Origin of the sequence: Saccharicrinis aurantiacus (assembly GCF_947489045.1) — a bacterium.
GTDB lineage: Bacteria > Bacteroidota > Bacteroidia > Bacteroidales > Marinilabiliaceae > Saccharicrinis > Saccharicrinis aurantiacus.
Genome location: NZ_CANLCN010000001.1, coordinates 519,043 through 576,713, shown reverse-complemented (window position 1 = coordinate 576,713; position 57,671 = coordinate 519,043). Strand labels below are relative to the sequence as shown.

At 35.7% G+C, this 57,671-nt stretch carries 48 protein-coding genes (2 of these 48 only partly in view); 19 read left to right on the top strand and 29 right to left on the bottom strand.

Annotated features, from left to right (window positions below):
* The 8 genes from QMO11_RS02120 to QMO11_RS02085 all read right to left on the bottom strand — a co-directional run.
* Positions 1-174, bottom strand: partial view of a thiol-disulfide oxidoreductase DCC family protein gene (locus tag QMO11_RS02120; protein WP_282035816.1) — the start only. The gene continues 234 nt to the left of window position 1, outside the view; 174 of the gene's 408 nt are visible here — the first part of the coding sequence; it begins with the start codon at positions 172-174; its stop codon lies off the left edge, out of view.
* Between the two features lie 270 nt (positions 175-444).
* Positions 445-1,635, bottom strand: coding sequence for a cation:proton antiporter (locus tag QMO11_RS02115; protein ID WP_282035815.1), 1,191 nt, complete (start codon positions 1,633-1,635; stop codon positions 445-447).
* A 675-nt stretch (positions 1,636-2,310) separates the two neighbouring features.
* Positions 2,311-3,114, bottom strand: coding sequence for an SDR family NAD(P)-dependent oxidoreductase (locus QMO11_RS02110; RefSeq protein WP_282035814.1), 804 nt, complete (start codon positions 3,112-3,114; stop codon positions 2,311-2,313).
* Between the two features lie 14 nt (positions 3,115-3,128).
* Entirely contained in the window at positions 3,129-3,584 is a 456-nt protein-coding gene (locus QMO11_RS02105; protein ID WP_282035813.1) for a hypothetical protein, read from the bottom strand.
* A gap of 69 nt (positions 3,585-3,653) precedes the next feature.
* Positions 3,654-4,523 (bottom strand): radical SAM protein, encoded by an 870-nt coding sequence (locus QMO11_RS02100; RefSeq protein WP_282035812.1) that lies wholly within the window; start codon positions 4,521-4,523, stop codon positions 3,654-3,656.
* 185 nt (positions 4,524-4,708) lie between these two features.
* Positions 4,709-5,695, bottom strand: coding sequence for a zinc-dependent alcohol dehydrogenase family protein (locus QMO11_RS02095; protein WP_282035811.1), 987 nt, complete (start codon positions 5,693-5,695; stop codon positions 4,709-4,711).
* A gap of 334 nt (positions 5,696-6,029) precedes the next feature.
* Positions 6,030-6,875, bottom strand: a complete 846-nt coding sequence (locus QMO11_RS02090) for an enoyl-CoA hydratase/isomerase family protein (RefSeq protein ID WP_282035810.1) — start codon at positions 6,873-6,875, stop codon at positions 6,030-6,032.
* 18 nt (positions 6,876-6,893) lie between these two features.
* Positions 6,894-7,232 carry a nuclear transport factor 2 family protein gene (locus tag QMO11_RS02085; RefSeq protein ID WP_282035809.1) on the bottom strand — a complete coding sequence of 113 codons (339 nt, stop codon included), beginning with the start codon at positions 7,230-7,232 and terminating at the stop codon, positions 6,894-6,896.
* 160 nt (positions 7,233-7,392) lie between these two features.
* Here QMO11_RS02085 and QMO11_RS02080 point away from each other — a divergent pair, with 160 nt between their 5' ends.
* Complete coding sequence (locus tag QMO11_RS02080; RefSeq protein ID WP_282035808.1) at positions 7,393-8,079, top strand: endonuclease III domain-containing protein; 687 nt, start codon at positions 7,393-7,395, stop codon at positions 8,077-8,079.
* 1 nt (position 8,080) lies between these two features.
* Here QMO11_RS02080 and QMO11_RS02075 read toward each other — a convergent pair whose 3' ends face one another.
* Entirely contained in the window at positions 8,081-8,932 is an 852-nt protein-coding gene (locus QMO11_RS02075) for an AraC family transcriptional regulator (protein ID WP_282035807.1), read from the bottom strand.
* Between the two features lie 280 nt (positions 8,933-9,212).
* Between QMO11_RS02075 and QMO11_RS02070 the strand changes: the two genes are divergently transcribed.
* The 4 genes from QMO11_RS02070 to QMO11_RS02055 all read left to right on the top strand — a co-directional run bounded on the left by QMO11_RS02070 (position 9,213) and on the right by QMO11_RS02055 (position 12,588).
* A complete protein-coding gene (locus tag QMO11_RS02070; RefSeq protein ID WP_282035806.1) occupies positions 9,213-11,141 on the top strand; it encodes a hypothetical protein in 1,929 nt (642 codons plus the stop codon).
* Between the two features lie 94 nt (positions 11,142-11,235).
* Complete coding sequence (locus QMO11_RS02065) at positions 11,236-11,790, top strand: acetate uptake transporter (RefSeq protein ID WP_068472929.1); 555 nt, start codon at positions 11,236-11,238, stop codon at positions 11,788-11,790.
* A gap of 139 nt (positions 11,791-11,929) precedes the next feature.
* The gene (locus tag QMO11_RS02060) at positions 11,930-12,322 is read left to right on the top strand and encodes a YchJ family protein (protein ID WP_282035805.1); all 393 of its coding nucleotides are present in this window, start codon (positions 11,930-11,932) and stop codon (positions 12,320-12,322) included.
* A 2-nt stretch (positions 12,323-12,324) separates the two neighbouring features.
* Positions 12,325-12,588 (top strand): hypothetical protein, encoded by a 264-nt coding sequence (locus tag QMO11_RS02055; protein WP_282035804.1) that lies wholly within the window; start codon positions 12,325-12,327, stop codon positions 12,586-12,588.
* A gap of 191 nt (positions 12,589-12,779) precedes the next feature.
* Here the strand turns inward: QMO11_RS02055 and QMO11_RS02050 are convergent, their stop codons facing one another.
* The 7 genes from QMO11_RS02050 to QMO11_RS02020 all read right to left on the bottom strand — a co-directional run bounded on the left by QMO11_RS02050 (position 12,780) and on the right by QMO11_RS02020 (position 23,481).
* A complete protein-coding gene (locus QMO11_RS02050; RefSeq protein WP_282035803.1) occupies positions 12,780-14,363 on the bottom strand; it encodes a RagB/SusD family nutrient uptake outer membrane protein in 1,584 nt (527 codons plus the stop codon).
* Between the two features lie 11 nt (positions 14,364-14,374).
* Entirely contained in the window at positions 14,375-17,785 is a 3,411-nt protein-coding gene (locus tag QMO11_RS02045; RefSeq protein WP_282035802.1) for a SusC/RagA family TonB-linked outer membrane protein, read from the bottom strand.
* Between the two features lie 87 nt (positions 17,786-17,872).
* A complete protein-coding gene (locus QMO11_RS02040) occupies positions 17,873-19,024 on the bottom strand; it encodes a FecR family protein (protein WP_282035801.1) in 1,152 nt (383 codons plus the stop codon).
* Positions 19,025-19,123: 99 nt separating this feature from the next.
* Positions 19,124-19,705 carry an RNA polymerase sigma-70 factor gene (locus QMO11_RS02035; RefSeq protein ID WP_282035800.1) on the bottom strand — a complete coding sequence of 194 codons (582 nt, stop codon included), beginning with the start codon at positions 19,703-19,705 and terminating at the stop codon, positions 19,124-19,126.
* 314 nt (positions 19,706-20,019) lie between these two features.
* Positions 20,020-20,163 carry a hypothetical protein gene (locus tag QMO11_RS02030; protein ID WP_282035799.1) on the bottom strand — a complete coding sequence of 48 codons (144 nt, stop codon included), beginning with the start codon at positions 20,161-20,163 and terminating at the stop codon, positions 20,020-20,022.
* Positions 20,164-20,210: 47 nt separating this feature from the next.
* Positions 20,211-21,701 carry an alpha-L-fucosidase gene (locus QMO11_RS02025; RefSeq protein ID WP_282035798.1) on the bottom strand — a complete coding sequence of 497 codons (1,491 nt, stop codon included), beginning with the start codon at positions 21,699-21,701 and terminating at the stop codon, positions 20,211-20,213.
* 148 nt (positions 21,702-21,849) lie between these two features.
* Complete coding sequence (locus QMO11_RS02020) at positions 21,850-23,481, bottom strand: sulfatase family protein (protein ID WP_282035797.1); 1,632 nt, start codon at positions 23,479-23,481, stop codon at positions 21,850-21,852.
* Between the two features lie 215 nt (positions 23,482-23,696).
* On the opposite strand from QMO11_RS02020, the gene QMO11_RS02015 reads away from it, so the two are divergent.
* Complete coding sequence (locus tag QMO11_RS02015; RefSeq protein WP_282035796.1) at positions 23,697-25,301, top strand: alpha-L-fucosidase; 1,605 nt, start codon at positions 23,697-23,699, stop codon at positions 25,299-25,301.
* A gap of 68 nt (positions 25,302-25,369) precedes the next feature.
* Here QMO11_RS02015 and QMO11_RS02010 read toward each other — a convergent pair whose 3' ends face one another.
* Positions 25,370-26,587 (bottom strand): hypothetical protein, encoded by a 1,218-nt coding sequence (locus QMO11_RS02010; protein WP_282035795.1) that lies wholly within the window; start codon positions 26,585-26,587, stop codon positions 25,370-25,372.
* A gap of 194 nt (positions 26,588-26,781) precedes the next feature.
* Between QMO11_RS02010 and QMO11_RS02005 the strand changes: the two genes are divergently transcribed.
* The 3 genes from QMO11_RS02005 to QMO11_RS01995 all read left to right on the top strand — a co-directional run bounded on the left by QMO11_RS02005 (position 26,782) and on the right by QMO11_RS01995 (position 30,473).
* Positions 26,782-27,885 (top strand): glycoside hydrolase family protein, encoded by a 1,104-nt coding sequence (locus QMO11_RS02005; RefSeq protein WP_282035794.1) that lies wholly within the window; start codon positions 26,782-26,784, stop codon positions 27,883-27,885.
* Between the two features lie 73 nt (positions 27,886-27,958).
* Complete coding sequence (locus QMO11_RS02000) at positions 27,959-29,392, top strand: sulfatase family protein (protein WP_282035793.1); 1,434 nt, start codon at positions 27,959-27,961, stop codon at positions 29,390-29,392.
* Between the two features lie 727 nt (positions 29,393-30,119).
* Positions 30,120-30,473 (top strand): helix-turn-helix domain-containing protein, encoded by a 354-nt coding sequence (locus QMO11_RS01995; RefSeq protein WP_068472900.1) that lies wholly within the window; start codon positions 30,120-30,122, stop codon positions 30,471-30,473.
* A gap of 461 nt (positions 30,474-30,934) precedes the next feature.
* Here the strand turns inward: QMO11_RS01995 and QMO11_RS01990 are convergent, their stop codons facing one another.
* The 3 genes from QMO11_RS01990 to QMO11_RS01980 all read right to left on the bottom strand — a co-directional run bounded on the left by QMO11_RS01990 (position 30,935) and on the right by QMO11_RS01980 (position 33,260).
* Positions 30,935-32,665 (bottom strand): T9SS type A sorting domain-containing protein, encoded by a 1,731-nt coding sequence (locus QMO11_RS01990; RefSeq protein WP_282035792.1) that lies wholly within the window; start codon positions 32,663-32,665, stop codon positions 30,935-30,937.
* Between the two features lie 224 nt (positions 32,666-32,889).
* Positions 32,890-33,078 carry a T9SS type A sorting domain-containing protein gene (locus tag QMO11_RS01985; protein WP_282035791.1) on the bottom strand — a complete coding sequence of 63 codons (189 nt, stop codon included), beginning with the start codon at positions 33,076-33,078 and terminating at the stop codon, positions 32,890-32,892.
* A complete protein-coding gene (locus tag QMO11_RS01980; RefSeq protein WP_282035790.1) occupies positions 33,072-33,260 on the bottom strand; it encodes a hypothetical protein in 189 nt (62 codons plus the stop codon). Before QMO11_RS01980 ends, QMO11_RS01985 begins: the two co-directional genes overlap by 7 nt.
* A 377-nt stretch (positions 33,261-33,637) precedes the next feature.
* On the opposite strand from QMO11_RS01980, the gene QMO11_RS01975 reads away from it, so the two are divergent.
* The gene (locus QMO11_RS01975; RefSeq protein ID WP_282035789.1) at positions 33,638-34,240 is read left to right on the top strand and encodes a hypothetical protein; all 603 of its coding nucleotides are present in this window, start codon (positions 33,638-33,640) and stop codon (positions 34,238-34,240) included.
* Positions 34,241-34,418: 178 nt separating this feature from the next.
* Entirely contained in the window at positions 34,419-35,942 is a 1,524-nt protein-coding gene (locus QMO11_RS01970) for a cellulase family glycosylhydrolase (protein WP_282035788.1), read from the top strand.
* Positions 35,943-36,043: 101 nt separating this feature from the next.
* Here the strand turns inward: QMO11_RS01970 and QMO11_RS01965 are convergent, their stop codons facing one another.
* The 5 genes from QMO11_RS01965 to QMO11_RS21975 form a co-directional block, all read right to left on the bottom strand.
* Positions 36,044-37,111 carry an NAD-dependent epimerase/dehydratase family protein gene (locus QMO11_RS01965; RefSeq protein WP_282035787.1) on the bottom strand — a complete coding sequence of 356 codons (1,068 nt, stop codon included), beginning with the start codon at positions 37,109-37,111 and terminating at the stop codon, positions 36,044-36,046.
* Between the two features lie 78 nt (positions 37,112-37,189).
* Positions 37,190-39,244, bottom strand: a complete 2,055-nt coding sequence (locus QMO11_RS01960; RefSeq protein ID WP_282035786.1) for a S9 family peptidase — start codon at positions 39,242-39,244, stop codon at positions 37,190-37,192.
* 25 nt (positions 39,245-39,269) lie between these two features.
* A complete protein-coding gene (locus QMO11_RS01955; RefSeq protein ID WP_282035785.1) occupies positions 39,270-39,653 on the bottom strand; it encodes a DUF3037 domain-containing protein in 384 nt (127 codons plus the stop codon).
* The gene (locus QMO11_RS01950; RefSeq protein WP_282035784.1) at positions 39,643-40,422 is read right to left on the bottom strand and encodes a HipA family kinase; all 780 of its coding nucleotides are present in this window, start codon (positions 40,420-40,422) and stop codon (positions 39,643-39,645) included. The genes QMO11_RS01955 and QMO11_RS01950 overlap by 11 nt, the downstream gene beginning before the upstream one ends.
* Positions 40,423-40,848: 426 nt before the next feature.
* Complete coding sequence (locus tag QMO11_RS21975; RefSeq protein WP_425595533.1) at positions 40,849-41,010, bottom strand: sulfotransferase; 162 nt, start codon at positions 41,008-41,010, stop codon at positions 40,849-40,851.
* 765 nt (positions 41,011-41,775) lie between these two features.
* Between QMO11_RS21975 and QMO11_RS01945 the strand changes: the two genes are divergently transcribed.
* From QMO11_RS01945 to QMO11_RS01925, 5 genes are all read left to right on the top strand, one after another.
* On the top strand, positions 41,776-42,138 hold the full coding sequence (locus QMO11_RS01945) for a hypothetical protein (RefSeq protein WP_282035783.1): 363 nt from the start codon (positions 41,776-41,778) through the stop codon (positions 42,136-42,138).
* A gap of 125 nt (positions 42,139-42,263) precedes the next feature.
* Positions 42,264-42,752 (top strand): helix-turn-helix domain-containing protein, encoded by a 489-nt coding sequence (locus tag QMO11_RS01940; RefSeq protein WP_282035782.1) that lies wholly within the window; start codon positions 42,264-42,266, stop codon positions 42,750-42,752.
* 138 nt (positions 42,753-42,890) lie between these two features.
* Positions 42,891-44,318: an arylsulfatase gene (locus QMO11_RS01935; RefSeq protein ID WP_282035781.1), complete on the top strand. Its 1,428-nt coding sequence runs from the start codon at positions 42,891-42,893 to the stop codon at positions 44,316-44,318.
* Positions 44,319-44,341: 23 nt separating this feature from the next.
* Complete coding sequence (locus tag QMO11_RS01930) at positions 44,342-44,599, top strand: hypothetical protein (RefSeq protein WP_282035780.1); 258 nt, start codon at positions 44,342-44,344, stop codon at positions 44,597-44,599.
* Positions 44,600-44,859: 260 nt separating this feature from the next.
* A complete protein-coding gene (locus tag QMO11_RS01925) occupies positions 44,860-45,537 on the top strand; it encodes a DUF481 domain-containing protein (RefSeq protein ID WP_282035779.1) in 678 nt (225 codons plus the stop codon).
* Positions 45,538-46,194: 657 nt separating this feature from the next.
* On the opposite strand, the gene QMO11_RS01920 is transcribed toward QMO11_RS01925, so the two are convergent.
* On the bottom strand, positions 46,195-47,847 hold the full coding sequence (locus tag QMO11_RS01920) for a GH39 family glycosyl hydrolase (RefSeq protein WP_282035778.1): 1,653 nt from the start codon (positions 47,845-47,847) through the stop codon (positions 46,195-46,197).
* A 485-nt stretch (positions 47,848-48,332) separates the two neighbouring features.
* Here QMO11_RS01920 and QMO11_RS01915 point away from each other — a divergent pair, with 485 nt between their 5' ends.
* From QMO11_RS01915 to QMO11_RS01905, 3 genes are all read left to right on the top strand, one after another.
* Positions 48,333-49,766 (top strand): sulfatase family protein, encoded by a 1,434-nt coding sequence (locus tag QMO11_RS01915; RefSeq protein WP_282035777.1) that lies wholly within the window; start codon positions 48,333-48,335, stop codon positions 49,764-49,766.
* A 58-nt stretch (positions 49,767-49,824) separates the two neighbouring features.
* Positions 49,825-51,000: a hypothetical protein gene (locus QMO11_RS01910; protein WP_282035776.1), complete on the top strand. Its 1,176-nt coding sequence runs from the start codon at positions 49,825-49,827 to the stop codon at positions 50,998-51,000.
* 79 nt (positions 51,001-51,079) lie between these two features.
* Complete coding sequence (locus QMO11_RS01905) at positions 51,080-51,745, top strand: 3-keto-disaccharide hydrolase (protein WP_282035775.1); 666 nt, start codon at positions 51,080-51,082, stop codon at positions 51,743-51,745.
* 112 nt (positions 51,746-51,857) lie between these two features.
* Here QMO11_RS01905 and QMO11_RS01900 read toward each other — a convergent pair whose 3' ends face one another.
* From QMO11_RS01900 to QMO11_RS01890, 3 genes are all read right to left on the bottom strand, one after another.
* Positions 51,858-54,290 (bottom strand): BNR-4 repeat-containing protein, encoded by a 2,433-nt coding sequence (locus QMO11_RS01900; protein WP_282035774.1) that lies wholly within the window; start codon positions 54,288-54,290, stop codon positions 51,858-51,860.
* Positions 54,291-54,669: 379 nt separating this feature from the next.
* The gene (locus QMO11_RS01895; protein WP_282035773.1) at positions 54,670-56,976 is read right to left on the bottom strand and encodes a glycoside hydrolase family 78 protein; all 2,307 of its coding nucleotides are present in this window, start codon (positions 56,974-56,976) and stop codon (positions 54,670-54,672) included.
* A gap of 152 nt (positions 56,977-57,128) precedes the next feature.
* On the bottom strand, positions 57,129-57,671 hold the end of the coding sequence (locus QMO11_RS01890) for a glycosyl hydrolase (RefSeq protein WP_282035772.1). The gene runs 1,710 nt beyond the window's last position; only the last 543 of its 2,253 coding nucleotides appear in the window; the start codon falls outside the window, past its right edge; its stop codon occupies positions 57,129-57,131.

Sequence of the window (57,671 nt, the reverse complement as noted above, 5' to 3'; positions counted from 1 at the left end):
TTCTGTATTTTTCTCTAAACTAAATTTATCGAGCATTAATTTACCGAACTCTGATTGAAGTGACGCAAATTTGAATATACCCTTTTTATCGTGCTTGATAATAAAGAGAACACTTTTGGAACAAAAACCACAGTTTCCATCGAATAATATAATAGATGCGTTATCTAATTTCATTTCTGAATAATGTAAGTTTTAGCCAATCAGCACTAGACTAACAAAAATACGATTGAAATTCGTTAGTACGCTGATTTATTAAAGATAAGAATAGATGTAGCTTTTTGTTTTCAAATTACATTAAAATATGGTTTGATAATTATTTAGTATTACAAATATTCTAGGATTGAATGTTGGCTTAGGGATTGAAACGGCATCCTTTGTGAGCCCATTATGGCGAAGCAAAGATATAGTGAAAAGCCCGACCTGAAAGGGAAGCCCCTAAAAAAACTATTCTTTTTGTTTAAATACGGCTGCCATTGGCCCTGCTGAAATTCCGTGAGCGAAAACACTAAGCAGGATTGTAGAAAATGCGGTTAATACAATGATATCTCCGTGAGGTAATTTTTCTTCTAAGACTAAAGCTGCAAATACAATACTTGCCAAACCACGTGGACCAAACCATGCGATGAAAAACTTCTGATATTTGGTTAAACGATTGGGCAACAAGCATAATAACACAGGAATTATTCGAATAATTGTTAGGCTGGCCAATGCGTACAACAGTATATCCCAAGTAATATGATGAATGATATGAACTGTTATTAAACTTCCGAAAACCACCCATACAATAGCCGTCATTATTTTCCCTAAGCCGTGCGCTCCAACCAACAATTCGGGTTTGTTATCTTTATAGCGATAATCGAAAAATAAACCTCCAACGAAGGCTGCGATAAAACCACTTCCGCCAATGGCTTGACTAAGGGTAAAACAGGTAATGGCAATCATTATTATAATGGTTGGCTTCCAACTATCTTCAATCCACTTTTTATTAAACCCTTGTTTCATCAAAGTCTCAGCCAGAAAAACAACCCCTGCTCCTACTAAAAAACCCAAGCCTATTTGCTTAATAAATACACCTATGCCATACGCTACTGTAATATGCTCATTTGCTTGAATTGAATGCATGGTAATTAATAGCAGTAAAATTGGCACACAAATACCATCGTTTAAGCCACTTTCAACATTAATTCCCTCACGTATTTTTGTGGGTACTTGTTTATTGCTAACCACCGGCTCGCCAAGAGCAGCATCAGTAGGGGCCAAAATTGTTGCTAAAATTGCGAGTTCGACAAATGAGAGATCTGGAAATATAAATATGCCAATTAGCCATCCGAACAGTATTGTTAAAGGAAGACCTATTAGTAGCAGGTGATAAGGAATTCGCCTATTTCTTTTTAATATTATGAGGTTTGATTTAGCTGCATCTGTAAATAAAACCAACGCTAACGAAAATTCAGCCAAAACCTTATACTGCTCTAATCCGATATGAATATTTAAAACATGAAATATTAAGGGGCCCAAAATCATACCAAGAGAAAGAAACACCATAGGTCCGCTAAGTGGTGCTTTCTCAATTTTTCCGGCAAGTAAACTGTATAATAATACAATAACTGATATAATTGCAAAACTTGTGTACATGCTTATTTCATTAATAAATGTATGATGACCTTTTAGAAATTGGGAAAGAATTCTCTGTATCTCAATAAATAAGTATGAGAACTACACAACAAAAAACTTCCTAGTCTAAATATAGAGATTAATATTTATTACAGAAGCTGAAAATTTAAATTCTAATTGGTCAACACTTTTCTAATACTCATTTTTTTACCGAAAGAAAAAATACGCATAGGCTTTATATAGAAAGAACCTAGAGGATAAAAATCGGAATATAAAATAGAATAAGATCTGTCGTTTGAATAAACATCATCAGGTTGGTAATCCTAACTAAATGAACTCGAGGTGCGAAATATCCGATTTACGAAGGAGATTAATTACTAGAAACTTACTATGAAAGATTAGTGTCCATTTACAAGTTTAATGGATTTAAAGCTCACTTAACAATAAATAATATGGAGAACGATTCTATAGGTTTGATGAAAAAACAATCTTGAGAAAAAAAAATTCAAAAATCAAATTGAAGTTGTTTAAGGTTGTAGGAGACATTTGAAAAAATCAAGGTGTTACCCGAATATTTTCTATACAACTTTAAACAACTTCATTAACAAATACTGTAAAAACCTTTTTTATTGAAAACTCTAAAAGAACTGCTTACGATTAACTAAAAGATATCCATTTAAGTAAAATCAAAATCCTTTAAGCCGTTAACTTAAATATTACTTCTTCTATTGCATCAACCACCTCTTTACACATTGATGAATTTAATGCATCGGGATGTGGCGTGGCAAAATAACCCGTATCATTATCAAAATATTTACCCGAAGCTTGGGCAAATTCATCAGAAAGAGCAGCCCGGCAAAGAATATCTGCTCCAACACTAAGATCAGATCCACTAATTCCATATGATTCTCGAACCATTTTACTTCCCAATAGAGACTTTGGATTAACGGAAACAATAATTGGCCCGCTGCCTTTCAATTTCTGTACCATATCGTTACTCCACATAATTAACGCTAATTTACTCTGTGCATAAGCACTATTATGCGATAGTTCAATCTCCCCTAGAATAGCCTTGGTGCTAACTGGAGCCTGTGCAGCTGACGAAACATTAACAACCCTTCCTTTATTCCCCAGTAAGGGTAATAATAGTTTTGTTAGTAAATAAGGTGCAACACTATTAACCAAAAAGCGTTTATCCATACCTTCAGGCGTGATGGGAGATGGTATTTTTAATACTCCGGCATTATTAACTAAAGCATCTAATTTCTGATGTCTTTTAATCACCTCGCGAGCTAAATTATTCACCTCTGATAAATTTGAGAGGTCGGCTAAGTAACTTTCTACAACACCACCTTCGGCCACAAGCATCTTTTCTACTTGTACCAATTTTACTGCATTACGCCCATGCAAAAGAACTCGATAACCTTTTAAAACCAACATTCTTGCTGTTTCTAAACCAATACCGTCTGTACTTCCTGTAACTAATATTGTTTTTTGCATACTGTTAATATTTGTCATTTACTTACCGTTATCTCGTTAAAACCTAGATAATACATAATGGTTCGTACTAAAATTATTAATGAGAGCTTTTCTACACTATAATCAATCCCCAAAATATGGGCAGGTTCACCACAGGCGCAATCGATATACTTATTAAAAACTTCTTCGAGTATATTACGACTTATTACTGTTTCTTCCTCAACGCTTAACATCTCGGCAAGAACGGAATTGTTGCAAATTAATGTTTCGTTATTATTTCTAAGTTCTTTATGCTTACTAAACTCTATCTCAATATTCTCAAGAGCTCTTTCTATTTCGGCACTATTTGGGTATTCGCTCGAAAAATAGGTATTTGTAACATAGGCCGATCCGGTATTACAAGAAATATCATTTTCTATGGCACCTCTAAATAAAAATTGAAGTGTGTTATTCTCTATTTTAACTTCTCTAATGGTTTTATTTTCTTTCATATTATTTGATTTAAGCTTATTCTGATTAAAAAAAAATCTAATCAGTAAATTTAGTTTAGTGCGTATTTCTTACCATGAATAGGTAACAATGGTTTCATCTCTGCCGGCCTCTTGCTCAATTGCATTGTTTACAGTATTGAGGAATCCAATCTTATTATTTGGAAATTGACCTTTTAAAGAAACTTCGTTGTTACCGTGATCTCCCCAATAAAAAGTACTAAAATTTAGATTCTCTAACATGTATTTTTCCTCCTCCAGTACTTGTCTTTTACTTGGTAAGGTAAACTCTCCCCTATCCAACTGGGCTTCTAATTCTGTTCCTGGTTGCACCGCAAGCGCCATTGGGGCAAGTTCTTCAGGCTGTAAAATATTGAGTAACTTTGTTGTTTCTACAATGTGCTCCTTTGAACGCTCTTTACCGCCTAATCCGAAAATTATAGATACCAATACTCTAATACCTGCCTCTTTCGCCTTAGCTGCTCCTTCAATGGCCTGCTCAGGTGTCATACCTTTTTTTACATCTTCTAAGACTTTAGCATCGCCAGACTCTAAACCAACATAAGCCATTGTTAAACCAGCTTCTTTTATAAGTTTGAGTTGCTCAACTGTTTTACGCCTGAAATCATTATACTGACTGTATAGAGATATCTTTCTGGTTGAAGGAAACAGTTCTTTAATCTTTTTAATAATGCTTACTATGAACTCTGTTTTCATCACCATCACATTACCATCAATTAAAAAAAACTCTTCCACATGTTTATACGTCCTTCGGGCTTCTTCAATATCCTCATAAATATCCTCTAATTTTCGTGCGCGAAACTTTTTGTCGCGAAACATATCACAAAACGTACATTTATTATGAGAACATCCAATTGTAGTTTGTATCAATAAACTGTTCGCTTCCATCCATGGTCGATATATTTTTCCTTCGTATTCCATCTTCAGTAGTATTTTTTAGGTAATTCAATTAATCATCAACAACACAAAATTAGTTTATAGAGTTGCCTTATAAGAAGTAAGAAATTAGGTGATTTTAGTAAAAAACAAAGTTTTGGCCTTTTGTGATGAATCCTCACAGCGAAGTGCGCAAAACTTTGTTTTACTTTTTTAGCCAATACTTACTATTAATTTTCAACCACAACTTTACCAATGGCTTTCCCACTCAATAAGTGTGCGTATGCTGCTCCAACATCCTCAAGCTTAAATGACTTTTGATCAACTACAGGCTTCAAATTCTCTTGCTCAATTATTTTGGTTAAAGTGCGTAGTATCTGCCCATGCTTTTCTCTTTTAAAATTATGCAACATTGGTATTAGCATAAAAACAACATGCAATGAAGCTCCTTTAAAATGTGCCATGGTAAGATCTGCTTCACATAACGCTAATGTGGTAGATATTTGACCATTTAAAGCTACTGCATTGAACGAATTAGCTAGATTAGTTCCACCAACGGTATCAAAAACAATATCAAAACCTGAGGCTCCAGTATATTTGTTCACATAATCTTCTACCTTTTCTTCCTTAAAGTTAATGGCAGTTGCGCCAAGCTTTTCTATTAATAAAGATCTATCACCTCCTGCATCTGTTGCATATACATCTGCACCAAAGTACTTAGCCAGCTGTACGGCCACATGACCAACACCACCTGAGCCTCCATGTACCAAAACCTTTTGTCCCTTTGAAATACCTGCGCGAGTTAAACCTTCAAATGCAGTTATTCCAACCAAAGGTAAAGCTGCTGCCTCTTTCATCGACAAATTCTTTGGTTTATGCGCTATTAACTTACTATCTGCCACAATAAAATCAGCCAAAGCTCCTTGCAAGTCAGCTAATCCTCCGGCACAACCATAAACTTCGTCACCTACTGAATACGCTTCCACATCATCACTCACTGCCTCCACTGTTCCTGAAAAGTCCATTCCTAAAATGGCAGGTGCCTGAGGTGATAAAGGTAAATTGCTCCCCATGGTGCGAATCATAGTATCAATAGTATTTACACTTGATGCGGCAATCTTAATTAAAACATGACCTTCTTTTAAACCTGGTTTATTTACTTGCTCTAATTCAAATACTGCATCTTCACCATATTTGTTAATTACCATTGCTTTCATAATGACCTTATTATTTTATATTTATTCTTAAATTGTTTTAAACTAAATACACCACAAAATTACATCTACAATGCCCCTAAAACATGTAATAAAAAATGAGCTTTTAGTAAAAAACAAGGAATGTATACGCTAACTATAATAAACGTTGCTATTTTGTTTAGTTACACTGTTATAAATGATTAACGTGAGTGTTAGTAATACTCTGTAAATTTAAAAAGGCGGATAAACTACTTTTAAGAAATAGAATCATCCGCCATGCTAACCCACAATAATTTAAAAAGTTTGTACTCAGAAAGCTCATACACTCCCTAATTACAGATATCTTATGGATATATTACTTAATATCTTGTAAATCCATTAACATGCTTTCCCAATTCTTTTGATTTTCAAGATCGAATTGTGCCCCATTTTCATCAGCAATGGTAAAACGCTTAATGGCAGGAGTTTTACTTGTAGCCTGAAATAATTGATAAGCCTCTTCTCTTAACGCATCAGCAATTGGCAAATCAATTGAGGCATAAACGGCTCGCTTACATGCTTCTATTGATTCTGCCGGAAATTTAGAAATACGTTCGGCCAAAGCATCAACATACGGACCTATTTCATCCGGATCGAGAGCTTTGTTTATGGTACCAAACTTTTCTGCCTCATCGGCATCCCAATCCTTAGCTCCCAAAATAATTTCAAGTGCTTTACCGAGTCCAGCTTGTCGAGCCATACGAGAAGCTCCACCACCGCAAGGAAGTATTCCCATACCTACTTCCATTTGCATAAATTTGGCCTTACCTCTTGCTGCGAAACGCATATCGCAAGCCAATGCAAATTCGTGCCCACCGCCACGTGCAAAACCTTCAATTTTGGCAATCGTAGCTTGTGGAAGGCTACTAATTCTTTCTAAAATAGCTTGTAAATCGAGCAACTTAACTTCTGCTCTTGAAACAGCCTCTTGAGACATATCTCTTAATAGATTGGTATCATAATGGCAAACCCAAAATCCTGGATTTGACGATTCAAAAACTACTACTTTTACACTTCTATCTCTTTCTAGTCTGAGGGCTAAACTGCTTAAATCAGCTAACATCTCCTGACCTTGAACATTTACCGGACCATAGTTAATAGTTACGGTTAAAATAGCATCTTTTTGCTCAGCTGTAAATGTTTGAAAATTCTTGTAATCCATGATTAAAATATTTAAAGGTTAATTAATAATTCCGGCGAAAGTATGACACTTAATTTTTCCATCAACAACATAGTATGTGTCGGTGCAGAACTCTACATTTAAGTGCTCATTCTTCCCTTGCCAAACTAAATAGACAATGTTGTTATGTGTTTCTTGCTTTATGGTTTCAATTTTAAAACCATCCATCTTTGAAAGTAAGTCTTCGTAAAATTCTCTTATTTGAGATACACCTAAATAGGTTTTTTCTGGTGTAATAAAAATGGCATCTTCATGGTAATCCTTCATAACATTTTCGGGATCCAAAGTATACACCGCACTTATGTGCTTTTCGAAAACTTCTTGTGCATTTTTCATCATAAATAAGTGTTATTGTTTATATTACAAACTTACGGAAGAAGCACCGTTAAGCTCTGGTATAAAAAAAGTAGTAATTAGTAAAAAACTAAGATTCGATAAGGTAAATCTTGGAGTATGCTTAAGACTCATTTATACAACAACCTGAAGTATCAATTTAAACATGGAGAAAAATAGACTGACAAATAAACAATTAGCACACATTTTCGACATCTTAGGTGCGCAGTATGGTGAAAGTATTTTAAGAACTGGCTGGCGCGGCAATAAATCGTGGTGGCAGGCTAACTCTGCATTGGAATTAATGGTAGGTTCTATTCTTGTACAAAATACCAATTGGAAAAATGTGGATCAAGCATTGGGCAGGTTTAGTACGCCTATTTCACCACAGTTCTTTTTAACTGTTTCACTAGAAGAGATTGCTGAAGTTATTCGTCCAGCCGGTTTTCAAAACCAGAAGGCCCAAAAACTAAAAGCTTTATTTGAGTGGTTTAGCACATACAATTTTGATGTTAACCAAGTAACATCAAAAAACAAAGAGGTACTAAGAAAAGAATTACTTGCCATTCATGGTATTGGTAACGAAACAGCTGATGCCATGTTAGTATATGTTTTCAATAAAACCTCATTTGTAATTGATGCCTACGCACGGCGTATTTTTACTCGAATTGGTTTTGCTGTTCCTAAAAGTTATACTGCATTTCAACAGATGATTGAAAACGCCATTTTATGCGATGTGCCAACGTATGATTATTACCATGGTTTAATAGTGGAGCATGCAAAAGACTATTGTACTAAAATACCTAAATGTGATCATTGTCCATTAGTGAAATACTGCAATAAAAATATATAGGCTATACATTCAAGTGCTGTTCACATCTATATGCTCCTGCCGTCATCCCTTTATAGGCTATAAAAGTTTTATCAAGATGGCTGCTATCGCTAAATCCAAATTCAGATGCTATTTCTAGAAGTGTTAAATCAGTATATTTCAATCGAGTTTCTCCGAGCTTTATTTTATAATTGAGTATATACTTTTTTAAAGTGATATCCATTTGCTTTTTAAAATACTGCCCAATATAATTTTCAGATACATTAAACTGATTGGCTAGTTCTTTAAGTGTAAGCAACTCTGAATGATAAATATTGGCGTGAATATAATTTATAATTTCCTGAATTTTCGAAGATGGTGTTTTTGAAGAAACATAACTTACATTCCTTGATATTATATGCAGAATTGAATTCAGCATATTCTTTATAATTATTTTATCTCCATGAGTATTATTATATTCCTCATTCATTACAGATAATAAAGAATAAAGGCTACCCTCCTCTCCCTTGGTATTTATTTCTACACTCGCAGTTCTGTTTGTACTATATAATAAAATCTCAATTTTCTTAAACCACTCTATTCGTTCTGCCGTATCAGTATTGGCATTTACATTCGCAAAAAAGCTTTTTAAGAACTTAATGGTTGAAACTGATGTGGGTGTATTTACCTCAAATGTATACTTATCGTTGGGTACAAATATAAAGAGCTGTTTAGCACTGTACGGAACATTATGCCCATTGATACTTAACAGTCCTTCTCCTTCTTCAATAAACAAAATTTCAAAAAACCTTATGGGTGCATATTTGCAATCTTTAAAAAAGGTTTCTTGTTTATAATTCTGAATAACTATATTTTCAAAAATAGATCTAGGCATACAAATTTGTATATTTAACGCTTTATAGTATGTATATTACACAAATATAAAACATAGCTACTTTCTTACCTAATTATAAGGTATAATGGTAATAAGGTTATAACATTTCTTACACATGCAACAAACCTAACGTAATATCAAAAAGAGCATGAAAAAATAGCCTTATAGTAAATAGAACAACAATTGGATTACACTGATTTAATATATTTAAGAAATTTACGGATGTACTTATCCGATAATTAGGTATTTTTGTTTCTTTGATAAAAAAGCAAACCTTATTTTGAGAATAAATCTCTTATTTATATTAACCTGTATTTGTGTTCTATTTGGCACCCATGCTAAAGCTCAGAATAAGGATACCATCAGAGTGGCATACAATCAGATGATGATTTGTGCAGACACTATATATTTTGGAGTTAGCGATTCTATAGTTATTTTACCGCAGAATGAACGCTATAAGCTACAACGTAATTTCTTACTCAGAAGTAATGTTTACTATGAGAAACGCCCAAAGAAAAAAAAGCAGATTGAAGAACGGATAGATCAATATCATAAGCTTTGGAGAGGTGCCTATAAAAACGATACCAAAGAAAAAGAATACACGGCTTCTCAGCATTACTTTGAGCAATTTAAAGGAAAAGTAATTCGGAATATTTCTTTTAAGCAAGTTGAAATGTTTAACGGAACAATTACTGATACTGCAAGATATTCTTTATCAAGAATTGGACAGGAATTAAAGAAAAATCACATAGCAACAAAAACCAATGTTATACGTAATAATCTGCGTTTTGACGAGAATGATAAAATAAATCCTTGGCAAATGGCAGAGAACGAAAGACTTCTGCGTCAACTAAATTATATTGAGGATGCCAGAATTGTAATTCACCAGAATAACCTACTATCTGATAGTGTTGATATTGAGGTTATCACAAAAGACATACTCCCATACGATATTTCGATAAAAACTAATGGAACAGATGAATTCTCTATTTCTCCTAACATGAGAAACTTTATGGGTTTAGGCCATTACATTGAACTTGGTGCACATCACAAGATTAATGAGAGTCCGGATTTGGGTTACAGTTACAAGTATTTGGCACGCAATATTAGTGGTACTTTTATTGATGCTGGACTTTCTAGAATTTATAATTACGAAAAAGATAACCTGGAATTGCTAGTTGAGCGGCCTTTTATAACTACTGATATGGAATTGGGTGGTGCCATCTCCTACATAGATAAAAAAGAAACATTGAAACATGAGTACGATGGAATTGATTCAGTTTATCACACTCCGTATAAAAGCAAAGTTTATGATGCATGGCTTGGTAAAACGTTTTTATTTTCTTCAACCGGAAACAACCCGAATTTAAGCATTTCAACCCGTTACTTTCAACAAAATTATAGTGAGCGTCCTTTTGTTTCAGCAGATTCTAATTACATCTTTCACGATTGGAATATGTCGTTATCAACTGCAATGCTTCAAAAAATTAACTTTTTTAAAGCCCGAAAAGTACAAGGTTTTGGTATTACGGAGGATATTCCTGTTGGTTACCGAATTAAAGCAACAGGTGGATATATGTGGAACCAGTATTACACTAGGCCATATATTGGTGTTGATTATGCAATGCAAATGGTTAGACCGAAAAAAGGTTTGTTAGGTTTAAATATTGAGGCTGCTAGTTTTTACAACAATGGGGCTGCGGAAGATGTATTTATGAAAATACGTACTACCTATATTAGTCCATTATTAAAAGTTGGAAATTCAGATTACAGACACTTTTTATTCGTTAACCTCAATACACTCCATAATAGTAGGTACTATCAATTATTGCGTTACAGTAATAATATTATTAGGTTTAAAGATCACGAAATTAAAGGTGAAAGTTATCTTTCTTTAGAATACAGACCTACTTTCCATATTCCTTACCAAGTAATTGGATTCAATTTTTCCCTAACTCCATTTACCGATATTGGCCTAATCTCGGATGATGATTTTCTTGAAGGAAAAATAGATGTGGTATCGGTACATGGTTTAACGCTCAGAATAAAAAATGAGAGTTTAGTAATTCCAACATTCGAAGTGGACTTGAAATTCTACCCTAAATACAATCGTGATAAATCAAGCTTCATTGTAAACTTTACTTTTAGAGACACTAATTTACTCGAAGATTTATTTTCGCCTAAGCCTGAATTAATTAAATCATGGTAATACTATTTTTTAAACACTTTTTAACACTTTTGTGCTTGAGTAGCTTAATTGCAAAACGTACTTTTGCCGGCTGATAATTTTAAAGAAACTTATAATGAAAAATGGAAATCCAGCAGTAGTTGGTTTAGCAGGCTTTGGTTTAACAACCTTACTTTTACAAATTCATAATTTAGGTTTAATGGGACATGGTCCTGTTTTAGCTATGGGTATTATATTTGGTGGTTTAGCACAAATGATTGCTGGCTTTCAGGAACAAAAAATGGGCAATAACTTTGGTTATAGTGCATTTGTTGGTTACGGATCTTTTTGGATTGGACTAGGTATTATATGGATATTAAACCACTTTGATGTTTATAAATCAAGTGGAACAGATGTAGGTTACTACCTTGTTGCGTGGACTTTATATACTGTAATTCTATTTATTGCATCCTTAAGAATTAGTAAAGCTATGGCTTTTACTTTTGCCACTTTATTAATCGGATTCATTTTATTAGACCTTGAACACTTTGGTTTCCCTGAATTAGGTACACTAGCTGCAATTGATCTTATCATTTGTGCATTAGCTGCGTGGTATATGATGGCTGCAATTATTATTAATGATGTTGCAGGCAAAACGATTATTCCTGTAGGAGGAAAAGTTATTCAGTAAATAATACCAAATGCATTATTGAATGATTGATAAATAAATTAGATGATGTTTTTGGTATAATTCACCACTCATATATTAAAGCTGCTTATTCCCATCAAGCAGCTTTTTTTATGCTCTAAAAATTATATATTTTTACCAGATGAAAAAGTGTTATTGTGGTTCAAACCAAGCATTCGAAGAGTGCTGCCAAGCTATAATTAACGGTACAGCTAAAGCAAATACATCAGAAGCCTTGATGCGATCAAGATATACCGCTTTTGTAATAGCCGACATCAACTATTTAATGAACTCTCATCATAAATCTACGCGCCCTACCAAAGAACGCAAGAGCATTTTAAAATGGACTAAATCAGTTAATTGGATCAGCCTGAATATAATTAGTACCAAAAGTGGTACTGAAAACGATACCGAGGGCTGGGTTGAATTTAAGGCTGCATTTACCGAGAATAACCAAATACAGGACATTCATGAAAACTCCTATTTTGTGAAGGAAAACAATACATGGTATTATAAATCAGGAGATCATAAATAATTATGAATATTGCACCACAAACATTCGACTTGTCCTCAAGGGTTAAGCTTGAACAATTATCTAGTACCGAAATAAGCATCGTTAAAAAAGTTAAAAGCAGAATCATTAAAAAGGATGCCCTCAAGATTATTGATATTGCCAATAAAATTAGATCTCATAACCCAGAAATAAAAGTTAGTCTATCGTGTACAAATAACATTTGTTCTAAGTCTGTAAACTTACTTGAAGAGAATCAAATTAAAGTAAATTCAAACCTTATATACTAAGAACGTTATTTAATGATATTTTGAAAACGGCATTAGTTTTATTTAAAGCGACACCTGTTGAAATCAAATAACTCACACATCACCATATACCTTTAAGGATCTTAACAAACTAGCAGAAAACAAACACCTTGAATAAATAAAAAGAGGAACTGCATTTCTGCGAGTTCCTCTCCGTTAGGGTTATTATTTTTTTAATATACAGGAGGAGTTGGCACTGGCTCATCAGGATAAGTGGTTAAAGAACCACCTGATGCCCCTGTTTCTACTTGGCTAATTGGTATGTAATAATCTTTATCATCCCAAGCATCAGGATATAAAGCACCCATTACTTGAGCAGCTCTTCCTGTTCTAACTAAATCGTACCAACGGTCGCCTTCTCCGGCAAGTTCGCAACGTCTTTCGTACCACAACACCTCTAATGGGTTTGGGAAACGATCAGGATAAGCAATCATTAACTCATCAACACTCATACATTTTGAGGCATCACCCCCTCCAACGTGAGCCACACGCAAGTCATCGATTAAGCGTTTTGCTTCAGCCTCATCGCGAGTTGATCCTCGTAAGTGACATTCTGCTAGCAACAGATAAATTTCACCATAGCGAATTAATCGCTCATTACCTGGACGGTTTCGTATCAAATTACCCACTACAGTGTATACACTTTGATTCCAATTTACATATTTACCTTGCTCTAAACCTTCAAAATCTTCAGGGTTATAGGCCCCTGTTTCCCATGATACATCATGCCCTTCTTCGTTAGGCTTGGTAACCAAATCATCGTAGGTTAGTAATGCTGTACTTCTTCTCACAGCATCCTCTTCTAAAAAGTAATCGTACAAATTCATTTGAGGAACCCACAATCCCCAACCGGCAAGTACATCTGGATGATCTCCTAAATTTCGAGGACCACAAAACATAACCCAATGGTTTCCTAATTGATAATTACCTGATTGCGTAGAACGTTGTATCTCAAAAATACTTTCATTATTATTTTCTGCCTGTGGTGCAAATAAGCTTGCATAATCATTACTTAATGTATAGTGCGCTTTCATTACCTCCTGTAATAAAGGTATTGCTTTATCAAAAATACTCTTATTATCGTTATCCCAATCGGCCCAATACATATAGGTTTTAGCTAATATGGCTTGGCCAGAGGCTTGAGTTAATCTACCTACCATTTCATCCGGATGTTTAGTAACGAGCAATGGGATAGCCTCTAACAAATCTTTCTCAATTTGTTTATTTACATTCTCTCTGGTATCTCTAGTAAATTCGAAATTATCAGGATAATTTGTTTCTAAACTAATAAAGCATGGGCCATAAGTACGCAATAAATCAAAATGAAACCAAGCCCGTAATACCTTTGCCTCAGCCTTATATAATCGAGCCAATTCACTATCGTACTCTGCATTTATTAATAAATTTGCACGATAAATACCTGTATATGATCTGCTCCACAAACCTGCTGACACATAGTTAACATCGGTATTAGTAAAGTCTTCGAGGCGCTGCATATCAGCCTGATCATTTGCATTACCGCCTCCTGTTTTTGCATTATCAGATCTAATTTCTCCGAAAGGAACATAATGAGCTAAAGCATTATCAATTTGTATGGCATTATAAACAGCCATTAAGGCATTAAACATTTGCTCATCGCTTTGATAGTAGCCCTCTTCTGTACTACCCATAATTGGCGAGTTAGTTAAAAACTCATCAGAACATGCCGAAAATAAAATGGCAAGGCATGAACATAAATATATTATCTTTTTCTTCATCTTATTTACAATTAAAAGTTAACAGTTAGCCCTACTCTAGTTGTTCGAGCTTGTGGATAAATAGATCTATCAAGTCCTGTAGTTAGCACATCATCTTCCATTGCACCAACTTCAGGATCGAAGAAAGGATACTTGGTAAATATGGCTACATTATCCATCGCAACACTAAATCGCACATTTGATAGTTTAACTTGATCTGTCCAGGCTTTTGGTAATGTGTACCCTAGCTCAAGGGTCCCAATTTTAAGATAAGAAGCATCGTACATAAATATATCAGACGGCTTTTGAAAATTTCCATTTGCTAAACGAGGAAAATTGGTATTATCGCCTTCTTTCTGCCAAGCATCATTATAAAAAGTTGGTAGGTTAACATCTCCATATAATTCAGAGCGATAATGACAAGCCATTACATCTAAATCAGCTTTACCTGTTATAAACATTGAGAAATCAATCCCTTTCCATCCCGCATTAAGGTTTAATCCATAGGTCCACTTAGGCCATGGATTACCTATATCTGTTCTGTCATTATCAGTAATGCCACCCTCACCATCAGTATCCTTATAAATAAGGTCTCCTGGTTTAGCATTTGGCTGAATTAAGGTACCATCGCTATATTTATAATTGTCAATTTCTTGTTGATTTTGGAATACTCCTAGAGTTTTATATCCATAAAAATATCCCATTGGCTTGCCCACTTCCATTCTTGTAGTATATTCAGCATTAGTTCGCCATTGACCTCCATCAATAAAACCATTTTCATTACCTACTGCCACTACTTCATTCTTTAAATAAGATGCATTGGCAGAAACACCAAAGTCTACTTCTCCTATTTTAGTTCTGTACGTCACCTGAAATTCAAGTCCTTTATTGCTAACCTCGCCAATATTATAATATGGAATATCATTACCTCTAATATCTTCCATAATTGGTGTAAGTAGTAGATCTTTTGTATTCTTGGTGTAATAATCAATATTACCTCGTAGCTTACCGCCGTAAAAAACCATATCTACCCCAACATTGAATTGCTCACTAGTTTCCCAACGAACATTTTCATTAATCAAGTTTTGAGGAGCAGAACCTGGCAATATAGTTGTATTGGTTCCTAACATATAAAAATAATCATTGCTGATAATAGATGTATATGAAAATGGATCGATGGCCTCATTACCATTTTGGCCCCAACTTGCACGAACTTTAAGTACATCAAAGTTTGCCAAATCCCAAAAATCCTCATTACTAATATTCCAACCGGCACTTACACCTGGAAATACAGCATATCTGTTATTAGGCCCAAAATTGGTTGAACCATCACGACGAACAACAACTTCAGCCATATACTTATTTCTATAATCGTAACTTACACGACCAAAAATAGATGCCAAAGCATGCATTGCATTAGCCTTACCTGTGTTTGTTGCCGTTGCAACATCTCCAGCATCAAGGTACCACCAATTTGGATTATTCTCAGCCTCGAAACCAGGTAGTTTCTGCCTACTACCACCCATTTGAGCATAGGTATTTTCTGAGGCTGTAGTTCCTAATAATCCGCTCAGATTATGATCTCCAAAAGAGTGAGAGTAAGTAATTGTATTTTCCCATTGCCAGAATGTATTTCTACTACTGTTTTGAGAAATTTCATTAAAATTATTTACCTGTGATGGTCTGTGATTATAAGCTGGAGTATATTTCTTATTACTATTGTTACTAATATTTGCTGCAAAATCAGTTTTTATAATCAAATTTTTAATGGGCTCTATTTGAAGATAGGTGTTACCATACAGGCGATCCGTTTTATTTTCTCGGTTACCATCTTGAACTTCCATAAAATGAAGTGGATTCCACATACGTGTTGCATTACTAGCAGTAACCCCATATCCTCTTTCATCATAATTTGGGTAATCAGGAAAGGCAGTTCCAGGGCCTGCATGAGGAGGAGTGGTTGGATCCATCATAAAAGCGTAACCTGCAGTATTGTATCCATTCACACCCATTGAAATACTAGCTTTATCAATGTGCTGCACATTCATATTTGCTCCTACGGTTAACCACTCTTTTACATTATGAGTTGTATTAACTCTTGCACTATATCTTTTAAAGTAAGAATTATCACCACCAATAATTCCATCCTGATCTCTATAACCAATAGATAATAAGGTACTACCTTTATCGCTCCCAAAGGTTGCTGTTATATTATGCTCCGTTACCTTGGCTGGCTCTGTAACTTCATCAAACCAATTGGTATTTATAGATGGATCAAGTGATTGAATCCAATCAGGATAGGCTCCAACTTGATCAGGATTATCATTATCGTGAAATTGTTTTACCATATTGATATACTGATCTGAGTTCATCATATCAGGCACATGGTAGGCATTCTGTACTCCATAAAAACCATCATAAGTTAAAGTCGATTGGCCTGCCTTACCTTTTTTTGTTGTAATTAAAATAACTCCATTAGCGGCACGAGCTCCATATATTGCTGCTGAAGTCGCATCTTTAAGAACCTCCATGCTCTCTATATCGTTAGGATTAACCGCATTCATATCGCTCATTGGCAATCCATCAATAATATAGAGTGGATTTGAATTACCGTTGGTACCTACTCCACGAATGTTAACTTGCGGAGAAGCTCCTGGTTGACCGGATACTGGTGAAACAATTACACCTGCTGCTCTACCATTAAGAGCTGAATTAATATTGGAGGGTTTACTTTGTACTAAATCTTCAGAACTCACACTACTGATAGAACCTGTTACCACACTCTTCTTTTTAACCCCATATCCTACTGCGATTACCTCTTCCAAACCTACTGCATCTGGCGACAGAGTAACATCTATTTTTGTTTTCCCGCTAATTGAGATTTCTTGAGTTTGCATCCCAACAAATGAAATCACTAGAACCTCATCTCCTGATAAATTAGATATCGTATACTTACCGTCGATATCAGTAATGGTACCTGTTGTTGTACCTTTAATTTGTATGGCTACACCTGGCAATGTTGCTCCTGTATCATCTTTCACAATACCGGTAACAGTAACATTATTTTCTTGTTGAGCTAAACTTATATTTGCCGCATTTCTAATAATCACTGTTTTATCCTCAACCTCATATTCGAAACCTTCCGGTACCAAATAATCATCTAGATATTGATAAACTGTTACATTCTCAATATCTACATTTTGTTTATCTACTGTAGCAAACAAATTTGAGCGATACATAAATGTAAATTCACTTTGTTGCTCAAGGGCTTCTAACACTTCGTTAACACTAGCGTTATTTAAATTTACCGACAAGCGTGTATCCTGAGCATAGGTGCTCGCATCCACATTTATGTAGGCAGCTAGAATAAAAAAAAGAATAAATTTCATACGCAGATTTAGGGTACCTCCATTTGGAGGCAAATACTTTGATGTTTTTTTCATAGCTTTGCGCTGTTTTTAATTTAACACATTGGATTATAAACACTCAGAAGGTGTGATGTTGCCGCATTACACCTTCTTCTTTTTATTTTAATTAACAAATACCTGTGATCCTTCAACCGTAAAGTTCACCTCATTTGTTTTTTCAATAATTGCAAGTACTTCTTCTAAGGACTCATATCTTTTCATTTTTCCTGTGAAACGTATATTTTTTAAAGCATCATTTTTATAATTAAAAGAAACATCGTACCATCGCTCAAGCGTTCCTAGCATCTGTACTAATGTTTCGTCTGAAAATTGAAATATTCCATTCTTCCATGCAATACATTGCGATACATTTACTTTACTTGAAGCAATTTTACTAGTATTTATATCGTAAACAGATTGGTATCCAGGGTTTAATTTTATAGACTCACCTGAATTAGTAACTACCTCTACTGCTCCTTCAACCAAGGTTGTTTTTATAGAAGGATTGCCATCATAATTATTAACATTAAACTGAGTTCCTAAAACTTTAACTTTCTGACTGCCCGACATTACAATAAATGGATGTTGCATATCTTTTGCTACTTCAAAATATGCCTCACCAGTCAACTCAACAACTCTTTGATCATTTACAAATGCTACGGGATATTTTAACTTGGTTTCTGAGTTTAGCCAAACTTTTGTTCCGTCTGAAAGCTCAAGGTAAAACTCACCTCCACGCGGAATCATAAGGGTATTGAAGCTTTCTTTTATACTTTTATTTTTTTGCTCTTTATAAGATATCCCGCTTTTTGAAAGTTGAAGCGAAGAACTTCCTTGATTAACCTCTAACTGTGTTTCGGGAGTTATTACAGCTTCAGTGCCATCTTCTAAAATAAGGACGGCCTTTTTTTCACCGTGAGTAATTTGTGTCGAACTATTCTGAGCTATTATAGTAGGCTCACTAACTGAGAATATTTTACTTTGTAAATAAAGAACTGATAGTCCGAGAATTAAAATAACACTTGCTGCAGCCGAAATACTATACCACCTTCGCTTATTAATCCGATTTGATATGTTTTTAAAGGCTTCTTGCTGATTTAAATTAGGTGTAAGATTAATTGAGTCTTCAGAATAAAACGCTTCAACATCTTTGTATAATTGTTCTTGTTTGGGTGAAATACTGCGCCAATCATCAATTAACTGTTGCTCTTGTTTTGAAACACTAGCGTTAAATTTTTTCCAAAGTATATGATAGTCTATGTTATTTTTATCCATTTATTAGGTGTCTTTGTATATAAGACGACAAGCACCTAAAAAAGGATGACACAAATTTTATTTTTTATTTATACTTTTTAACAATCAACCGATATCAGATTAAGTAAATAACAATAAAATGGTTGATATAAACTCTTTAATCTTCTTCCTACCCCTTGATAGCTGGGTTTTTACGGTATTAACGGATATATCGAGTTGCGAGGCAATTTCTTCAATCTTTTTAGAACTAAAATATTTTGCCTTCACTATTTCTGCCATTTGAGGTGGCATCTGATTAATTATTAAGGATAGTTTATTAAAAAGGACTTCGTTCTCAGGCTCCTCTTCTTCTAATTGAGCATTCATAGTTGCCTGTATAAATAGAACCCTATATTTATCTGTAACCTGTAGATGCTTCAAATAATCGAGACTGCGATTTTTTATTGCTTGGTAAAAATATGACCTTAAGTTAGTTCTTACTTTTAGTTGCTTTCTGTTTTCCCATAACCACACAAAAAAATCTTGTACAATATCTTCACTAATTGCTCTATTAAATACATAGCCCTCTGCGAATCTTATTAAGGTTGGGTAATAATAATTAAATATACTTTCATAGGCTTCTCGATCACCTTTCTCTAACTTCTTAATTAAAGTAATATCTGACTCCAAAACAGATTCGCATTTAAGCGTAAATTCTTTCATCGTTATATGATATAGGTGGTAGTAAGAAATTAAAATCCAAAATGAAATTACTAAGCACGAAGCAATATATTCATTTTTTTTTCATTTTTTTAGTCTTGTGTTTATTTCATCAATATCTCCCTCTTATTTCTAAATTTTCTCATCTAATTAAATACATAAATCTCAACTTTCATTTCACTAAACAAGTAACGATATTGATTAATCTCTAAAACATATACGCATTTGAGTATAGATTCTTTCTTAGCAAAATTATATAGATAGTATGTTTAAATTGTGCCCCAATACCTGATAAAGGTATTGGGGCTTGGTATGATTTATTTACATTCAATAGAAATTTTTGTTTCTCTTAATTCTTCACCTTTTACCGTTATTTGAGATACACCTGTTTCAAATTCACCTTCACACTCTAGGTATTTAACCGGAGCCTCATTCTTATCTACATTTAAATATAAAAACAAAAAAGCTTGCGACAAATTAATGACGCAAGCCTTCTTATATTATTATATTATTGTAATTGAATTTTTAAAGCAAAAGCATGCTCACAAGGTTTGGTATCTGGCATTTCAACCTGTAAACCATTCTCTGTTAACTCCCAGTTAATTTTACCCTCATAACCTAAAAGGTTAACTGATTTAATATTTTTAGTTAACAAACCTTCTTTTTTAGCTAGGCTTCTGATATTCATAGTTTCTGTTGGCCATGCCATTGTAATGGCATATAAATCGTCACCTTTAGTTGTAAATCGAATATCCTCTGCTACAGCCTCAGGGTTTTTATCCTCGCTTAAGTGACCTTCTACAATTTCTTGTGGGCCTTCACCGTAAATTTTCCATGGTCGCGTATCAAAAATGGCTTCTCCATTTACTTTAAACCACTCTCCCATTTCTAACAAACGAGTTTCAACACCTTCTGGAATTGTTCCATCAGCACGTGGCGTAATATTTAAAAGTACAGCTCCATTTTTACTAACCACATCTACTAAGAAATCGATTAAACGATTTGTAGATTTGTATTTTGGATCAGAAATATCACACCATGCTTTCCAATCAATAGAATCATCGGTTAACCAAGGGAAATCCTTCTTCTCACTCATTCGTGAACGCTCTAAATCCAATACAGCAGTACCTACAGCCATATCTTCAAACTTGTAAGTACAAACTACATCACGTCCCCAATCTTGAGCTTTGTTATAATAGTTAGCCAAAAACTGCTTTCTATAATCCTCTTCAATAATATCCATTTTATTATCGAACCAAATAATATCAGGCTGATACTTGTCCATTAACTCATCTAAACGAGCTAACCATTCCTCATGAAATTCTTTTTTTGGAGGATTTGGATAATCTCCTGTGGCCATTACAAACGATCCTTCAGGCACATATGGTCCATATAATCCCTCGTAAGCCGGATCACTGGCATCTGTTGTTTTATCCCATGTTGGAAACCAAGCATATAACCAATGGCGGTGGTAAGTGGCAATAAACTTCATGCCCTGCTTACGAACTGCCTTGGCCATTTCGCCTACAACATCGCGCTTTGGCCCCATATCCATAGCATCCCATTCGGTTAACTCACTATCCCACATGGCAAATCCATCGGCATGTTCTGCAACTGGCCCTGCAAATTGCGCACCTGACTTTTTAAACAATTCCGCCCACTTGTCAGCATCGAATTTATCGGCAGTAAACATTGGGATGAAATCTTTGTAACCAAAATCCTTTAGATTCCCATAAGTTTTTTCATGATACTCTCTAATCGGATGGCCTTCTGTGTACATATGAATGGCATACCACTCCGTTTCATGTGCAGGCACAGAATATGGCCCCCAGTGAAAATAAATACCAAATTTGGTATTCAACCACCATTCTGGAACTTCATATTGCTTAAGTGACTCCCAGTCGGCTTCATACTTTATTTTCTCCTTGGCTTTCTCCTTAGGCTTAACACTGCATGACATTAAAATGATGGCACACATTACTAACAATAGATTTCTCATGTATAACTTTTTTAAGTTTAAACGATTAATAGCGTTTTTGCATTATTTAGTTAATTGAATTAAGGATTATCCCTAATTAATGTGTAAAAGTAAATTATATACGTACCAATCGTTTAAACTTATGCGCTCACTATTTGCACGTATCCGCTTATTTATCCCAATTGGCATCAACCACTTTCTTAATATGAGGATAGTTTTCATCTGTATCACCTACCTCTTCGCGTAAAGCTTTAAGTTTGATTTTCAACTGATCCTGAATCTCTTTGTATTCAGGATTACCGTATACATTATTCATTTCATTAGGATCATTCTTTAAATCATATAATTCCCAAGCTGGAGGTGTATGTCTTGTAAAATCGTTACCCCATGATTTCTTATTCCATGAAGCATTAGGATCATCGGTATCAACCCAATATCTTCCGTAGAAGAAAATCAGTTTATAGTCTTTTGTTCTGATTCCGAAATGTGCTGGATTTGCATGACGGTGTGCCATATGCATCCAATAACGGTAATAAGTAGCATCGCGCCAATCAGCAGGTTCTTCCCCTGTTTCTAAAATAGATTTGAAACTTTTGCCTTGCATATAATCAGGCGTTTCACCACCTGCCATCTCAATAATAGTAGGCGCAAAATCAGTATTATTGATAATGGCATCTGTTCGCATACCAGCCTCTATTCCCTCAGGGTAACGAACTATGAAAGGCATACGCATAGACTCTTCATACATCCAACGTTTGTCAATATAATCATGCTCTCCTAACATAAAACCTTGATCGCCTGTGTAAATAATAATGGTATTATCTAATTCACCGCTTTCTTCAAGATAAGCGAATAAACGTGCTAAATTATCATCCACACCTTTTACACATCGCAAATAGCGTTTGATATATTCTTGATAAGTTAATTTGGTGTACTCAGGGTCTGCAATATCCTGATCAATGTCCATATGCATACCCATATTACGAATGGTATTACGGTGTGAAACTGATGATCCGATTACATGAATCAATTCATCATTGTATCCCTTAGTACCAACCGAACCATTATTTTCGTTATCATATAAACTAGCAGGCTCAGGCATATGCGTATTCTCAAGATAATCGGCATATCTTGGGGCAAACTCAAACATATCGTGAGGTGCTTTATAATGATGCATCAAGAAATATGGTTTTGAATCATCACGATTTTTTAACCAATCAATTGTGATGTCAGTAATCACATCGGTACTATGACCTTTTGTTTTAATGGTTTTAGTTTTTTTAGTTACCGGAAATTCATACTCCATTCCTTTTTCTATAAAAACAGGATCGAAATATTCACCCTGGCCACCATGTCCAACTAGTACTTTATAATAATCAAAAGCAGATGGCTCAGTGTGTAAATGCCACTTACCAATTATTGCAGTTTCATAACCCAACTTTTTTAACTCTTCGGGCAAATATTGTTTATCGTCAATGTGTCCTTCTAAGTCGATTACACCATTGGTATGATTATATTGTCCCGAAATTATTGCAGCTCTACTTGGCGTACAAATAGCATTCGTCACATAACAATTTTCAAATATCATTCCTTCGTTGGCAAACTTATCTAAAACCGGAGTTGGATTTAAGGCTGCCAAACGACTTCCATATACACCTACTCCTTGAGTGGTATGATCGTCAGACATGATATAAATTATATTCGGTTTCTTCTTCTTTTCTACTTTTTGCGTGCAACTAAATACTGTGCCACACATTGCAAACAGTGCTAAAATTTTAATAGGTCTTCTGAGTAAATTCATAATAAGAAATATTTTTAGCTAAAATTATTATAAAAGTATAGATCGATGGCGTGTAAAACAGGCTATATATGCGGGGGTAATTACGCAGTAGTACACTATTGCAATAGTTTTTCTAAAATTCCTCCGTTTTACTGTTTTTTTATACCCCCTAGTTCTTGTGGTTTTACAATACTTTTACATTGTGATGAAATAACGAATATTTAATATAACTATTTATGATACTAAGAAAATCACTTAAAAAGGTTTATATGGTTGGAGTAGCTGGTACATTACTACTAGCTAGCTGTGGTCAGGGCACCTGTGATAAAAAGGCCGAGGCCGAAACAAAATTTACTCCTGACTGGGAGTCATTAAATACTGTTAACCAAGTTCCAGAATGGTTTGAAGATGCTAAATTTGGTATCTATGCCCACTGGGGACCTGTTTCTCAAGCTTTTGTTGATATGAAACCAAAGCAACATATGGCTGGTTGGCATGGCATGATGATGTACGGAAAGAACGGAGTACCGAACTGGAGCACAGGTAAAAACAATGGCAAACCAACATCTAATTACCTTCATCATACTGAATTATTTGGAGACCCTACTGAGGAAGAAAAGTATGGCTACAAATATTTAATCGAAAACTTCGATCCTAGTGGCTTTGATGCGGTTGAGTGGGCTGAGTTATTCGAAAAATCAGGAGCAAAATTTTCTGGTCCTGTTGCTATGCACCATGATAACTTTGCCATGTGGGATAGTAAAGCTACACGTTGGAACTCTGTAAACTACGGTGGTATTGACGTTTCTAAAGAGTTAAAAACAGAGATTGAAAAGCGCGACATGAAGTTTTTAGCTTCATTCCACCATGCATTTACATGGATGTATTATGCTCCATCTCATATGTACGGAAAAGTTGATCCTAAAGATTATGACTTATATACCAACAAGCACACAATGGATGATAAAATGCCAGATGCTGAATTTCATGAGCAATGGTGGGCTAAGTTAAAAGAATACATCGATGTATATCAGCCTGATTGTTTATGGTTTGACTGGTGGTTGGAGAATATGACTGAAGAATGCAGAAAAGAATTCTTAGCATACTATTATAACAAAGGTATTGAGTGGAATAAAGATGTAGCTGTATTATTTAAAGAAACTACATTTACAGAAGAAACTGCCATTAGAGATTACGAACGTGGTCGTCCGAATCAAATGAAAGAGCAGGCATGGATTACCGATACTTCGCCAGGTGCATGGTTCTACCGTTCAAATGCTAAATTTGTGAGCACTAATGAGTTGGTTGATATCTTAGTTGATATTGTATCTAAAAACGGTAGCATGCTACTTAATGTGCCACCAAACCCAGACGGTACTATTCCTCAGGAAATGAAAGACCTTTTAATTGGCATGGGAGATTGGTTAAAGGTTAATGGAGATGCTATTTATAAAACTCGTCCTTGGACGATTTTTGGAGAGGGTCCAACTCGCTTACCTGCAGGTGGTCATAAAATTGAGCGCAAAAAGATCGTATACCAAGATACAGATATTCGCTTTACTAAAAAGTCTGATACAGAAATGTATGCTATCATTATGGATTCACCTAAAAAGGATATCGTAATTAAAACTTTCAGCACTGATTTAGGTGTGGTAAATAACCCTATCCAAAACGTGAGCTTATTAGGTAGCGATGAGAAACTAGAGTGGGAAAGAAACTCTAAAGGACTTGTTATTAAAGCGCCTAAAAACTTACCAACTCAGCACGCGCACTCATTCAAAATTACTTTTGAAGGTTACAGAGAAGCAGACATAGGTGGTGAGATTGAGCAAAACTTATAATACCTATAAAACAGAATAATAAAAGCTTCCTTCGGGGAGCTTTTTTTTTCTATTAAAACCAAAGCCCCCTAAAAATCAGTTGTAATTATACTTTTATTATCTAAGGTTTTAAGCATAAAGTTATTGACCGATCCACTTCCGTTAAAAGAAATAGAAGCGCCCATTATATTTCCGATTGACTCGGTATAACTCCCTGTGAAAACAAGCTCTTTATTAACGAAAACATCAATTACTTTTTCTTTATTAACAAGCATCATATCAATCCAATTATCCGGATTTACCACAAAGCCATTTAAATCGTTATTGATATTATCATATGATTGCTCACCTAGCGTCATTTCACAAAAACGACTACAGCCCTCTCCTACAAACTTGAGTTCTATTTTTCCGTTTTCTCCCACAATTGATATAACCGTTGCATAGCATTGCACCGCAGCCCAATCGGAAACATTTTTAAAAGTGGATGTACATATAAACTGATCTCCACTTTTACCGGTTTTCTTGTAATTATCGAGCTTAACAACCACAACCTCATTGGTATTGACCCCAATAGTTTGAAGGTCAGTTTTTGAGGCATAAAAAATACCATCCTTGATGCAGTTTTCCATTGGTATGGTATAATAACGCTCCCTATTCTCCAATTTAAAATAATAAGCCAAAGCATTCCACTCTTCAGTGCCAGCTAGTACTTTAAGGGTACCTGAGCTGCTGCGTTTATCACCTTTTAAAGTCACATTAAAATATCCTGGATAGGCATAAAAATGCGAACATTTACCATCGACAGTAATATTATACTTGCGCGATTTATCACCAAAGTCGATAAACAATGGCTCCTTTGTTTCCGGTACAGTATAGCTAAAGTAGGCGGTAGTAGGGCACTTACCCTCTGTTTTAAGTAAACTTATGGTCCCTGAAGGAGCAAGAGTAGTACTCTTTTTAGTTAAGTTACTGATTACAAATACTGCTACCATAATAATAACTACCACGGCTGCAGCCCCTATCCATCTGTTTCTTTGGGTAAATGGAGTATCATCAGTAGGCATATACCCAACATAAAGGCTTAAAGCATCTAAGGTAGTTTGCTGCGGTTTATAATCGTCGGCAGTTTTAACCTTACCAAAAAAACGTTTTAAAGTAGCAACACTAATCAGAATTTTAGTATCACGATGAATCTCAAAACTCAAACTTTCAAAGTCTTTATTCTTCCAAAGTTTTCTTTTGCCATGGTTAAACTTTCGTTCAACCAAAACCATTAATTTATTTTGAATTTTATTCTGTTTTAACACTATGAACACCCTTTTTTACCAACTTATAAAAACCTACTTATCAACACAATAAGTTATTCATTCTTTTGTTTTGCAATTGAACAGGTGAAGATGCTAATAAAAAATCATTTAACCATACTTTTAAATGTAGTAACAGTATTACAGTAGAGAAATTACTGCGCCTAATATTACAATCAGAACTTAAATTAAGATATATGAAAAAAACAATTTTAGCTCTTCTCGTCATAGCATGTTTTGCTTGCTCTCAACCTAAAAAAGGAAATCCCGATTATAAAATTGAATTTGGTAAAGTAGAGAAACGTTCCGTTTTTAGCGGAGGTGACAGTTTAAGCCATTGGGGTGGTTCCTTGGTAAAAGGCGAAGATGGTTTGTACCACATGTTTTATTCGCGTTGGCCAAAAGCGCCGGGTTGGGTTTGGGTTTCACATTCTGAAATAGCCCATGCTGTTTCCGATTCTCCGTTTGGCCCTTTTAAATTTAAAGATGTAGCATTGCCTGTAAGAGGCGTTGAATATTGGGATGGCATGTGTACGCACAACCCAACCGTACATAAATTTAATGGTAAATATTACTTATACCACATGGGAAATACCGGCGATGGTAAAATTGTTGGAGTCCCAGGAAAGCACCGTATAAATTGGCTACATCGCAACAATCAACGTATTGGAGTGGCTGTTGCCGATAGTCCTAATGGGCCATGGAAACGCTTTGATGAACCCGTATTAGATATTACACACGATAGCTTAGCTTATGATGCAGCCGTAACTTCAAACCCTTCGGTTTGTCAGATGCCCGATGGAAAAATTCTTATGGTATATAAAGGTGTTGGCAAAAAAAGCCCTGCCCCTAACTACGGACCCGTTGTACATTGCGTGGCCATTGGGGATACACCAACCGGACCATTTAAGAAGTTTCCTGATCCGGTATTTACTTTTCCGGGAGAACACTTCCCTGCCGAAGATCCATACATTTGGTATCAAGAAGGCCGCTTTAGAGCCGTTGTGAAACGCATCCGCCACGAAGGCAAAAAGCGTTTATTCTCATTGGTTCACTACGATTCGGAAGATGGCATACACTGGAATAAAGCCAAGAATTTTGAAATATCAGAACGTATTTTCACTTGGGAAGATGGCCGCACCCAACAATTCACTCACCTCGAACGCCCTCAGGTATTTATCGAAAATGGTGAGCCCGTAGCCCTACTCTGCGCTGCCGACACCTTAGATGCCAATAAAGTACGACATTCATTTAATGTTCAAATACCACTTATTGTTACTAAGGAATATCCACAAAAGTAAGTCCTAAATAACGCAGTCTAATGAAATTTAGGCTGCCCATTAAAACATACAACAAAACTAAAATTACAAAGCAATGAAATTACTTAATTCAATAGCAATAGCACTCCTCGTGCTACTTAGCATACAAATACAAGCACAAGACCGACCTAATATTTTATGGATTAATGGCGACGACCTAGGTGCTGAACTGGGCTGCTATGGCAACCCCGATGTATACACGCCGCACATGGATAAATTAGCCAGCGAAGGCATTCGGTTTACCAAGGCCTACTCCAATGCAGCAGTGTGCTCGGCCAGTCGATCGTCAATGATAACGGGTATGTATCCGCCAAGCGTTAACAGTCACGATCACCGTACCATCGACAAAACCCCATTACCCCAAGGCATTGAACCCATTGTTACTTACTTTCAAGAGGCTGGTTATTATTGCATCAACGGTAATGCCCGCAATCCTAAAGTGAAAGGCAAGGGCGATTACAACTTTACCAATAAAATAGAGTACGACGATATTAATTGGAACACACGCGCTGAAGGGCAGCCTTTCTTTGCACAAATTCAAATTAACGATCCACACCGAACTTTTCATCACGACAAGGAGCACCCAATAGATTACAAAACTGTTTCAATGCCCAAATGCTACCCTGATTACCCACTTCTGAAAGCCGATTGGGCTTGGTATTTAGAGAGTGTACAGCATGCCGATAATTATGTAGGACAAATATTAAAACGCCTCGAAGAAGAAGGATTGGCCAACAATACCATTGTCATATTATTTGGCGATCATGGTCGCCCGCACCTACGCGACAAGCAATTTTTGTACGAAGGTGGCATACATATTCCGCTTATTGTGCGTTACCCCGACGGCAAAAACGCAGGCACTGTTGATGAGCAATTAATTAGCCTGATTGATGTTGCAGCCTCTACCCTCGCCATGGCCAATATCAAACAACCCAAACACATGCAAGGCATCGACCTTTTGGGCAAAAAACCCAACAAGCGCAAATACATTTATGCCTTCAGAGATAGAGCTGGCGATGCCCCTGATAACATCAGAAGCATTTGCGATGGCCAATACAAATTAATTTGGAATAGAATGCCAAATCAGCCCTACATGCAACTGAGCAGTTACAAAAGATTACAATATCCGGCCTACACATTGTATCACGAGTACTACAAAAGCGGAAAACTAAAAGCTCCGTACACCCAATTTATGGCCTCAACTCGTCCTGAAATTGAACTATACGATTTAAACCAAGACCCCAACGAGTTAAATAACTTGGCCAACAAAAAGGACTACGCCAACATTAAAAACAAACTATTTAAAAAGCTAGAAAGCCAAATGCCAAAGTTTGAAGAAAACAGAATTGCTGAGGCCCCAGAAACCACACTAAAAGCTAAAAAATCGTCAGATGCCTACTTAAAAACTAGCCTTAAAAAACGCGGCTTAGATCCTAACATTAGCGATAAGGATTTATTAATTTATTGGGAAGAACTACTATTGAAGTAGCTCATATAAGTCCGGTTTAGGCAAAAACAAATGCATATTTTAATGCACAACATACACACATCCAATAAACATCACCAAAGGTTCAGTTAAGGCTGAACCTTTCTTTTTTCCCCTAGGGCGTGTCCCTCTGGGCCGCGCTATCCCTTCTATCTTTGCTTCGCCATAATGGGCTCACAAAGGATGCCAGTCCTATCGCTCACGCAAACATCGCCTGCATAAACACTACAGGTTTAGTCCACTGCAAGCCCGTAAGTAAATGGCATACCTTTAACAAAAACATAAAAACCACCTACACTTAAAACAAATCCACTTTCTTATATTACATGATCACTACTACTATCTCCAGAAACTTGTCCAACTTGAATAAACCATTGTTCAACTTAATTAAATATATTATAATCATTACTAATTCACTTTCAACGCTAAATAACAACCTTGCAATTAAAATAAATTTTCAATCATCAGCGTATAACACTAAGGTGTAGGGTGGTAAAATTAAGTCCTAAGTTTATAATATTGGGTCTTAAGTGATAATGCCTATGTCGTAAGGAGACAATTCTAGGTCTTAGGTATATAATAATAGAGACTAAGTATATTAAATCCGAATATCGCATGTTATTACTAGAGTAGAAGTATATTTAATTAGAATAGAGCAAACTAAATATAGAGAGGAAGTATAATAGTTTAAATAATTGTAGTAAATTCAGGTTTCATAAAACCATATACTATGTTACAATATAACTTTGACCGCATTTTTAAGGCACGTGGAATAGCCAGACCTTATAGTTTTTTACTTAAGCATGGATTTTCGGGCAACTTGGCCACCCGTATTAAAAACAATAAGGTGTTGCGTATCGATTTACACCACATTGAGCACTTGTGCTTACTATTAAAGTGTACGCCCAACGATTTTATTCAATGGATACCTAATAACGATAGTAACGTGGACAATAACCATCCGCTGTATCAAATGAAATTACCTTCGGAAGAAGTAAACTTGGTTAAAACCATTAATTCTATTCCGCTGGGCAAGCTTGAAGAGATAGAAAAGCTAATTAAGGAGAGCATAAAGGATAGTTAGTTATAAGTTGTTCGAAATAATAATTACATATTGGGCTGTTTGCCCAAACCTGCCTGCCGGCAGGTAGGCCCAACTTCATCCTGAAACAATTAAGAATACTCAATTCTTAATTGTCCCGATGCCTTGAAGCAAGAAACGGAACCTGCCTGCCGGCAAAGGCAGGGCAAAGAAATTTTCCCAAACTAACGAGGCGCATAAATAATAAGCCTAAAAAAACATATTCTAATAAGCATTACTGCCGTATTGTTACTACTGAGCAGCCCAGATAGTAACGGCAGCCCTTGGGCTTTTGTTTTTAGTAGTGCTTGGCTGGCGGATGCGACCGCAGGAAGCACACGCACTGCTTAGCAATACTTAAAACAAAAGCACAAGGCTATAGTGAATAGCTGGAATTTGCTGCAAAAAAGAATAGGCCATCGTTTAAATTCGATGGCCTATTTTTTATGTTTGTAAATGAGTGATTACTTGACTTGTATTTTTTGTACTTCTTTGTTTGTTCCGTTAATTACTTCAACCAAATAAATGCCTTTTGCTAAATCAGAAACCGAGATTGTACTCACTGCGCTTGTTGCAATTACAGAGCGTACTTTTGAGCCGGCTACCGAAATAAGGTTAATCTGACTGCCTTCGAGGGCTTGAATATTCAGAAGGTTAGATGCAGGATTTGGATATACCTTAGTGAGTAACTTGCTTTGTGGAGCAAGGGCTGTGGCGCCATCTGCTACTAAAATTACTTCCTCAAGAATATCTTTAGTTACGCTTGCATCAAGCTGCTCTAATGTTCCGTTTTGGGTGATATAACCATTGGCAGATACCGAGTAGCTGTAAGTGGTACCGTCGTCTTGGAGCTCAGCCATATAAACACCATTGGCATCGGTTGAAGCATTGGTGATACCGCCATCTGTAATAGTTATAGTTGCAGTAAGTGCTTCGCCATTTTCGTTTTTAACTACAAAGTAGGTATCGTACCATCCAAAATATTTATAAAATGTAGTAGAATTGGCATTTAAGGTAGTTAAAGCAGGTACAAAACCTTCGCGTGGCTTTAGGGTTGCGGGTGCCGAATTATACTCGGGATGCTCAACTGTTGCTGTTTGATATAACGAACCGGTATACTCCATACGGTAGGTGTAAATGGCTCCGGCTGTTGCCCCAACGGTATTTAAATTACCAATCCAATACCCTGTTCCTGCATAATTATAAATAATATCGTCGTCTTTTTTAAGTACAAATGTAGATGCTGCTCTCTCTAGTGATTTTTCGCTATTAAGCTTATCAACTGGCCCTGTAGAACTATAATTAGGATAAAATACCAGTTGATTATCAAGGTTATCAGCATCATCTGCTATTGTAATATCAACCATTTTATCAGCATCTGCAGCCACGGTAATAGATGCTGAATGCATTGTATAACCTTTTCCCATTAGATAGTAGGTGTAGGTACCTGCTGCTATTCCGGTAAAGGTTGTGCTGGTTTCAACAGGATCGGTTTTGGCACTTATTAGTTTAGATGTACCATTTAAAGTAATCCACACGTTTTGAGCAGTACTTGCTGGGCGCGTAATATTAAATGTAACGGATGGTTCAAATGCTTTTTCTTCGATAGAGAAATCATCGTAATAAACAGTAAATGAACCCGGGTTAACTTGCATCATAAGGTAAGCAATATCAAGATCGCTTTGATCTGCACTGCTTAGGTTGATATCATATTCCAATTCTTCCCAAGTATCATACTTAGCCGATTGCCAAGTTTGGTAACTAATATCAGATACCGGTGTTTTATTAACTTGTACAACATTTGTACTTGTCCCTTTTCTTAAATATAATTTCTCTGCCGGAGATGACATATCAACACTTGAGCCCACAACATACCTTTTATACTTAATGGTATAAATTTTAGTATTGTCTAAACCCAATATTTGGCCCTGAAATTTACCGCGGATAGAGTTAACAGCAGCACCATCAGGAATTTGAACATCTAGCTTTATACTATGTCCTGTTGCGCCTGCAAACTGCTCTGTTGAATATACAGGGGTTGCCGTTATTTGGGTTCCTGCATCGGGCGATGCTATCCAATAATCGCCAAAGGTATCTTCAAATCCTCCGGCTAAATCTCCTATTAAATTTTGTGCATTTATACTTGCGCTTAACATTAAAATTAAGCCTAATAATACGTGTAGTTTTCTCGTCATAATTAATACGTTTTGATTGTTTTCTTTCAAGTGTTAAATTATGTATACACAACAAACTAATGTGGGTAAAAACGATGAAGAAAACAGGGTAATAATTAGTGAAATGCAGAAAACATGCACTATTTGGAGGCAAAAAAGAAGGGTTTCGTTTCCGAAACCCTTCCTAAAGTAATACAAAATAACGATACTTTAAACGATGAATTTAAAGTAAAGATTAGCCTTAATTAGTTTATTTGAACCTTCTCAACTTGCTTGGTTCCGTTATTAATAATTTCGATTAAATAAATACCTTTTGCTAAATCAGATACCGGAATTGTAACAACTGAACTGCTTGCAATTAATGAACGAACTTTAGCGCCTGTAACAGAAACCATATTTATTTGACTTCCTTCTTCGGCTTGTATATTTAACACATTAGTTTTATTTCGAGTATCTTTGCTTTCTGATCTTCATTCAGATCCATAACAGTGGCCATCTCCTCTGTTTTATCATGTATTTTCTGAATATGTTTCGGAGTTGACTTTTGAGCCAGTGCATTCATTCCTATTAATAGAAATAGAAAGACATAAATAGATTTTTGTAGAATGTTTTTCATAGTGTGTGATTTTATGAATTATTATACGGCCAAAATATTAATAACCACAATCACTAAAAGGGTACTAATGATTACAAAAATCGGGTATTAAAAACAATGCAGGCTTATTATAGAATTCTCAATAGTATGAATCCCTTCTGCATACCATATAACTATACTAATTATTGAACTCAGGGCAAACAACTCCAAAGGCTAAATCACTAATAATTAATACGGTTTGTTAATAAATGACATTTATATTGTTAACAAAATAGAAAAACAGCCCGATATTCCAAACATACCTTAAGCCTTGTTAATAAACATTTTATTACTACTAGCATGGCATGGTATTTATACTACTAGTTGTGAAGTTAATAATCAATTTAAAATTATATACGATGAAAAATTTTTTAGCAATTGCAGCAATAGTAGTGTTCGGATTTAGTGCACAGGCAGGTAATAAAGTTATGGTGTATCATAATCAAGTTGATGATAAATATGTAGTATCTGTATTAAACGACGACGCTAAATATCAATCTTTAGAAATAAAAGACTTCTATACTGGTGATGTTCTATTATCTGAATCGATGGAAGGTAAAGACTTTGTACAAGAACAAGTAAGCATCGACTCATGGGGTGCTAGCGTATACAAAGTTGAGTTAGATTCTGATGGTGAAGCTTACGAAGAAACATTGGTTTTTATTGATGGACAGCAAATGCATAACATTATAAATATTGAGAAAGATCAGCCTGAAAATTCTAAAGTTTTTATGGAAGAGGATAATGACAACCTAGTAGTAAGTCACTTTAATCCTAAAAAGGAAACTTTGGAACTTAGAATATATGACGGAAATACAAAGAAAGCCGTTGAAGAAGAATATATAGGAGACAAAAAGACTTATACTAATAAGGTAGATATTTCTGAATTAAAAGAAGGTAATGATTATACCTTAGCTTTAAAAGAAGGAGATACCGTTTACTTGTATCAGTTTACAAAATAAGTTCAGCTTTAAACGCTGACAGAAAGAGGGAGTCTTGCATAGGCTCCCTCTTTTCTATTTTATACCTTATAGTACTTTCATCTTATCACCAATATTGAACTCCATATCACTAGAACAATCTTACAGGCTATCTATTTTTGTAGGAATAAATTACTACAAACAAATAAATTTCAGTGTTATGAGAATCATACAATTACTAAGCCTTCTCACCTGTTTACTCTCGCAATATGCTTGTTCACCGAAAAACGAAGCTATTATAACCATTAACCCTAATAACGAAATATCAAACAACTTTATAGGCAATGGCGTACAATGGGATGCCTACCCCCATGCCTCTACCGAAAACTCGGATTGGGGCAAGCTAATGACTGAGGATAAGTGGCAAATGAATTACGAGCGCTTAGACTATATGCAGCCTAAACTACTAAGGGTTGTTTATCAGGCAAACTGGCGTTATTTAGTTGGCTTTGATAAAGCAAACAATCCTATTGTAAATTTTGACACCCCAGAAGTTGAAGCTCTAGAAAAGATTTTAAGCTATGCTCAGAAAAACAACATGACGGTATTATTAGGTGAATGGGGAACGCCTTTTCATGTGCATGATGTTGCAGCAAACTTAGGGGATAAGTTTAGTGGTGCTAACGATCCTAAATGGATTGATATTATTATTGAATCATTACAATACTTTATTATTGACAAAGGCTATACCTGTATTAAATATTACAACTTGGTAAACGAGCCCAATGGAACGTGGGCCAGTACCAATGGTAATTTTAAAGAGTGGAGCGAGGGTGCTCAATTGTTGGCGAACAAAATTCGAGAGACCGGATTAGCTGAGTATGTATCAGTAGCTGGCCCAGATGCTGTTACTCTTCACGACAATCCTGACTCAGAGTACACCGGTATTGAGTGGGTTGATGAATGTGCCAAACAGTTAGATGCTGACATGGGTATTTATGAGGTACATGATTACACCAGTACTGAATCGTTACAGAATGGAGAATTCGCTAAATTTAATAGTCGCGCTGCAAAGTATCCGCTCGAAAAAGGAAAACAAATCATATTTGGTGAATTAGGTTGCCACACCGGAAAACCAGAAAACAAAGCACGCATTGAACAAGATCCACATGCAGGTATTGACAGCCAGATAGATATATTTGACTATAGCTATGGTATTGATATGGCAGATGCTGCTATACAAGCCATGAACATAGGTTACTCTGGAACGGCTGCTTGGGCACTGGATGATGCAATGCATACCGATGGCGACCTTGGTGACAAAAATAAATTAAAGCGATGGGGAATGTGGAATAGCCTAGGAACTGAACTTTGCAACAATCCACAAGAAGAGGAAATGCGCCCTTGGTTTTATACTTGGTCTTTAATGTGTCGCTATTTTCCGGCGGGTAGTTCAATATTAAAAACAGAAGAATTAGATATTGATGGCGTACGATTAACAGCTGGTATTTCTGGCGATGACCTTTCAATAGCGCTTGTAAATACTTCTGAAACAGAACAAACTTTTACTATAGCTATTCCTAACAATACAACTTTCCAACGCTTTTTATATATCGATGGAGAAAGAAGCCTTGATGAAGATGGTTTCCCAAAAGCGATTGAAACCAATATTAAAGCCAACAAACAAATTACTATTCAAATACCAGCCAATAGTTTTGTGCTTTACACTAGTTTAGACTTTTAGGAGTTTTATATTCTAAGCTGAATATAGCTAGCTATTATAAATAACAAAGGATGCTTCATGATTAAGAAGCATCCTTTTGTTTTATATGCATATAGAATAAACTATTTCGACTTAAGTATCCCCTCATCGATAGCTACCTGAAACGATTCTTCCATCATTTCTTTAAACGGACGAAAAACAATTCCCAACTCTTTCTTTATTTTAGAGTTATCTGCATTAAAAGGAACATCAACATTATTTCGTATCCACTTACGTGTAAATAGTTTATTTGCTAATGGCCCTATTAACAACAATAACCATTTTGGCATTGCACGCTTAGGCAGTGGGTAAGCATTGCCATACTTAGGCAAAAGCACTTTTCCCATTTCAAGGAAATCAGTATTATGTGCTGAGGTTATATAACGTCCTTTCGCTTCGGGTGTAAAACCCGCTTTAAAATGTGCCTCGGCAACATCGCGAACATCTACCACACCAATACCCATGCGTGGAGCGCCCATTTTCATTTCGCCACCACCAAGCATTTTTAATATATTCATACTTTCTGATGTAGTATTTTTAGGGTTTAGAGCCGGACCTAATACTAAAGATGGATTTATAGTAACCAAATCCCACTGCGTTTGCGCACCTGCTATTTCCCATGCCTTCTGCTCAGCCAATGTTTTTGAATAAGAATAAGGCTGGTAATCTACAGATGCCGTTTTATTCCATATCTCTTCGGTAAGCGTTCGATTGGGTGCATTTACCGAGTCGATTGCATCGGTATATATGGCGGCAACACTACTAGTAACAACTACTCTTTTTACTGAATTAATCTTTGATGCAGTATGAAGCACATTAGCCGTTCCTTTTTCTGCGGGTTCAATTAATTCCTTTACAGGATCTTTAATATCCATTGTAAAAGGCGAAGCCGTATGATAAACCAACTCGCAACCTTCCATAGCTTCTTGGTATGAGCCATCTTGTAATAAATCGGCTCTAAAAAAGTGTAATTTCCCTGCAGCACCTTTAGCAGCTTCTTTTAGATGAGCAATTTTACTTTCGTTATTTGGGTTACGCACAGCCGCATGAACAGTAATTCCTTCATTGAGTAACTTTTTTACCAACCAACTGGCCACGTAACCATTGGCTCCTGTTACTAAAACTGGTTTTGATTTATCTATTTCTTTCATCAATTATTATATCTAGAGATTAAGAATACTATTTAAACAGTAAGCGCAATGTTTCACCTACTGCATTTATATTCAACTTTAAAACGTCCAATCTAAGCCATACTTATCGCTAATGTCAAGGTTTGGCATTGGGCCATCCAATGGTTTCAAATCTTTCACGTACCAATCTAACCAATCAATCTGGCGGTATAATACATCAATTTGTCCCACTTGTTTTCTATTACCGTGCCCTTCGCCGGGGTACTGCACCAAGCGCACTGCAGGATGCCCATTCATTTTCATACGGCGGTACAACTCTTTACTTTGGCCCGGATCAATGCGAGGGTCAACAGCACCTCCGTAAATTAAAGTAGCCGTTTTACTTTTATGGGCATGATATATTGGGCTTCGCTTCAAGTTCATTTCCCATTGCTCCTCAAGCGGTTTTCCACTATGAACATACAATTCTTCGTAGGCAATATCAGTAGTTCCCTTTTTACTAATAATGTTTGAAATACCCACAAACATGGCTACTGCCTTTACATACTCAGTATAATACGTGGCAAACCAAGCCGAGGCATAACCTCCATATGAACCACCTGCCATACCTACTCTATCTCTATCGGCACCTTTTTCTTTAACCAAGTAATCTATCGCATCAGCTAAATCATCAAACTCCTTGCCTGCATGCTCTCCAAATCCTTCCATTCCGAAATCAACACCATAACCTGTACTTGCCCTATAATTAATATAGGCTACTAGGTAACCTTTACCTGCCATTACCTGACCGGGTGTTGAATAACGTGATAGCCATCCATTAGAATGATGCGATTCTGGTCCGCCATGTACATAAAGCACAAGCGGATATTTTTCTCCCTCTTGATAATTAACGGGTTTAATTAATAAACCTTCAATGTTTAAACCATCACGAGCTTCGAAACTAACAACTTCTTGTTCGCCCAGTGTTTTAGATGCCAATTCTGGATTGATGTTACTCAATATGCTTGGCTTTCCCTTCCCATCCCAAGTATAAATATTCGACATATCCGAAGGTGTATTTCCGGTAAATGCCATCGCTTTAAAATCGGAAGAATACACTGGCGTACTAAAAATAGCACCAGCCTCTTTTGCGTCTAATAATAATGTGCGCTTATCGCCTTTAGGCTTATAAGAGAATAATTTAGGATACACACCTTCGTGCGCTAAATAAATCAACTCCTTGTCCGATTTCCAATTGGCCCAAGCAATATGTCCTTTATATTTTTCGGGTGTTATATTGGTAATATTTCCATCAGCAACATTAACCGTATAAAGCGTACTCACTCCATGGTCGTTAATATTAAATGCACCTGTATAACAAAGCTGCTCGCCATTCGGGCTAAAATCGTAATTACCCAATTTACCCACATTATCAATTACCTGAGTAAGATTTTTTGTTTCTAAATTGTAAATGTGAATTTTACGAAACATATATTTCTGATCAATTAACTTTAATTCCGTAGCAGTATAAGCCAACTGTTTACCTACTTTATCAAAAGCAAAATCCCATACATTTACGTCTTTACTTAGCTGCGTTTCTTTAATTAGTTTGTAATCTGCGTCAAACTCAGCCTTAAACAGATTATCGTTTTTAAGATTTTCCTCATAAAATATAAAACCATAACCGCGTTTTCTCAATTCTTTCTCTTTATCCGTAGTGAGGGAAGTTGAGGTGTACACAAAGCTTTTTCCATCAGGATTCCAAGCGTAAGTATTAACGCCATTAATAGCATTGGTAACCTGAATTGGATTAAAATCATCGCCAACAGAAACAAATACCTGAACCTTACCTTCAACCACCATTTTAAAAGCCAAGGCATCACCTGCGGCATTCCATAAAGGAGAATAGGCTTTAAGCGAATCGGCAAATAAGGCTTTAGATTCTCTTGTTTTTAAATTGGCCAACATGTATTTTCCGTGCGAACCGCCTGGTTTTTCATTAGCTGTACGTGGTGTATAAACCGCATAAATCAACTGATTGCCATCAGGATGCATTTGCACAGTTCTACTGGCCTTTAGGCTCAATAAATCTGCCGGACTTAATACGTTTTGGGCATGTATTGCTTCAATGCAAAACATCATTAATGCCACTAATAGGGGAAACTTTAAATTCATGATTGTATAATTGGATTAATGTTATTTATAAAACAAACTCAGTAAACAAACGCTCTAAATCCTCAGCCGGATTATCGCTTAAACCCGGATGTGTTTTTGAGGTTTGCAAAACCGTGCTTCGTGTTGCTGCCAGCCAACGGAACCTATCTGATAATTCCATATCGCAAATGCGGCCCGTATTAGCTACGCCCTTACAAACCTTCTCCCATGCTTGTAGGTAGCTGTTAATGGTATCTAAATCTAAATCGCAAGCAAAGCAATTGAGCTTTTGCGCGTTCACTAAATATTTAATACCCAAAAACTTTTTACGTTTCGAGAATACCAACACACCAACGTTAAAAAACTCTTCGCGCTCCACCTTGGGTACCACCCTAATAATGGCATATTCAAAAGTCACTCTATTTTGCATCTTCAGCCTCTTTTGCCAATATATCTATTTTTGATAATCGGGTAGTTAAAAATTGAATATAAGCCGCACGCATTTCGCTGGCATTAAGCGGTTCCGACTCATCGGTAAGCCACTCCTCTGGTATTGTATTCACTATTTCAGTAATCTTATCTATGGTAATCACTTGTTTAATCTCTTTAACAGCCTCTTCTAAATGCTCCGCACGCTCTAAAAGCACATGATCCTTCACCAAAGGAAAAGTACGATCGAGATGACTCTTCCATGTTTCCCAATTATGATGAAAATAAAAGCTTGCCCCCTGATCAATCAGCCATAATTCTCTATGCCAGTTCAGTAGGTTGGTATTTTTTGCAGTTCGGTCAATATTACTAATCATACTATCAAGCAACACCACCTTCGAGGCACTCATCGAATCAGCTATAGAAACCAAGGGATCATAAGTGATAGCACCCGATAAAAAGTGCAAACCTAAATTAAGGCCCTCACTAAACTTTAATAAATCCTGAATCTCCTCATCTGGTTCCGTTTTACTAAACGTATCCTCTAAATTCATAAACACTAATTCAGGTACTTTAAGTCCCATAGCACGTGCCAACTCACCACCAATCAACTCCGATACTAACATCTTTTTTCCATGTCCTGCCCCTCTAAATTTCAGCACATACTGAAACCCATCATCGGCCATAACAATGGCTGGCATCGAACCTCCTTCTCGCAAAGGCTGTATATATTGCACCACATCAATGGTACGTATTTCTATATTGCTCATACTTTTTATATCTGACTCCAAAATTAAGCTTTAAGAGACTTGTTTAGTTATAAACACACAACTTTATTAAAAGTTATTATTAGTGGGGCTTCCCCAAGGGGCGCGCTTTTCACTATATCTTTGCTCGCCAAAACGAAGGCTCACAAAGGATGCCATTTCAATCGCTAAGCCGGGTGTGCATAAATTTAGTAGGATAGTTACGATACGCTAATATTAGCTTAATTAAAGTATTAATTAATACTGAAATACTAGAGATAACGGAATAAGATATTGTTATTTACAAATGTGCATTTTTTACTTTAATATGGATATAGCAAAAAACGAATGATTAGTATACGCAGTCAATTATTCTTCTAACATAAATGAATATTCAGAGTTAATAAGCTTCTCTTTTAACGCATCATAATTAATAACAAGATCCTTAATTTATTCAGGATTTTGTTTCTTCATTGTTGTTTTAACTTGAATCCTCGAAACATTTAAGAAATCAAAAATACGGTTCATTGTTTCAATTCTATCCTGAATAAGATCCTCGTAAAACACTTCAATCATCTGGTGCTCATCAAAAGCACTTTTGGTTTGATTGATATCATTATTGGTATCTTCCTAATCATTAAACATCTCATCAATATCTAAAGGCACTTTATTAGTATCTGTTGCCACATTATTATCCCCAGAGTTTACCCAAACTTTTGTATTATGAGCAATTTTCTGAGATAGTTATACTCTTAATGTATTTCGCCTGCGCAGGTGAATATTTTTAATACTCTAATCATTCTTTAATAACTCCCATATGGATCTATCATCTAAATCTAAAGGGTGATAGTAAAAAAGTTTAAACCCGATTATATTATTATATTAGTAGATTTCTTTCTGAAAATTTCATTCTAGCTAGAGTTAGTACCTCTATTATGCAGATATACAAACTTTTCTCCGAAAGCTCGAATTTTGCGATAATTGTTTATAAAAGATACTAACAAATTTGATCCCGTACGTGAGCGAGAAATTACAATAAACTTCCCGTAATCCTTTTTACTGAATATAGTATCATACAAGTGATGATTTAATAGTGATTTTATCAATTTATTTATCATACATATACTTTATTAAAGAAGACTAATCTACCTTGATAGATTAGCTTTAACACCATTAAATTACTCCTTTATGGATATAATTAAAAGTTACATTCTAATAAATAGCAGATTTTATTGCTGAAAGAACATATTATAACAACACTAGGTCAGCACAATAAAGAAATACTTATGTTGTTCTTCCAATTACTAAAACACTTTACAAATTCATTATTAATGAATATATTAGCTTATAACAAACAATTAATTTATACTATGTTCCATGAAAAACTACTACCTGACCGAACAAACTACTTCTGCAGATGACTACTCAAAGTCATTAGAATATATATTACCTAATGCAAAGGTAAAGTCAAAAGAAAAAACTGATCACTTTTATGCCACTGGAGATGGCATAATATCTAAGGGCTTTCATTTAGGCATTGGGATTACAAAGGGATTAGCTGGTTTTGAAATTCAAAATTCACATTCAATAATTGTATCAATTCCAATTATTGGCCAGTACTCTACTAAATGTTCTTCTAGGGCAACAAAACAAAACAAAACACACCGGATTCAGGCAGTATTTTTTTACCAACAGATTCCATTAAATATTCAACCAACGATAATACCATTGAAGATTTAATTCTAGTATCTGATTACCATCAACTCGGCCCACTTTTAGAAAAGAATTACGGCATACATAATACTCCGGAAGGTAGTTTTAATTTTGACAGAAAAAACCCAAAAATACAATTACATTACGAGCTTATGATAAATAATATTCAGCTCTTAAAAATGTATCCACACCTGAGAGAGGCATTTCATTTTAAAGGAAGTATAAAAGAAGTTGCAAAGCTGCTACTTGCCGAGTTAATTGCTGATTCGTTAAACATTAAACCCAAATTAAATAACAAAACAGACTCTGTTATTGTTAAAAAAGCAGAGGAACTAATTGATGCTAACCCAGAAAAATTTTACCGCATTCAACAAATTGCAGACTGCATTTCAACAACCCCTAGAAATCTTCAATTAGCTTTTAAAAAACACAGAGATTATTCTCCAATGCAATTTCTAAAAGAACGGAAATTAAATAAAGCACGGTTGTTGCTGATTAATCCGGCATCACATACAATGATAAAACAAATTGCATACGATTCTGGTTTTTTAAACCTGAGTAGCTTTAGTAAATGTTACAAGGAGTTATTTGGAGAATGTCCTTCTGAAACACTACACAACACTATATTAACACACCTTTAATGGTAACTTAACGCAGTATGCCTTGAATGGATAATTTTCGTTTTTCTGTTATGCTTTTTCGTTTTTCAAACAGGGCTTTCATAAATAAGTATTATGTATTGTTTTACATTTATAGAACTAAATTTAAAACTACATATCATGAAAATTTTAACAACTCTCATTCTATCATTTTTTTTTATAGCCAGTAGCATGGCTAAAGAGCAGCCAAACATTGTATTAGTCTTCCTTGACAATTTTGGCTACGGAGAACCCGGCTTTAATGGCGGTGGTATAACTCGTGGAGCACCAACTCCTAAAATGGATAAACTGGCATCAGAAGGCCTACGCCTCACCAACTTTAATGTAGAAGTGCAATGTACCCCTTCTCGTTCTGCTATTATGACTGGACGTTATGCCATCCGTAGCGGAAATGCAACCGTTCCTTTGGGGGAAGGTGTATATGGCTTAGTTAGGTGGGAAGTAACCATGGCAGAAATGCTTTCGGAAGTAGGCTATGCAACCGGTATGTATGGCAAATGGCATCTAGGTAGAACAAAAGGCAGGTTCCCAACTGATCAAGGTTTTGATGAGTGGTATGGTATTCCAAATTCTACCGATGAGTCTGCTTATACATCCTTGGAAGGTTTTGCTGAAAGTGGACTGCCAGAGACGTATGTGCTAGAAGCTAAAAAAGGAGAAACGCCTAAGAAAGTAAGACCCTATCGCTTAGATTACCGTCCTTTAATTGACCGGGACTTAACCGACAAAGCAATGGATTTTATGGAGCGACAAGCAAAAGATAATAAACCTTTTTTTGTATATCTACCATATACCGCCACTCACTTCCCAACCATGCCCCACCCCGATTATGATGGCAAGACAGGAAATGGACCTTGGGCCGATTTATTAACGCAAATTGACGATTATACGGGAGAACTTCTTTCTAAAATTGACAAATTGGGCATAACTGAAAATACTATATTTATTTTTACCGCCGATAATGGACCCGAAGCTCTTGATTTTCAAAATACCAGCATTACTCTTGAAAGTGCTATTAATGGTTCGGCCGGGCCTTGGAGAAGTACGCTTTTTTCAAGCTTCGAAGGGGCTTTGCGTGTGCCTTTTGTAGTGCGTTGGCCTATTAAAATTAAGGCCGGTTCTGTGAGTGATGAAATAGTACATGCCATGGATCTATTTCCAACATTTGCGAACATAGCAGGGGGTACAATTCCTCAAGACCGCAAAATTGATGGTATTGATATGACTGATTTCTTTCTTGGAAAGCAACAAGAATCTGGTCGCGATGGATTTATTGTTTATATGGGTAAGGATATTTTTGCCGTAAAATGGAAAAACTGGAAACTTCATTTTAAGGAACAAAGTGCCTGGAATGGTGAATTAAAAACTTATACTATGCCAAGAGTTTATAATCTATATACCGATCCGCAGGAAAAAAACAATGTACTATTCCCGCACACTTGGGTTCCTAAAGTAGCACTTGGTCAGTTAACTAATCATATCATTTCTTTGAAACAATATCCTCCTATCATGACAGGTCAAAAAGACCCTTATAAACCACAGAAATAATCATTACTTTAAAAGTTGATGTTATGAATACAAATAAACTTACAATACTTCTTGTGGTAGGTGTATTTACGTTCACCCTTGGATATGCCCAAGAAAAAAAAGATAATACAGGTACAAACCCCGCTAACTTCACTTACGATGCCCGGTTTTATTCCGAAATGGCAAAGCTACCCAATTCAGAGAGCTCATACCTTACCAATATTCTTGAGTTTCGTTGGCCATTAGGAAGGGATGTAGCAAAGGTAGCAGGTCTTGAAAATGATAATTTGGTTTACGATTAATATTGATATTTTCACTTTTCGTATCTCAGCTAGTTGCAGGAGCTAAAACTGATACTGTGTATTTTGAATATGGCAATAAAATTACGGAAGAAGTTAAGATGATGGAGAATAACCTGCTTGAGCTGTCGACTAACAAAGCAGGGTAGATTAAAATTGAATGGAATGAAATTGATAGCATCTATATAAAACAAAGTATTCGTATTGAACATTCTGATGGTCGCATCTTATTTGGAACACTCAAACCATCGAATAAACCCAAAGTGGCAATTTTAGTGCAAGACGATAAGGCCTCAATATTATTGAAGCATCTCAATATTGCAACAATATCACCTGATGACCTTAAGTTTGTTAACCGGCTTGATGGTATGGTAACCTCAGGCTTTAGCTATACAAAAGCGAGTGAATTGGGAAGATTCAATTTTGCGGCCAATTTAAAATATCAACATAATTTAAATCAGATTGAGATGGATTATTCCATTCTCACAGAACAAAAAAACGACTCCATAAAGCAAAAGCAAAATGGAGGTATGCAATATATCAGATTACTAAAAAGAAAATGGTTCGTAATAAATCGGCTTTTCGCTGAAAGTAATTCGGAACTTGGCCTGAAATTAAGAACCAATTATGTTTTAGGTTTTGGCAATACCCTCATCTATACTAATCATTCACTAATGTATATAGCAGGAGGACTAAATACCAACCGAGAAACAACATCTGATATTGCAACATACAACCTTGAAGGAGCTATTTCACTAAAATACTCGGTATTTAAATACAGTTCTCCAAAATTATCCTTAGATTTTAAAGGTATTGTGTACCCGAGTATAAACAATTGGGGGCGAATAAGAACCTATGTAGAATCGAGCCTTAGTTGGGAAGTATTGGAAGATTTTTACTTTAAATGGAGTTTTATCACGAGTTTGACAATCGCCCTTTAAACTCAAAGGGTACCTTGTCTGATTGGGCCGTTGGTCTTTTAGGTATTGAATACAAATTTTAATACGAACTGTGCTAATAATTGACAAAATAACCAACTAGAGAAGACAAACAATCTGCATTAGGTGAATTGGATCATAAATTGGAATTTTGAACTTGTCCTAATAGCAATTATTTAAAAGCAAAACTCCCGATTGAACTAAATCAATCGGGAGTTTTTGTGCCCAAGAAAAGACTCGAACATATTTTATAATGCACTTAAAATGAATTATCTATATTTCAAAAAAACGATAAGGTCGCTTATAGGTCTTAAACGTATTATTTATACCTCACATAAAGTTAAAACTAATTACTATTAGAAGGAAATGAATCCTTCTTTTTTTACCAACTTAATTGCAAAAAAATGAAATAATACAAAAAACAAACAATGCCATTATAATAATTATGAGGCGTTAAATTAATCCTAAATACTTAATGATATTTTAGACCAAATCAAATAATTCGCAAGCTAAATACAACATAATCCTTAAACAAGGATATTTTGCTTTGAAATGGGTTATATATAGAAGGTCTGAACTGATTCAACCTACAAATTGAAAGTTTGTAGGTTGAGAAATTGAATATTGCCCCCCCTCTATCCTTTTAAAACAACAACCTAATTATTGAGGAATCAACTCAATAAGCTTAACACTATGTGGTTCTAATGAAAGCTTTAAGGTTAAACTACCATCATCTAATTTACCAACAATCGAATCGCTAATAGTTTGTGGTAACTCGGCTAGCTCAGTATACTTTGCTTTATTATCTTCATATACATCTTCCCAACCATCATTAAAATAATCACTCGGTCTGTTACCATAAATACGTGCACTACTCGATGTTTTGTTAGTTACACCTGCTTCTTTTACATCTTTGTATAACTCATGCATAAAAACACCGTGTTCAGAATCTATAGTCCATTCATTCATTTTCCAACTCGTGTTATTAGCGATTAATGAACCTTCGAGTTTAGGATAAATGGTTCTGCTAGCTTTACTGTCTCGTTTGGTATTATGATTGTATACCAATAGGAATAACTTACCTTCTTTAGATACTGGAATAACCCCTGCGTAACCACTCAGTTTTTTTGCTGTAGCTAATCTATCACCACCTTCCATCTTTAAAAACATAGAAGTAACATTTCGGCGTCCTGTGTTTAAGCCTTTTTCATCTTCCTGACCCCAATCGTAAATCTCCGTTACTTTGTAGTCGTAAGCTAAGCCAGCAATAGTTGCATACCAACTTGCACCAAATTCAGTAGCATCACTTAAACTTAATCCACGGTTTCCAAACTCATCTCTTAAAATCCCAAACTCTTGAATATCAAATGGGATATCTGCAAATTGAGAATAGCTATTTAGGCTGGCTCTGTATGGTGCCACAATTTCTTCAAAATTAACAGTGTTTTGATCAATCTTCTCGTAATACGAAAGACAAAAGAAACTCATTCTAGTACCCTTTTCCCCTGTCGCGTAGTTGGTTCCATTGGCACAGTGTTCTATTAATTCTGTTGTAAAAGTAGCTGCCCCTTCGGTAAGCATATTACCTGGACCTATTATGGCTTCGGGAATTACTTTTAATACCTCATCTACAGTAATATCGTAATGCATGAAATACTGCTGTACAGTCCCATTCCAATGTTCGGGTGTATAATTAGGTTCAGTACTGACTCTAAAACGCCATGTTTTTACTTCATTATAACCAAACTCATCAATCAATACATTTAAAAATTTATTAATATATTTTCTCCATAAAACATAGTCATCAGCAGGTTTACTATTTCCATATTTATCAACCACTTTATCTTCAACCATCTCCCATGGTACATTATCAAGTACAATACGCGGTTTAAAACCTGTTTTCATAAATCCTCGCATACTTGAAATAAGGCCCGTAAAATCAGTAATTATTTCGCCGTCATTATCAACACCTTTATAAAAATCATTTTTATAATCTGTTCTACCTCCTAAAACACGTACTAAGTTGTAACTTTTTACATAAGGTTTTATCGCGTCTAAACCATCGGTAAAACCTGATGAAACAAAACGAGTTTGATTAATCATTGGCCTAGTTGACCAAAAGTTATACAACTCTCCCACAGTATTCTCCGTGTTAATGCTTACCAATTTATTGGGATCAATATTTTCTAAATCATCATCAGGTATTTCGTTTTCAGGTAATTCAGGAAATTTATTTTCGTCATCACCACAACGCGTAAATAAGGCTAAACTAACTGCCATAAACAGCCATGTCATAAGTCTAATATTTTTCATGTGCTTTCAAATTTAAAAAACGACGATAGCCAATGCTCATGTGTAAAATCATTCGCTTTGGTTAATTACGTTTTATCATTAAATAATTGATGTGTTATTCTCTCTCTACTATACCACATAATCAATTTTAGCGATGTACTCTGTTTTTAACAGCAATTATAAAATTACTGAGTACAATAACTAAAAATCATTCTGAGCTATATTATAAATATAAAAATAGAATACTAATTGTTTAATTTCTTGTAGTAAGGTATTCTATCCTTTAACTAATGGCGCATAAAAAAACACATGTTGCGGTGATGCAACGTGGGTTATAATCTGCAAGAGACTCTTTAAACCTAAATAGAATGACGCCCTAGCATTGCAGGTGCAACCAACTTTACAATAATGAATTCTCAGTTTTAAACAAATACATCCATTTTTTCTCATTTTTGGTTTAAAGACATGCAAGTAAAATTCACATGAAATAATTAAATAAACCAAATATGAAAATTATCGTTTATGCTATTCTCGCTGCTTTTTTTATATCATGCAGCCCAAAGAAACCAAGTAAAAAAAGCAAACCAAATATTGTTTTTGTACTCACTGATCAGTGGAGAGCACAAGATTTAGGTTTTGCTGGCAACCCACAAGTTAAAACTCCTGCCCTTGACAAATTGGCAAGCGAATCTGTTGTTTTCACCAACGCCATATCAAACATTCCTGTATGTGGGCCTGCACGTGCATCCCTAATTACAGGAAAATATCCACTAAGCCATGGTGTATTTTATAATGATAAACCACTGAAAACAGAAGAAATATCCATTGCAGAAGTATACAAAGCAAACGGTTATGAAACAGGCTATATTGGCAAGTGGCATATTAACGGACACGAGCATGGCGAATCCAATAAAGAAGGACGTAATAATCCGATACCTGCGTCGCGCCGACAAGGTTTTGATTATTGGAAAGTACATGAATGCACGCACAACTATAACAACTCCATATACTTTGATGAAAATAATGGGAAACATAAATGGGAAGGTTATGATGCCATAGCGCAAACAAAAGATGCCATTAACTATATGAAATCTCATAAAGAGAATCCATTTGTTTTATTCTTATCATTTGGTCCTCCGCATGCACCGTATAACTCGGCACCCCAAAGATTTAAAGATATGTATGCGCATATGGATATTAAACTTCGCCCCAATGTTCCACAAGAAAAAGAAAAGCAAGCGAGTGATGCCATTAGGGGATACTATGCACACATGTCGGCACTAGATTATTGTGTAGATGAATTACAAAAAGCCATCAAATTAATGAACATAGATGAGAATACGATTTTTGTGTTTACTTCTGACCATGGTGATATGATTTATTCTCATGCGCAAACAAAGAAGCAGAAACCTTGGGAAGAATCTATTTGCGTTCCTTTTATTATCAAATATCCAGCTAAATTAAAGTCTGGTAAAAAGCTAACTAAAGTATTCTCGTACCCTGATATTATGCCAACCTTATTAGGATTAAGCGAGCTAGCTATTCCTGAATCTGTAGAAGGTATAGATTACACACCTCAGTTATTAGGTACAGCGGAAGTTGATGTAGACGGAGCATTAATCACCTGCCCTGTTCCTTTTCATCAATGGAATTATAAAAAAGGAGGGCGCGAATATAGAGGTATTAGAACTGAAGAATACACCTATGCGAAAGACCTTAACGGACCTTGGCTATTATACAATAATATTGAAGATCCATACCAATTAACTAATTTGGTAAATCTTCCGGAGTATAAAAACCTGCAGTTAGACTTAGATAAGAAGTTACAGAAGATTCTAACTAAGAATAATGATGCATTTTTAACCGGTCCAGAATATATGAAAGCTTGGAATTACGATTGGGACAATAAAGATTATCTAGGTTCGCCACAAACAAAATAAATACAAATCAATTCTAGGTTCAATTAAATATTGAACCTAGTTTGTTTAAAGTACAATTATGAAAAGCATATTTATTTTAACCTGCATATTGCTATTTGCTTTAGTTAGCGCCAATGGTCAACAAAAAGATTCTGATAGCACAAGCAAAAAAATAATATCACTAGAAACCAATGGCATTGTATCTGTGGAAGGTGAATATTTCTACAAACAGAGTCATACACAAAAACGTAGTTGGTATCGAATATCTCAACTAGAAAACGCCACTTACGAAGATATTAGTTATTATAAAAAAGCCAGTAATCAAGGCTATATAAAGATACTTCCTGATACACGAGTAACGCATTTGGATGAAGTAATACGAGGTGAGAACTTTACCGATAAACCTGGCCAACTAGGCATAGTACATTACAAGGTAAAATTTAATACGCCTGGTAGATATTATGTTTGGGTTCGTGCCCTCTCTACAGGTTCTGAAGACAATGGCGTACATGTTGGAATTAACGGACAATGGCCCAACAGTGGCAAGCGTATGCAATGGTGCGTAGGTAAGAAAAGTTGGACTTGGGAAAGTAAACAAAGAACCAAAGAAGTTCACTGTGGCGTACCCCATCAAATATATTTAGATATCGATTCAGTTGGCATTCACGACATACAATTTAGTATGCGCGAAGATGGCTTTAGAATGGATAAGTTTTTACTGACGAAGGACAGTGTTTATGTTCCAACAGCTAAAGGCCCCGTTGCCGAAACGGTATCTTATTTTGCAACCATAGCCAACAAATTGGCTGATAACAAAGTTTTACGTGCACAAGCTTTTCCTACCCAGGACACTCAATTTTACAAACATGGTAAAAATTGGTTGGCCATCAATGTAAAAAAACACAAAGAAGCCATTACAAGCACCAACTTTAATTTCGAAAGCGGAAAGTATGATGTTGTTTTTGTGGGTGTTGGAGAAAATGATGGTAGTTCAGAATATACTGTTTTAGTCAACGATAAAAAGATTGGTTCGTTTATTCCTCCGCATACCAATAATATGTTTGAAGAAAGCAAGAAGAACAGCATTGTTTGGGAAAACCTAAGAATTAAAAAGAATGATAAAATAACCATTAAAGCTAAGGCAGGTACTAATGGCGATGAGTGGACTCGAGCGCGTTGGGCTGGCATTATTTTTACGCCCAAGGGTAAGGGGCAATTGATATTAGATGCACCTTCATCCTTTGAAGCCAACTAACATTAAATCTTAGTAAAACCCGTTTTCTAATTCACTGTGGGTTTGATACATTCAAAAACTTAGTTTACAAAATACCAAAATGAAATACTTCTATACATTTTTAGCAAGCTTGCTTCTTTTTTCTCAGCTTTCTTATTCTCAAAAGATAATTAAACTATTCAATGGTGATAATTTGGATGGATGGTATGCCTTTGAGCCTAAAACTGGGCGACAAAACAATGCCTCAGATCTGTTTTCTGTGGAGGATAATATGATTCGTTTATACGGGAAAAAGCTAGGCTACTTAATGAGTAAAGCTACATTTCAAGATTTTAAATTAAGTGCTGAGTTCAGGTGGAATATGGATGCTACATATATGGGAAAAAGCAAGAAAAAGAACAGTGGCCTGATGTACCTCGTTCCTGAAAATACGCCAGATCAACTATGGCCCCAGGGCATTCAATTTCAGATAAAAGAAGGCGCTACGGGCGACTTTATTCTACTGAACAATGCAACCTTAGAAATTAAAGGAGAAAGAACTACTGCAGGTAAAAGTATGGTTTACCAACGAACTAAAGACACCTCATTGCCTATCGGCGATTGGAATAAAATAACAATTACTTGTAACAAAGGAAAAATTACTCAAAAGCTGAATGGTAAAGTGCTTAACAAAGGTAAATCTCCATCAATTAAAGAAGGAAGAATACTGTTACAATACGAAGGAGCACCCATCGACTTTAGAAAAGTTGAAATAAAAGTGCTTTAAAAAATAGCTAAGCTTTGATAAAAAATAACCTCATCTATTATGAAAAACAGATGAGGTTATCATTCAACAACTATTTGATATGTATTACATATTACTACCTACTAAGCAGTTATTATCGTTTTATCAACTTTGTAATAATCCCGTTTATCTTTAACAGATAAATTCCATTGGGATATCCACTTAAATCTACTTTATTGTTAGTTGCGGATTCAACACAACTCCCTCCAATACTATATACTTTATAGGCAGCTTGTTCCGACAAATGAAAAACGCCTGTTTTTGAAGGATTAGGATATACTATAACAGAGGTGCTTTGCTGATGAATATCTTTCGTATTTGTAGCCTCACTTAATGCTAACTCAAAGTAATCCAAATCAAATCCGTAACTAGAAAAACCAAAACGAAGCACATGTTCTCCTTTTTCTAAAAACACATTACCTAAATTTTGTATTGTAAATAAGCCTGAACCTGTATAGTCCAACTCAACATCTGCAAGCAAAGTTTTATTTTCATCGGGAAATGAAATGGTGAATGCAGAACTTATAGAAGGTTCTCTTCTAGAAGTTTGTCTAACGCTAACTTCGTAATAACCCTCTGTTTCTACATTAATTGTATATTCAACCCACTCATTTCCTTGAATATAAATCAAAAGCGTTTTATCGGTATTTAAATCTACTAAATCATCACCCCTGTATGCTCTAGTTGATTGTTCAGATCTATCGTAATAGGCAATACCATCACCTCCATAGTCATAATCCTCAAACTGAATAACTCCTGGAACTGAATGTGGTTTTTCATCGTCAGTATATGCCCACTGGTTGGGAGTTGTAATCGTTACACTTTTTGTAAATTCCGTATCACTTGCATCTTTAGCAATTAACTTAAAAGTGTAGGATGCATCACGCATATTGGTTAAAATAGCATGATCCGACCAAGTATATGGCGCGCTAGTTAGCGTTCCCAAGTTAGTTGTTCCATGCCAAAGAGATACTTCTACCAGCTCGCTGCCAACATTAGCTTCTACAGTTAAATCTGATCCTTTTTCTATTACTTGATAATTAGAAATATTTTCAAATGATACTTGAAGGTTAGGATTTTCAGGTTCTGGGTCAGGAATATCTAAATCGTAAATTTGTAAATAAGTGGTTCTTTCGTCACCTGAACCACCCGATTCCTTAAGGAAGTAATATAATTTTCCTTCGTACACATAAGGTACTCCTTTGTCAAAAGTTGGACCACTTGTACTTTGGTAAACTTGTTGAAAATTACTGGTACCTCCTTCTGTTTTAACAATATTAACTCTACTATTTTTTAAGCTTATGATATAAACATCGCTACCTGCAGCATACAAAGCTTCGGCACCGCCAAAATCTGTTGTAGTTGTAAATTCGGCATCGTCTACCGACTTATAGGTATGAACATATTTGGTTACATTGTTTTCGTTATCCTTTACTTTTCCAATAAAATGAATATCATCATTCTCGGTCACAGTCCAATCGAAACCACTTACCATATGAACCATGTCTTTTTGAGTTGTTTCGACTAAATCACCTGGTTCAGAAATTAGTGTTTTATCGGAGATAGCTAAAGGAATAGAAAAACCCTCTCCTGTATAATCTTTCCATTGACTTACTCCACTTGGATCATCTGAGTAGGCATAATAGAACCCATTTTGGTATTGATACTTATCGGTTCTGTTATCAGATCGGCGTTGGAAACCAATTCTTAGTTTACCATTTAAAAACTTTAAATCTCCGTATAAGCCCCAATTATAATCACTTCCAAAACCAGAAGCTCCCATCCTGTTAAATTCAGTGTAACCTTCCCAATCGTTACCATCATATTTAGCAAATAAGAATTTACCATTTTTATCGTAGCCAAATCTCATTTTCATAAATAAGTCGCCTTGGCCATTGGTAAAAAATGCAGGATAGGTTAATAACTTCGTTGTATTCTCATCATCAACACCGGGTAAATAGTTAAACTTATAAGTACCTGATCCTGAATCCTCAAATTTATTTAATTCAAAATCAGCATCTGCAACAGTAGCAGCGCCTGTAACCGAATAAGAATAGCGGAAATGGTCGTCACCAAACGATGCTACGTTTCCATTTCGATGCATGTCATATAATAAATGAACCGATTCATCTTTGGGGCAAATGCCAACTGCTATTGTATTGTGCGTTTCGCCTATCCACCACTTTCCGTCATAACCCGTGTGCTGATGTGGAAACTCAATGGTTTTAGCAACCTTAGTTAAGGTATTGTAACGTGTTAACATTACATGGCGGTCTGATTTTCCACCACGATACCAAACTGTAAAAACAAACTCTTTATAGGCCTTTATGCAATCGCCATGAGGGGTAAGCGCATTGCCATAAACATAATCGTACCCTGTGGTGGAATTGGCTGTATGATCTAAATCAACCTTTACTCCATCAAAAAAAAGTGTTTTATTGGAAATCACAACCTCATCAAGCAAACTAACTTGAGCAAATGCTTGTGTATAAGTGATCATTATAAATCCTAATAGGATGAATCTCATGCATTGTTTTTTAAGTTTTAAGTGTTTTCTTTTCATGAATTATAGATTTTTCGTTTTCACAAATCAGCATATTCTTGTATAGAGCTCATTTGTATGAATAATTATTACTCTCAACTTAAAAATATCAGAATACCAAAACACTAACTGTAACTTATTGTGCAACTTCTAAAAAAAATGACGCATGAATAGTTCTATTATTCCTCTTCTTTTACATAATGGCCAAATATAAAGTAGTCTTTTCCTTCATCTTCGACCCAAACTATTAAAACGCACCCATAAATAGGCATAAGAGTTTTGAATATCAACAAATGCTCTTTTTTAACAATGGTTTTAAAATCAAAACTACTAGGTTAAAAAGTTAGAATTATCGTATAAATGCCTAATCTGATATCTCCAAATTATCGAATAGGTTAGTATTGTACGAACTTGCCAACAAAACATAACCCGATCTACTTTCATGATTTACCTTTGTTATAAATTCTCCATCAACAAAGGCTTGAATCTCTTTACCTCGAAACTGAAGTTTGATATTGTGCCAAATGCCTCCATCAAAATTATCGATGCTTCCTTCTGCAAGCGTTTTTTTATCAAATACAAGTTTCCAATGGCCACTTTTTTCGAGCATAAAACGATGGCCTTTTAAATAACTTCCTTTAACTCTGCCACCGAGTTCCACATTACCACCTTCTATGAAAGCATCAACACAGCAGGTAAAATCTTTCCAGTTTACATCTCCAACCAAAGTATTCGCTTTAATATTTGAACGTCGGTAAACACGCATCCAATCGTAACCTTGTTCCGGATTTATTTGCTTTAAACAGTTGGTACCGTCTTCTCTTTTGGCAATTACGAAGCTCCCTGTTTGATCCGAATGATATTTTGGCAAATCACCTGCTTCCCTATCCTCATAGTCCTCTTTGTAAGGGAACGGAAATGCTGTTTCTTCAGGTATCTCATATTGTCCTTTCTGCTGCCCCTCTGTAGTTGTTAATGAGTAAATACAATTGGGATCAAGTTCAATGGTAAACACTCCTTTTTTTGGATAAATACTTTCCTGTTGCACAAACTGATCATTTTCATCAGATTTCCAGACATGCACTATTTTATTTGCTAGACCTTTACGAATATTCACCTCAATATTTTCGGAATCTTTGGTACAAATAATCATACTCCAGTTTGAACTATTTTTTTCTTTTAGAGTAACACAGCTGCCCTTGTAGGTAGATGCATCAAACAATCCGCATCCTCCATCTAAATACTGCCAGCTATGTGGATCGGCAAATTGGGTGGTATGCGCCGTAGCCCAAATGGTTGGCCACACTTCGTAGTAACCACTCCAAGGGCTATTCGCTTTCATAGCGCCAGCTTTATCCCAAGTCACCGATTTGTAAATGGAACCTATGGGTGCCCAAATTAAGGTTTTGGTAATTTTATCGCGTATATAAAATTTGTTGTACAAACGAGCCAAGTTTAGTGCTCCTGCACCACCCCAATCTTTACCTGTCCAGCTCCAATCTTCACTAGCCCAAAGTGGTGTACCCGATGCCTTTGCTTTTTCTGTAGTTGGTCGTCCGCGGCCATCCACCATATCCTCGGTAAATTCGCGACCTGATACATAATGATATCCAACAGCTTCAATGACCTTATCAAACTCTGGATCTTTTTCTAATTCTTCGAATATTTGCCAATCGCCACTATTGTCGTCGGGTCCTTGAATTTTTACATCTTCATAACCTCTAGCGTTCATCATTGGACACAGATCGTTCACCAACCAATCGCGGTCCGTATCATTTTCATTTTCAGCGGCAGCTACCCAATCCAAATCCAGACCCCAATCGCGTTTTGCCACATCTAAGAATGACACAAAATACTCGGCCGACTCTTTGGTATAGATATTTGGTTTCAGATAAGCAGGAAAACTCCAGGGAAGGTATTCTAAAATCATATCCGCATTTCTGTCCTTGGCTTCTTTCATCAACCAAAATTCGTATCCCCTAGATACGGGATTCTTCAACTCCTCGCGAGTAATGGCATGCGATGGTTCTGAACCACATGTTGAGTTTTCTCCTCCACCCATTTCTACTTTAAGATGCTGAAAACCTGCTCCAAATTTAGGTTTGAATAGAATATCTAGAATTTGGCTACGATGAGGATCAGTATAATCGTACAACAAATCTGTGGAACCCCCAGCACTTACGCCACCAATACCTTCAAATGTTCTACCCTCATCATTGGCTTTTAAAGTGATTTTAACTACGCCATTTTTCTGATCAAAAACAGGAGGTTCAAAAGCTTTTTCAGGATTCTCAATTTCACCCATTTCGAACCAAGCCGGCTCGCTATGTTTTGCACCCCTATTGTTACCCCAAACAATAACCTTCCAATACACTTTTTGGCCTGAAGTTAAGGGCTCACCCAAATACACAAACGGACCCGTTTCTGATGTACTCGTTGGACCCGTATCCCAAATATCAGGATATTTGAGCTTTTCAATACTCGTGGCCATACAAATCCGATATCCTCCTTGCTCCGCACTTTTATTATCGCCTATAAATGTCCAACTAAAACTGGGCTTTGCACTTGTTATCCCAATGGGATTGGTTTTAAACTCACATTTTAAATCCTTCACTTCAATGGCCTGTGTCACCGAACACAAGCATAAAAATAATATTACAATTAATCTCATATCAAATTACTCTTAGTTAGACACTTAATTTATTCTACTTCGACTACATTAAAGACCTCGATTTCCTCAGGTTCTAGAAAGAACTTTGCACTTATAGGTGCAAAGCTAAGTGTAGTATAAAATTTCATATTAATACCTTTTTTATTACGCATCTATTCGTTATTCCCTACTACAAAAATCGATTTCACAGGAGGAAGTTTAATTTCCACTTTGGTATAAACTTTTGTATTGATAATAACTTCTTCTCTCCTTGTTTCTTCTATAATTTGCCCATTGTGCGGATTCCATTTTTCTGATTGCAACTTGCCACGTAGCAGCACAGTTGTTGAAATAGTTTCATCGCTCGAATTTGTAAATAAATAGATATGCTTCCCTTCTTTTATTTTATGGATATAATTTAGCTTTCCTAGATCCGTCTTTAATTCTGGATTGTCAGCAAAAATAACATCAGGATAGGGTTGATATTCCTTTAAAATACGCCCTATTTTTTCCATATCTGCTCGACGAATAAAAATAGAACGTCCACCCTGTGAATTGCTATTGCTTTGCTCAGCATACTTCTCCTGTTTTGTCGGATCTACTCCAAAAATAGCCCTTACTAGTGCTATAACTTCAGCATCTTTACCAAGTTCTATTGCCTTGTACGGCAACTGAGTAGTCGCTACAATAGCTCCTCCGTCATCATAAAAAGTCTT

Bases quoted from the DNA above. Each gene is read 5' to 3' on its own strand.
- QMO11_RS02085 (WP_282035809.1), bottom strand. From the start codon at position 7,232: ATGATGAAAAATGCACAAGAAGTTTTCGAAAAGCACATAAGTGCGGTG.
- QMO11_RS02040 (WP_282035801.1), bottom strand. From the start codon at position 19,024: ATGGATAAAAATAACATAGACTATCATATACTTTGGAAAAAATTTAAC.
- QMO11_RS02100 (WP_282035812.1), bottom strand. From the start codon at position 4,523: ATGGAATACGAAGGAAAAATATATCGACCATGGATGGAAGCGAACAGT.
- QMO11_RS01975 (WP_282035789.1), top strand. From the start codon at position 33,638: ATGAAAAATTTTTTAGCAATTGCAGCAATAGTAGTGTTCGGATTTAGT.
- QMO11_RS02035 (WP_282035800.1), bottom strand. From the start codon at position 19,705: ATGAAAGAATTTACGCTTAAATGCGAATCTGTTTTGGAGTCAGATATT.
- QMO11_RS02115 (WP_282035815.1), bottom strand. From the start codon at position 1,635: ATGTACACAAGTTTTGCAATTATATCAGTTATTGTATTATTATACAGT.
- QMO11_RS02055 (WP_282035804.1), top strand. From the start codon at position 12,325: ATGAATATTGCACCACAAACATTCGACTTGTCCTCAAGGGTTAAGCTT.
- QMO11_RS01965 (WP_282035787.1), bottom strand. From the start codon at position 37,111: ATGAAAGAAATAGATAAATCAAAACCAGTTTTAGTAACAGGAGCCAAT.
- QMO11_RS02015 (WP_282035796.1), top strand. From the start codon at position 23,697: ATGATACTAAGAAAATCACTTAAAAAGGTTTATATGGTTGGAGTAGCT.
- QMO11_RS02045 (WP_282035802.1), bottom strand. From the start codon at position 17,785: ATGAAAAAAACATCAAAGTATTTGCCTCCAAATGGAGGTACCCTAAAT.
- QMO11_RS02050 (WP_282035803.1), bottom strand. From the start codon at position 14,363: ATGAAGAAAAAGATAATATATTTATGTTCATGCCTTGCCATTTTATTT.
- QMO11_RS02025 (WP_282035798.1), bottom strand. From the start codon at position 21,701: ATGAGAAATCTATTGTTAGTAATGTGTGCCATCATTTTAATGTCATGC.
- QMO11_RS02075 (WP_282035807.1), bottom strand. From the start codon at position 8,932: ATGCCTAGATCTATTTTTGAAAATATAGTTATTCAGAATTATAAACAA.
- QMO11_RS02000 (WP_282035793.1), top strand. From the start codon at position 27,959: ATGAAATTACTTAATTCAATAGCAATAGCACTCCTCGTGCTACTTAGC.
- QMO11_RS01905 (WP_282035775.1), top strand. From the start codon at position 51,080: ATGAAATACTTCTATACATTTTTAGCAAGCTTGCTTCTTTTTTCTCAG.
- QMO11_RS02110 (WP_282035814.1), bottom strand. From the start codon at position 3,114: ATGCAAAAAACAATATTAGTTACAGGAAGTACAGACGGTATTGGTTTA.
- QMO11_RS02060 (WP_282035805.1), top strand. From the start codon at position 11,930: ATGAAAAAGTGTTATTGTGGTTCAAACCAAGCATTCGAAGAGTGCTGC.
- QMO11_RS01915 (WP_282035777.1), top strand. From the start codon at position 48,333: ATGAAAATTATCGTTTATGCTATTCTCGCTGCTTTTTTTATATCATGC.
- QMO11_RS01945 (WP_282035783.1), top strand. From the start codon at position 41,776: ATGAAAAACTACTACCTGACCGAACAAACTACTTCTGCAGATGACTAC.
- QMO11_RS02020 (WP_282035797.1), bottom strand. From the start codon at position 23,481: ATGAATTTACTCAGAAGACCTATTAAAATTTTAGCACTGTTTGCAATG.
- QMO11_RS02080 (WP_282035808.1), top strand. From the start codon at position 7,393: ATGGAGAAAAATAGACTGACAAATAAACAATTAGCACACATTTTCGAC.
- QMO11_RS01950 (WP_282035784.1), bottom strand. From the start codon at position 40,422: ATGAGCAATATAGAAATACGTACCATTGATGTGGTGCAATATATACAG.
- QMO11_RS02105 (WP_282035813.1), bottom strand. From the start codon at position 3,584: ATGAAAGAAAATAAAACCATTAGAGAAGTTAAAATAGAGAATAACACA.
- QMO11_RS02005 (WP_282035794.1), top strand. From the start codon at position 26,782: ATGAAAAAAACAATTTTAGCTCTTCTCGTCATAGCATGTTTTGCTTGC.
- QMO11_RS01960 (WP_282035786.1), bottom strand. From the start codon at position 39,244: ATGAATTTAAAGTTTCCCCTATTAGTGGCATTAATGATGTTTTGCATT.
- QMO11_RS01990 (WP_282035792.1), bottom strand. From the start codon at position 32,665: ATGACGAGAAAACTACACGTATTATTAGGCTTAATTTTAATGTTAAGC.
- QMO11_RS01900 (WP_282035774.1), bottom strand. From the start codon at position 54,290: ATGAGATTCATCCTATTAGGATTTATAATGATCACTTATACACAAGCA.
- QMO11_RS01910 (WP_282035776.1), top strand. From the start codon at position 49,825: ATGAAAAGCATATTTATTTTAACCTGCATATTGCTATTTGCTTTAGTT.
- QMO11_RS02090 (WP_282035810.1), bottom strand. From the start codon at position 6,875: ATGGATTACAAGAATTTTCAAACATTTACAGCTGAGCAAAAAGATGCT.
- QMO11_RS01940 (WP_282035782.1), top strand. From the start codon at position 42,264: ATGATAAATAATATTCAGCTCTTAAAAATGTATCCACACCTGAGAGAG.
- QMO11_RS01970 (WP_282035788.1), top strand. From the start codon at position 34,419: ATGAGAATCATACAATTACTAAGCCTTCTCACCTGTTTACTCTCGCAA.
- QMO11_RS01935 (WP_282035781.1), top strand. From the start codon at position 42,891: ATGAAAATTTTAACAACTCTCATTCTATCATTTTTTTTTATAGCCAGT.
- QMO11_RS01930 (WP_282035780.1), top strand. From the start codon at position 44,342: ATGAATACAAATAAACTTACAATACTTCTTGTGGTAGGTGTATTTACG.
- QMO11_RS01895 (WP_282035773.1), bottom strand. From the start codon at position 56,976: ATGAGATTAATTGTAATATTATTTTTATGCTTGTGTTCGGTGACACAG.
- QMO11_RS01955 (WP_282035785.1), bottom strand. From the start codon at position 39,653: ATGCAAAATAGAGTGACTTTTGAATATGCCATTATTAGGGTGGTACCC.
- QMO11_RS02065 (WP_068472929.1), top strand. From the start codon at position 11,236: ATGAAAAATGGAAATCCAGCAGTAGTTGGTTTAGCAGGCTTTGGTTTA.
- QMO11_RS01920 (WP_282035778.1), bottom strand. From the start codon at position 47,847: ATGAAAAATATTAGACTTATGACATGGCTGTTTATGGCAGTTAGTTTA.
- QMO11_RS01980 (WP_282035790.1), bottom strand. From the start codon at position 33,260: ATGAAAAACATTCTACAAAAATCTATTTATGTCTTTCTATTTCTATTA.
- QMO11_RS02095 (WP_282035811.1), bottom strand. From the start codon at position 5,695: ATGAAAGCAATGGTAATTAACAAATATGGTGAAGATGCAGTATTTGAA.
- QMO11_RS01995 (WP_068472900.1), top strand. From the start codon at position 30,120: ATGTTACAATATAACTTTGACCGCATTTTTAAGGCACGTGGAATAGCC.